Here is a 57671-nt window from a genome sequence, read left to right as displayed (position 1 = left end):
CTTAAATATATCTATTGATCCAGCAACGCTTCCGGTATGTGTTTTTATAGCTGCGGAACCTGATTTTGAAACACCGCCTTTTAAAAATATCATTGGTTTCTTTTTAACAATTTCCGGAACAACGTTTAAAAATTTGTCACCGTCTGAAACACCTTCTATATATGAGAATATTGCCCTGGTTTCAACATCGTTTGACAGGTATTCATAAACATCCGATTCAGTAATATCAGATTGATTTCCAAGGCTTACAAAGTAGCTTATGCCGGTTTTTGTCTTCTGTGCCCATTCCAGCATGTAAACACCAAGACCACCACTCTGGGCCACAAGTGCAGAATTTCCCCTTATTGTATCCTCAAATGCAAATGTTGCGTTGAAATTTGGTGTAATGAGCCCTATTGTATTTGGCCCAAGAATGCTTAAATTACCATTTCTGGCTATGTCTATTATCTGTTTTTCAAGATCGGCACCATGCTCATCAGTTTCTTTAAACCCTGATGTGATAATAATTGCAGCTCCTGCCTTGATGTCAACAGCATCCTGAATTACAGAGGGTACAGCATCTCTTGGAACGGCAACAACCACAAGATCAACATTTTCCTTAATGTCCTTTAATGATTTATATGACTGGTAATTTTCTATTACACTACCATTTGTGTTAACAGCAAAAATTTTTCCATTAAATGTGGAAATAATATTCCTAAAAATTATATTGCCAACCTTGTTTTTATCATTTGATGCCCCAACCACTGCAATGCTTTCTGGCCTGAATAATGATTCAATCATGATATAATAATATGATAAATCAATTTAAAGCTTTTTTATTATTGATAACTTTCAAGCATAAATGTTTCTATATGGAAAATGTTTACCAATAAATATTTATTTACAAAATATTTATATAATCAAAATAAATTATGATTTTATGGTTCAGGAAAAATGGGTGGCATTGTCAAATACAACAATAGGTGTTTTAATGGCCACAATTAATGCCAGCATACTTATTATAGCCCTACCACCAATTTTTAGGGGCATTGATTTAAATCCATTTCAATCAGGTGCTTTTGCCTACCTGCTCTGGATACTTATGGGATATATGATAGTAACTGCTGTTCTTCTGGTTACCATAGGCCGTCTTTCTGATATTTTTGGCCGTGTAAGATTATTTAATCTTGGTTTTGCAATATTCACACTTGGTTCAGTGCTGCTATATTTTACCCCAGGTAAGGGTGATACTGGTGCTCTTGAATTAATTATATTTAGAATAGTTCAGGCAGTTGGTGGATCATTTTTAATGGCAAACAGCTATGCAATTATCACTGATAATTTTCCCAAGGAAGAACGTGGTACTGCGCTGGGTATAAATGCCATAGCAGGAACAGCAGGAATGAGTATAGGTATAGTTGCTGGCGGTATTTTATCTGCAATTAACTGGAGATATGTATTTCTTGTTAGTGTTCCCGTTGGCCTCCTTGGCACGGTATGGTCATATCTAAAACTGAAGGAAACATCACCTAAACTTAAGCAGAAGCTTGACATTCCGGGAAATCTACTTTTTGGTGCAGGTCTTATAATACTTTTAATAGGCATTACATACGGTCTGGTTCCATATAAGAGCAGTGCAACAGGCTGGGCAGACCCATGGGTTATTACAGCCATAATTATTGGAATAATACTTTTAATAGCATTCCCGTTTGTTGAAAGAAAGGTCAAGCAGCCAATGTTCCGCCTTGAATTATTTAAAATCAGGGCATTTTCAGCAGGCAGTTTTTCAGGTATGATCTCAGGCATGGGTATGATGGGCTTAATGTTTATGATAATAATATTATTCCAGGGAATATGGCTTCCAGACCACGGTTATTCATATGCCAGTGCTCCTTTCTGGGCCGGAATATTCATGCTCCCAATGACGGTTGCCATGGGTATATTTGGACCGCTTTCAGGAAAATTATCAGACAAACACGGATCAAAGGGCATAGCAACCCTTGGTCTTTTGATATCAGCATTTGCATTAATCCTTCTTTCATTACTGCCATATAATTTCATATATATAGAAATGGGAATATTATTGTTTATATTCGGTGCAGGCATGGGCATGTTTACCGCCCCAAATACATCAGCGGTCATGTCATCAGTACCGCCTGAAAGCAGGGGTTCAGCATCTGGCATGCTCACAACATTAAGAAATGTTGGGACAACCGCCAGTATGGGCATTTTCTTTACAATATTGATTTTAAGCCTTTCATCAAAACTTCCAGGTGCATTATCTTCAGCGGTTACTAATGCTGGAGCACCACAGCTTGCCTCAGTATTTTCCAAACTGCCACCAACAGATGCAATTTTTGGTGCACTTCTTGGCATTAATCCTATAAAGGCCATATTAAGCATACTACCATCGGGTGTTAAAAATTCAATAAGTCCAACAGCATTAAGTACAATAACCCAGCGCACATGGTTCCCCACCATATTTGCCCCAACATTCATGTCCTCCTTACATGTGGTATTCTATGTTGCCTTTGCAATAACACTTGTGGGTGCACTATTATCATTTATCAGGGATCCATTAACCAAAAAGTCAGGTTCATCTAAAAGAATATCAAATGAGGAGCAGGCTGTTAAATTAAAAAGGTGAGTAAAATTGGACGATACATTAGAAATCTGGGAATATCTGGATAAAATACTTGGATGTTATATAAAGAAAATCAAATTAAGGCTGGAAAAGGATGGTTTGACCATTACAGACTACAAAATAATTTACCTTCTTACCAAGGGTCAGCAGCCAATGAAAAATATCGCGGGAGAATTATCACTGGCAAATGGCTGGGTTACAGATATAGTGGATAGACTTGAGAGAAAAAATCTGCTTTTGAGAAAACACGACATGAATGACCGCAGAATAGTCAATGTGGAATTAACAAAAGAGGGCAGAAACTATTATGAGGAACTTGGATTATTCATTAAAAATATTATATCGGAATCTCTTAAAAACCTTAATAAGGATGAAATAGAAAACTTTAAACTAATACTAAATAAAATATCTGATGCAATCGGCACAGAACTTCTAAAAAGCAATTAGGCTAACATTATATATAAATTTACCATACGTTGACATGCATCTGCTTTACAGGGAAAATCTGGCAAGGATTGCAAAGTTCCATACAAAACATGGTGATATAGAAACACCAACAGTATTACCTGTTATTAATCCAAATCTAAATTTTTTATCAGAGAGTGAGCTAAGAAGCCTGGGTGCCCAGGCCGTAATAACAAACAGCTATATAATTAGGAGAACAGATTCGCTGAGGGAAAATGCTCTTAAATATGGTGTGCATAAATTAATAGGATTTAACGGCCCCATAATGACAGATTCAGGAACATTCCAGAGTTACGTTTATGGTGATATTGAATATACAAATAAGGAAATTGTTGATTTTCAGAAAAAGATAGGAAGCGATATAATAACCATACTTGATATATTTACCCGGCCAGAGGATAAATATGAAGAATCAAAACATGCTGTGGAGGAAACATACCGTAGATTACAGGAAATAGATATAGGTGATGATATTATAGCCGGTCCAATTCAGGGTTCAGTATATCCTGATTTAAGGAGTCTTTCAGCACAGTTAATGTCAAGGGCACCCTATCTGCCAATAGGTGGTGTTGTACCACTTCTGGAATCATACAGGTATGATGATCTGGTTAAAATTATTATAAATTCAAAAATAAATGCAGATTTTTCAAGGCCGGTTCATTTATTTGGAGGTGGACATCCAATGTTTTTCGCCTTTTCAGTAATGCTTGGGGTGGATCTCTTTGATTCAGCATCCTATATAAAATATGCCAAGGATAATAGAATATTGTATCATGAGGGTACAAGATCCTTAAAGGATCTCCTCGATTTTCCTGAATGGAGCCCATTATATGGGCGGTATAAACCACAGGAATTAATTCAGGAATCAGAGGAAATTAGACTAAAGGAACTGGCAAAGCATAATCTTAAGGCAATTTTTATGGAAATTAACGAAATTAAGGAGAGGATATACGAAAATACACTTTATCAGTATGTTGAGGAAATAGCACATGCACATCCGGCCCTTTACAGAGCTTATATTAACATTTTAAGTGAAAATACTCTAACTAAATTCCAGAGTATTTCATCCAAATCACCATTCTATTATTTTGATTCCAATTCGCTTGAAAACCCGTGGGTAAAAAGATTAAAAAATTACACATACAAATACATCTCAAACGGTAAAAAAACTATTTTAATCCCAAAAAAATTATGGAAACCCGGTATGCCCACGGGTCAAAAATTAATAGATTTTTATGAGCAAAACGATTTTAATATACTTGTTCCATGGAATGGCATATATATTCCTGTTGAACTTGAAAACACATTCCCTGTTGGGCAGATGGTTTCATCAGAATTAATATTCAATGACCTGAGGGATTCTTATATAAGGTATTTAAAATCAATAAATGACGAAGTAATACCGTATACAGATTATACCATAAAAGAAAAAATTAGGGATTTTGATCTGGAAAAAATCAATACTGTTTTTGACTACCAGTTCGGTGTTAAAAACTTTTTTAATAATAATGACCAGATTATTAAATCTAAGACCACCGGTCATATTAGAAACATAATAAGGAATTCAAAACTAATTGCAACAATGAGAAACGATGGGTTTTTTACATTAACTCCAGATGGAGGTATTTTTTTATTGGCAATGCTTGATTATCCATTATCACGGGTTGTTGTTACAGAAGACAGTGCAGAGTTTAACTCAAAGGGTTATAATGTGTTCTTCAAATTCATATTAGATTTTGATCATAATATAATTGCAGGAAATGATGTGCTTGTTGTAGATTCTTCGGACAGGCTCTGTGCCGTTGGTAAGGCAACAGTTTCAGGAACTGAAATGAAATATTATAAAGATGGCATAGCTGTAAAGGTACACAGGGGCATTAAGTGATTTTTAGTCATAAATCCCATTTTTCATTTTAAAAAAAATATTTATAATGCGTTATTGTTATTTTTGATATAAAATTTTAAATTTTGGTTAGATAAGTTTATTTAAAGATTATAATAAACCTATCATGGAAGGTAAACCATGGCTGCTGGCAATGGATCTGGACGGCACTGTTTGGGATAATTTAAACATATCTGGAATTAATCCACCCTATGAAAAAATAGATTCAGAGAAAATACGTGGGGAAAATACCGTGGTAACAATTTATAAAAGTGCTGTTGAATTTATGATCTGGTGTAAAAGGCATGGCGCCATAATAACCAGCCTTAGCTGGAATAAAAAGGAACATGCCATGGAGGCCCTGGAGAAATTTGGCATAATTGATTTATTCGATTATAATGCAACTGATTATACCCCGGACAAGGATAAAAGACTGCTTGACTTAATTAATATACTAAAAGCCAAGGGAATTAATATAACTCCTGATAGAATAGTTTACATAGACGATCGTGACATACACATGGATGCCATAAAAAAAAGTGTTGGTGATATCATATTTATAAATATATGGAAAACAGCAAAGAATTATGATGAGGCAAAGGACGTTATTAAAAAGAAAATTTTAGGATACGAGACCACAGCATAATGCAGAAATTTTAAAAATCAATATGGATATAAATTAAAATAGAACTGTCAATGAATAAGGAAGCCTCATTGTTTCAGCATGAGGTAGCTCACTGTGTTTGTTCGGCAACTTAATAAAATCTGGACAGCATACATTAAAACTCATGATATTTGTCATTTTTAAAAAAAAATTTTGAGAAAGCTTTTTATAACTTTTTTAACTTTTCCATAATGGAACAGGGAGCTGATAATATTGATGGTAATTTGCCCGGTCATTTTAAGGATGGAAATAATAAAATAAGTGGTGGAAAAGGCACCCCCGCCTTGGTGCTAATAGCACTTGCAATGGGGATGCTCGTTTATGGTGTTGCCGAAAGTTATGGCCCCGTTTCTGTAATAGGAGGAATTTTACCCTCAAAGTACTTTTATATTGGATTGGGTCTGCCATATATAGCCGGGGGTGTTGGGGCACTTCTCTCAGGGCGTTTGGCAGATAAAATAGGCAGGCGCGGGTCTTTTATGATCACGTCTGCAATGATTGTTATTGGTATAGCAATATTTGTCTTTTTATCAAACCTTGTTATTGCCCTTATAATATCATTTATTCTTGTTGGAATGGCCGCCATAGGACTTGAAACACCAATTTTATCAATGATTGTTGAATCCGTTCCTGCAAATGTTAGAGGAAAATCACTGGTTATTGTTCAGAACTTTGGGAATGTTGGGGTTGCATTAACCTTTATCCCCATCTTTCTTCATCTTTCAGATTCGATAAGCAGGCTTGCAATATCCATGCTTTTTATAGCCCCACTTATCGCACTTGGGCTTTCATGGTTCTATGTTAAGGAGAGCATTCCATGGAGTGCATTAAAATCAAACAGCGATGTTGAGGACGCATGGCAGATAGATAACGATGCAGAACCTGTAAATCCACATATTGGTCTGCCATTGCGCTTTCTTATACTCATTATAATAGGCATTGCACAGGATGTTGCATTTGTTTATTTTTCATATGGCGTTGGCTACAGCTATTTCTCATTGGGACTCGCAGATGATATACCGATAATTGGCGGATTTACAATGACGATAGTGGGTATAATCACAAGCCTTATCATTGTTGAAAAAATGAACAGGAAGACATTTACAATAATGTCCTATGGCCTACTGGTAGTTTTCTGGGGGGTTCTATGGTTATTTGAGGCATTAACACACAGCACATACGGATTGGTTCTTGTCGCATTAATGGTACTTTTATTCATTCCCGGTGAGATTACCTGGGCATCACGTGGAATGCTTGAGCCTGAAATATTTCCAACATATAAAAGGGGAACCTATGTTTCACTTGTTAGATTTACCGTATGGGTTGGTACAGGCATCATTATAATACTTTTAACATACACATCACTTCCATTTATCATTCCCGCATCCGCCGTCATGTTAATATTCTTGCTATCATTAACAATGACAGTAATATGGCAGAGAAAAGGCTTTGAAACAAAGGCCAGAAGCCTTTCTGGTCTGGACAGAAAAATAATGGATAACGTTAGAAAATAATTTTACTTTTAATATTTATTTAAAAAAGTCAGTTATAAAACACCGGTTATATGTAATAATTTATATAGCCCAATGTTATATTTTTACTGTTATATGGCTTTAAATATTGTTTACAATACAATAAACGATGCGAGATATAACGTTATAAACACTCTTAGTATTACCGTTAATTCTAATATATATAATGCAATGGGTCTCGATGGTGTTTTAAGCCCAATTGAATTATCAAGGACTTTTGGTTTTAACAGGATAACAGGAATTAGGCACAGTTTTGATAATGCTTACAAAACAATAGAAGGCATTGTTAACAAAAAACTTAAAAAAAAGTATGCAGGAAAATTATCAATATCTCTTTCAGAAGACTCTAACATGACCAATGCGCTTTCATACATGAAACAAGGAAGAATTGTGGCATTATTCATGGATTATTCAACGTTCAGCGGCAATGCAGATATACCTGATGGTATATTTTATTCTTTTCCGGCAGCCTTTATATCCGGTAGATTTATTGAAATCAATCCCGATATATCCGTTAATGATAAAATATTGGATATAAATTATTACAATGATAAATTCAAGAATGTTTTTAAGGCATATTCCGAAAATGAACTTCGGGAGATATTCATAAAATCAAGGAATAAAATGGTAGTTTATGTCAATATAAATTCAGATTCAGCCAGCCAGCTTAAATTGCTTACAGAGTATCAGGGTGATGCCTTTGAATACCGCTAGGTATTATTTTACACAAAAATACCAGATGTTACAAACAACCAAAGATAATTTAATATCACTTTTTAATAAATTTCTTCATGAAAACTATGGAGATTTTTTGTTTATTGATCCAGATTCCATAGAAACCCTTGGAAAGATAAATGCCTATGCAGATTTATTCCTGCCAGAGCATGTGCTCTCCATACATTTAATAAATAAAATTGGCCATGTATTTTATCTGGAGGCTGAAAATATTTATGGATATATCACAATAAAGGGTCCGGAGTTTAATTCAGCTCTCATGCAGATAAAATCAAAAATCGCTGAACTAAATAAGAGTTATATTTTAAAAATTATATCATATGCCGGGAATTATCTTGCAAAAATACCTGAAATAAGGATGGCCTACACACCCATGATGGAGATTTTTAGATCCCTGGATAATAATGGGAATGTAATACTGGACACATCAAGGCAGGCAGATACAAAAAGAATAAAATTTTTCTCCCTTATAAAACATAGTGGTATATTAAAATATGAAGAAAGGTATGATAAAATAATAATATACAAAAATGAGGACCCCGGTTTTAAAAATGACAGGGAAATGTTTGCCATGACATTTTCAGCCATTCCTGAAATTTTTGCAGCAAATGATTCTGTTAAACCCTATGTAAGAACAGCATACTCATATTATTATTTTTCAATAATACATGGAGATATGATCCCGCTTGATGCTGAAATTTTATTAAGGAATTATAGGCATCTATTTAATAGAAATATTGATGAACTAAAATTCAGGTCTTATATAGATTCATTAATAGACTGCGGAATATTTTTTTTGGAAGATGGTAAAATTAAAGGGAATATAGAAATATATAATAAAATAAAAAATTAAAAAATTTATTGCTTTGTGGTTATATACTGTGACTCTCTGGATACCTCCTCAATGGCCCTGCCCTTTGGTTCTGGAAGGCATAATACTGTTATTATGGTTGCTGCTATGGCAAATATGGCAAGTATTGTCATTAAAAGGGATAATCCACTGGCTATTATAAAGACATCAACAAAGGTTCCTATGAATGCCCCGGTTTTACCCCCGGCAGCAGAAATGCCAGATCCAAGCCCCCTTGTTGTAACCGGAAAAACCTCTGGTGGGTAAACAAAGGTTGTAACGTTTGGACCAAACATCATAAAGAAATAACTTATACCATATATCACAAGGAATTCATCAACGTGTGATAATGTATCCAGAACAGGGAACAGTGCCAAAATTCCGTAGGTAACTGCCAGCATCACAAAACCTATCACCTGTATTGGCTTTCTTCCTATTTTATCAAGAGTAAATGTTGCAAGCCAGTAACCCGGAAGTGCCGCCACCGTGAATATCAATGCAGAATATTCTGTGCTTCTTATAAGTCCCGCAAGTCCTGTCTGTGTTATAACGAATTTAAAGATATCATTTGACATAATTGAGTTCCCATAAAATGCCCAGTCCATTAAAAACCATGCACCTGCAGTTCCTATTAATGTTATTAAAAATTTTCTATCCTTAAATAATGTGTACCATGGTGCATTGACTTTTTCATGATCACCGGATACATTCACATCAAGGCCTGTATAGTTTTTGAGATTCTCCGCCGCTTTTTTAGCATCTCCCCTTGCAACCGTGTATCTTGGTGGCTCGGGCATTTTTCTTCTGTAATATATCACAAACATTGGTGGTACTGCCCCGACTATAAGGAGGATCTTCCATGCATATGCCAGCGGTATTACAGTTGCATTTAAAAGAAATGCAAGGGCAATCAGTGAGGAAACAACAAGGCCTATACTCTGCATTGATAAAATGCTTCCGACATATTTGCCCCTTGTTTTAATGTTTGAATACTCAGCCATGATAACAGAAGAAGTTGCATAGTCCCCACCTATGCCTATACCAAGGAGAAATCTCCATCCTATTAAAACTGCTGGATTTTTAAACGATAAAAGCGCACTGCCAATTGCCCCAATAACAAGAAGCACCAGCTCCAGACCATATACTGCCTTCCTGCCCAAATAATCCAGAAGCCTTCCAAATGTAAGTGCACCAACCACAGCAGCTATTAGAGAGGTTGATCCTATTAATGCCTTGTCTGTGGTTGTTAGGCTCCACCCAACCATTGGGAGTATTGCTATAACTGTTCCTATTATGAAGAGGTCATATGCATCCGTAAAAAATCCCATACCTGCTGTTAGAAATGTCTTTAAATGGAATTTTCCCGTTGCATTATCCAGGGCTTCATTTATATTTTTTATATCATTTCCCATAAAAATTTAATAATTGATATAGATATTAATATTATTCATATATTATATATAAGAATATATATGATATATAGTTAAATTGCATAGCTGTTTTTTCCCTCATAATACTTATTAATGGTTTCTATAAACATTGATATAACTATTATTAAACCTCCAGCAATAATATAATAAGTTGGTATTTCATTTAATATAAATATTGAGGAAATTACTGCAAAAACAGGCTCACCAACATAAATAATGCCCGCGGCGGTTGGTTCCACGTATCTCAGCGCCCTTGTATTAATAATTATGGCAAAAAGGCTTGCGAACAGTGCTGTGAATACTATTGTAAAGATGACCACGGGAACCTTAAGTCCGGAATAAATTCTTATATTTAACGGCATAAAAAATAATGACAGGATGCCGACCATCAATAACTGGTAAAATGAAAACACCATTGTGTCAAGATATTTTGTGTATTTATAAACGTAAACTGTTTGAATAGCATAAAATATGGCACATAAAAACGTTAGAAAATCGCCAAATGCATATTTCCCAGAAAAATTAAATGACGACATCATTATAAGGCCAATAAGCCCCATTATTGCTGAAAGCACATCAATTTTCTTTATCCTCATTTTTAAAAACAAAAATGAAATCAGTGGCAGAAGGACAACATAGAGTCCGGTAATGAGGCCAGACTGTGAGGATGTTGTATACTTTAACCCCACTGTCTGAAAATAATATGCTATAAATAACAGAACACCGGCGGTTATACCATAAACCACATTATGCCTTTCCTTTCTATTCTTATTTTTAAATATTAAGGGTAAAACGAGAGCAGCAGATAGCAGAAATCTAAATGCAAGCAGCATTCCTGGTGTTATATAATAAAGTGAGATCTTCATTATTGGAAATGTTACACCCCAGAAAAATACAACAAGAATTAAAAGCAATAAATATACCAGTTTTGAATTCATTTTTCCAGTAATACCCACATATTTAATTAATTTAATTATTTTCTAAAAATAAGGTATTTTAACAGCTGTGGTCTTTTAAAAATAACGGAAATCACCACCCTTGAGGGATAGTCAATATCACCCAGTGAGTTAATTTTATTAATAATATTTTCATTATTTATTGCATTATATATCTTGTTTAATAATCTATCATTTATGCTTAATCTGGAATAATAATCCTGTATTCTGGCATCCATCTTAAGCTCCCTTCCAATTTCCTTTTTCCAGAGTTTTTCATATAACGATAAAGATTTTTCTGAAAAATCCTCATGCTGAAAGCTCCTGTCTATTGCCTCGGCAGCATTTTTTGCAGATACTATGCCTGTATATATACCGCCACCAGATAATGGTTTTACAATACCTGCCGCATCTCCAACAAGAACTGATCTGTTCCCGTATGTTTTTTTAAGATATCTTATTGGTATTGGTCCTGCGTTTATGCCTATTATCTTATTATCTCCATAGGTTTTGTTTATATTCTTAAAATATTTTATGGCATTAACACGGTCAACCCCAACACCTATGCGGGTAATATCACCGGATGGTACTGCCCACCCAAAAAAACCCCTGCTGTTATGTGATCCTATGTAAACATTTACATCATCCTGATCTTCAAGCCTTGCTGCAGAATCAACCTGATATGTTGATATTATTTTTTCCGGGCGCTTCCTGTAAAGTATTTTTCTTACAGTGCTGTTAGCCCCATCAGCACCTGCAACAATCTGGGCCTTTGCATACATTATCTCTCCATTTTTTTTATACTTGACCTCGGCATACTCATTATTAATACTAACGTCCATAACCCTGGAATTTATACTTACATCTGCACCTGCAGATATGGCCATTGCGGACGCATCCTTGTCAAAATCATCCCTGTACATTACTATTGTTTCCTCAGTTTTCCTTACATGTATGTACTTTCCATTTGGAAAATATATATTTGCACCATGCACTGAATTAATCCTGGAATTCGATTTAATGTAATCAAAAACCCTTTTGGATACAAGGCCTGTGCATTCAACAGGTTTCCCTATCTCTTTATGTTCCTCAAGATTTAGAACATTATAGCCTTTTTTTGACAGACTGTATGATAAATAGGAACCCGCTGGACCCGAACCAACCACAATTACATCATGCACACCTGATTATAATTAATAATTATATATATTTAATTTAAAAAAGTAAAAATTTACGATTCAACCTCGTCTGTTACATCCATTGATAAATTCCTCGTCTCACCTGTTTTAATGACTGTACCAAGGGCTATTAGTATAAAAATTACGGTAAAAACAGGATATAGTACATAAGAAATGCCACCGAGATAATCAGAAACATAGGGTGCCGGACCTCCTATAAATGAATTTCCATACTGGTATGCTGCAGAATTACCAGAATACCTGACATCAGCAGGGAATATTTCTGATATCATTGCCCCCAAAGGTGAATAGCTTAGACCATGGGCCACCCCGAAGAGTGTTATAAAAATTATAAAATAATAATCTGATACAAGATATACTGATGGATATATTATTACCAGTGCAAGGATATTCGCAAATGCTATTATTATTTTTCTTCCCTTGGCATCTGAAATCATCCCGCCCATGAATACAAATATTATATCCGCAATGCCGAAAATAGCAGTACCTATTAATCCAAAGTATACCGGCATCTTATAAATTTCCTCCATAAGCACCGGCAGCAGTGCAATAGCAAAATAGAAGAAATTTCCGGAGGAACCTGCAAGAATTGTTCCTGTTAGAACACCCTTCCAGTGCCTTTTCATTAACACCTTAAACGGCGATTTTTGGATTTTTTTGGATTTTATTTCATTCTCAAAAACAGGTGTTTCTGATACCTTAAGCCTTATAAAAGCACCAATAATTAATATTACAAAACTAAATAAAAATGGAATCCTCCAGCCATAGGCTATCATTGCACTTGCCGGTAGATAATATGCCAGTGGAAAAAAAATAAAAACACCAATTAGCAGGCCAAGTCCAACAGTTGACTGCACAAAGGATGAATAGAATCCCCTCCTGGACTGGAAATTTTCCAGTGTTAAAAGCATGGCACCACCCCATTCACCACCAAGGCCAAATCCAAGTACCAGCCTTAGAATAACCAGGATAATTATGGCAGCCACTCCAATGCTGGCATAACCTGGTATTAAACCGGTAAGTCCTGTGGATATGCCAGATATCATCAATGTCAGTAAAAGCATTTTTTTTCTGCCTATTCTATCACCATAATGCCCAAATATATAGGCACCAACGGGCCTTGTTACGAATCCAAGCGCGAATGTTAAAAGTGTTAAAAGTATGGCCACCGATGATGTTACAAACGGATAAAAAACCTTGGATATATAATCCGCCCCTGAGGAAAAAATAAATATGCCATACCACTCTATTATCGTTCCAACCATTGATGCCAGAATTATATCCCTTGACCTTGACATAATTTATGAAAAATATCATATATTTAAATATTTATTTTATATTTCCGGATAAATGAATTAGTTTTTATAGGAAACTTAATAATAGTATGGTAATTTACAGTTTATGGTACTAGTTTCTGTGGACATAGGTGGAACCTTTACTGACATAGTTGTTATAGAAAATAAAAACGTTAGTTATTATAAGGTGCCAACAACACCAAAAAATCCAGAAATAGGAGTGTTAAACGGCCTTAAAAAATATTTAAATGGTAAAAAAATTGACGAGTTTCTTCATGCAACAACAATCGCAACAAACTCATTGCTTGGCCAGTATGGGCTTGAGCTTCCCAGGGTTGCCATTCTAACAACATATGGATTTAAGGATATAATAGAGATAGGAAGGCAGAACAGGCCTGAGTTATATAATTTAAACTTTCACAGACCAAGGATCCTTGTTCCAGAGAATTTACGATATGAGGTCCATGAGAGAACAGACGTAAATGGTCATATAATTGAATCTATAAATAATGATGAAATAGAAAATATAGAGAAAAAAATGCTGGAAAAGGGTGTAAAATCAGTTGCTGTTTGTTATTTACACTCGTACAAAAATGCAGATAATGAAATAAGAACCAAAAAAATTCTGGAAAACAAATTTAAAAACATATCAATTTCATACGATGTATCACCCGAACCGCGTGAATTTGAAAGGATGTCAACAACTGTTGTTAATGCCGCACTTTCACCTGTAACCTCGCAATATATAAAAAATCTGGAAAACTCCATTAGAGATTTTGGAAATTTTGATATTAAAATCATGTCAAATGCTGGTGGCCTTATTTTTAGCGACGAGGCATCTGAAAAGCCCGTAAATATAATTGAATCAGGTCCGGCCGCAGGTGTTATAGCCGCAGCAGAATTTGCCAAGATAATGGATATAAAAAATGTAATTGCATTTGATATGGGCGGTACAACGGCAAAGGCCGGCACGGTACTTAACGGGAATTTTGAGATTACATCTGAATATGAGGTTGGCGGTTCATCTCACCATGGAAGGATAATAAAGGGTTCAGGGTATCCTGTGAGGTTTCCATTCATTGACCTGTCAGAGGTTTCTGCCGGCGGTGGAACAATAATATGGAAGGATAGTGCAGGCGGTCTAAATATTGGTCCTAAAAGTGCAGGTTCTGACCCCGGTCCGGTATGTTATAACAGGGGTGGTAAATATCCAACCCTTACAGATTCAAATCTGGTTCTTGGCATTATCAGCGATACCATGTCCGGTTCTGATTTTAAGCTAAGAAAGGACCTCTCATTAAAGGCACTGTCAACTCTTGGAGACCCCTATGAAATTTCCGAAAATGCTGTTAAGCTTGCAATTCTTGAGATGGCCAGGGGCATCCGCCTTGTTACCGTTGAAAGGGGTCTTGACCCCTCAGCCTTCACCCTCTTTGGTTTCGGTGGTGCAGGCCCACAGTTTGCGGTTAAAATTGCTGAGGAAATTGGAATAAAAACAGTGGTCATACCCCCTGGCCCTGGTGTTTTCAGTGCCCTGGGATTAACATACTCAGATATGCGTTATGAGGCGCGTAAATCATATCCAGAAAATCTCGAATCAGATTTTAATGAGCTGAAAAATAAACTCCTCGGAAAACTTAAAAATCCTGAATTTCTAATGTATGCCGATTGCAGGTATTATGGTCAGGGTTCAGAATTAACTGTGCCGGTTAAAGAAATAAGTCGTGATAGGATCTTTGAGGATTTTGAAAATATACATTATAATACATTTGGATTCAGGCTTAATAAGCCTATTGAAATATTTACAATACGTGTTTTTGGCATTGAAAGGAGGGAAAAACCAGAAATAAAAATCGAAAAGAGCAATAAAAAAATATTTGTTAAAAGAAAGGCATATATAAATGGGGAATGGACAGAAATCAATGTGTATTCAAGAAGCAGCCTTATTGCCGGTGAAAATATTGCCGGACCCTGTGTTATAGAGGAGGATGGCAGCAGCACATTTATACCTGAAAATTGGAATGCCCATCTGGGTAAAAATAATGAAATAGTGGTGGTAAGATGAACTGGGAAATAATAGGTAAGGCAACGCAGTTTATTGCGGAGGAAATGGGGGTATCACTGAAAAGATCTGCACTATCGCCAAATATAAGGGAAAGAATGGATCATAGCTGTGCAGTTCTGGATAAAAATGGCAGAATTGTGGCGCAGGCAGAACACATACCGGTGCATCTTGGTTCGTTTAAGGTAGGCGCAAAAAATATAATAGATTATATGAATCAAAACGGTATAATTCTGGGAGAAAATGAAATGCTTGTAACCAACGATCCATATATTTCAGGGACACATCTAAATGATGTTACATTTATTGCACCTGTATATTACCGGAACGAACTTTTTTGTTATGTTATAAACAAGGCACATAACGTTGATGTTGGCGGCCCTGTATTTGGCAGTTTGAACCCGGAGGCAATAAATTTGTATCAGGAGGGCACCATAATACCACCTGTAAAGGCTTCCAGTGATGTCATAAAATTTATACTATCAAATTTCAAGGACCCTGATACTGCAGCAGGGGACCTTAATGCACAGATGGCCGCAAACAGAATGGGAATAAAAAGGATTAAGGAACTTCTGGATAGATATTCAGGAGATGATATAAATGCCTCATGGAACACATTAATAGATCATTCAAGAGAATTATCACTGCATGCAATGGCTGAATGGCCCCAGGGCACATATGAATCAGAGGATTTCCTTGAGAAAAATGATGGTTTAATAAAATTAAAACTAAAGCTTTCAGTAACAAAAAACGGCATTATAGCTGATTTTTCCGGCACGGATAATCAGATAAATTATCCCTTAAATGCTGTCCTTGGGGTAACATTTTCATCCGCTTCATTTTCAATCAGAAGTGCAATTAATCAGGACATTCCCACGAATGATGGTTTTTATTCAATAATAGACCTTAAGGTTCCAGAAAAATCCCTGTTAAACCCAGAAAAACCGCATCCAGTTTCTGGTGGCAATGTGGAGACAACACAGCGTGTGGCAGATACAGTTTTACTTGCTTTATCTAAATTTTTAAAGGAAATACCTGCAGCATCATCAGGCACAATGATGAATATCATGCTTGGGGGTGAGAATAATGGCAAATACTGGTCATATTATGAAACAATTGGTGGGGGTAATGGTGGCAGGTATAATTCCAATGGTGAGTCCGGGGTGCATTCAAATATGACAAATACCCTTAACACGCCGATTGAAATAGCAGAAAAGGAATATCCAATGTTCTTCACAGCATATAAATTAAGAAGGGGCAGCGGTGGAAATGGTTTGCATAAAGGTGGTGAGGGTATAATAAGATCATTTTATGTTACAAATCAAACGTATATGTCTGTAATAGCTGATAGATTTATGGTTAAACCATGGGGTATACACGGTGGTTCCCCGGGCAAGACCGGATCACTTTATATAATATCATCAGGGAGAAAAAAAAGGATGCCGGCAAAATTCTCATCCAAATTAAATAAAAACGATGAGGTCATTATAGAGACCCCCGGGGGAGGCGGCTACGGTAAAATTTAAAAAAATATTGAAATATAATTTATTTAGTCATAAAATGTTCAAACATAAATTTTTATTTATTATATTTTAATTCATTGTTATAAATTATAATAAAATTTAATAATTATTAAGTATTTGTTAATAGAGAGCAATGGACGTCACATATATTTTTAAATATGACAGATGCTTTGCATCAAATTTAATACAGAACTATCATATTAAAATGAGGTTAATTAGCAGGAGCTGGGACACTGATCAGCTCATGGAAACGGTATCAATATATTCAGAATCACCGGAAATAATAAATAAAACAGCAGATTTTTTAAAAAATTACAATGATTTTGAGCACATAGATATACTGGACAGGACAAAAAATACTGTAACATTCAGGGTAACTGTAACCGCCTCATGCCCCATTATTGATGTCCTAAAATCATCGCTTGTAAAAAATAAGAAAAATCCGCTTATAGAAAGAATAGACTATAAGGGCAACACTCACTGGAAGGTTGAGGTGGATAACTGTGCCAAGGTTGACAAAATTGCGGAAATACTAAGGGAGAAATATAAAATAGAGGACGTTGATGTAAAAATACACAGGGGTAGAAAATCAGATACAAAAAGCCTCTATGTACTAAAGCAGGCATATGAAATGGGATACTTCGATGTTCCCAAAAGAATCGGCCTTGATAAGCTTTCAGAGGAACTCCACATACCACAGACAACACTTAATTTGATGCTAAGAAGGTCTTTAAGGCAGTTAATAAATGAAAATTTAAAATAATTTTTTTAAAATAGTGTTAGCTGAAATATTATTGACATTAGAATAAATATTGTAAATAGCTGATGAATGGGTACAATTGCTCCGGGTCTTGATGCTGATTTGTTCACAGAGACAAATACAATAATTCCCACTATAATCTGTACTGCTATTATAATTAACGCGATGCTGTACCTGTAATAAAAGAATGAAAGCGAAAACAGGAAAAGTAACACGGCAATACCATGAATGCTCCATATCCACTGTGATTTGGTTTTTGGAAATCTGAAATAGCCTATGGGTCTCTGATATCCACGCTGGCCGGTTGTCATCCCGCCCATGAATATAACAAAGAAGAAGAAGTATAAGGGTATGTTATGCTCAATTAACTGAAGTTCATTGCCATAAAGGCCTGTAACTATTAATAGGTATGTAATTCCAGTGGAATATGCAAGTATGTCATGAAGGCCCTGAACCAATGCCGGTGCCTTACCTGCAAGGGTGTAAAGTGTTGCCATACCAAGCAGTGCTGTTATAATTACCAGTATTAATCCTGTTATTTCCAGTGCCCTTGGAACAAGTATAACCATAATAACCGCATTTATTCCGAGCAGTGTGGCCAGTATCCTGTGCCACACCTCAGGATCACCGGCCTTGGCCTTAACCGGCATATCCCTTGTATATGGCCAGTTGGTTCCAAGTGATAAACCATAACCATAGCCCTCCACAGTACCTCCAACAATTACTATTCCAAAGGCAAGTATTACCTGAAATATAAAATAATAATATAATATTTCATTCATTTTAACACCCTAATTTATTTTTTTGTTATAATGTTTTGCTGTTTCATCTCACTCATGGCACCTGAGCTGCTTTCATGTTTATTTGCAATTTTCAGTTTTTCCCTTACAAAATTCCTGACATCATAAAAATATATGTTATTGTATGGGCATGCCCTGATGCAGTCACCTGCACCAACACATTTTACACTTTTAAAATATCCCTTTTCAATAAAATCATCTGGCATTGTTGACAGGCCCACCTCGCATGAGCTTGCACAGTCCCTTGTTGTGCAGTTCTTGCAAATATTTTTATCTTTTACCTTAAGCTTAAAAAATCCAAGAACGCTAAATACACCCGCAAGTGTTCCTGTGGAGCACCAGCCATATTTTCTGCACGGACTCATGCCGGTGAATGGTATGGATATAAAGAATATGTACCATAGTATATCCCACATAAAATAGGAATAAAATACTGAGGGGTCTATTCCATAAATGCTAAAAAACAATCTTCCAGTACTTGTGTAATAGTATGAAAACAATGACGCAAGTATTGCCAGAATCCATGACATGGAGGCTATTGATAGAACAGTATTGCTGAAGTATTTACCAGACTCCTTTTTACTTAATTTTGATTCATAATTATACTTAACCATGGCCTGTCCAAGTGAACCACCATACATTACTGCTGCAGGGCATAGTGTCGAACAGTATGATCTTCTCCCAAAGAGAAGTGCCAGAAAGGCATAAAGCACATATGATCCAATTAATGGTAAAACAAGATAGGGATATAGTGCAGCCTCGTAACCTGTGCTTAACCATAATGGTAATTTATTGTACCATATCGGATTTAAAAAGTTTGGCCCGGCAACTGTGTATATTGCAAACGCAGTAAGGGCAAATGCAAGGTTGATCTTTTTTCCCCGGTCTGCAAGTTTCCTAATTCTGGATATAACAAGTGCCCCCATTTCAAGACCCATAATTATTAAAAATGGTGGAGATTCAGTTATATAACCAATAATATAAAAAATTTCAATAAATATTGATACTGGTGTGAATTTATAAACGCCTCCCGCCATATCATATAATACAAGAAAGTTGGAAACGCCAGTTGTGGCAGGCACAAACGGTGATATAAATTCCCTTAATACTATGTGTACATAAACGCTGGTAACAGAAACACCACTATATACCGGCACGGTATCTATGAATCTGTAAAATGGAACATAATCATATGTGGCAAAATCCATTGATGCGGCCATCAAAAATTCTATTATAAATGATGAAAGAAGCACAAAGAATATTAAATTTCTGGGTTTGGCAGCCCTAACCTTTCTTGGAATTTTTTCCTTATTTTCAGGCAGTGCCTTATTAATATTTTCAAGGAACATGCTGTGATAATAATACCACATTCCAAATATTATACCCATGGCATAAAATATCCATACCAGCCCAAAGGGTTTTAACATTATTGTTCCCAAAAATGTTCCTATGCCCATAAAAAGGTAATCAATAAAAATCATTTTTATATGGTATGCATCTTTTTTTGGCATTAGAAGCCTGTGCGATGCAATATACTCAAGAAAAATTACCATAAATATTATCATTATGGCCATTTCCAGAACACCGCCAATAAAAACAAAATCGTTATTACCAAGTATGGTGGGGGAAACTAAATCCATGGTGAATATTGATATTGCCGCATATTTGTGCATACCCTTGGGCTTGTAAACAAAATAAAGCACTGCCATTTCAACAGTCATTGGGACCAGAAAATATATTGTGTTAATTCCATAGCTTAACGCATAAACAAATGAAAGAGAATAAAATATATGGTAATAATCAAAATGTATTATTATTGGATTAAACAGGTAATACAGAAAAATACCCATAGAAACCTCATTCCATATAATTAGACCTGTAAAGGAAACGCCAATGGCCCTTGTAAGCCCCTTTCTGGATAATCCCCCATGGATAACACCTATAAATGTGGCAACAAGCGGCTGGGTCATTAATGCCATGCCTATAACGAAGGCGGTGGCAGTGTTCAATAAGCTTCTTGTGGTTGTTATATAAAAGGTTAATGCGTTGAGCATGCTGGCCATCATTGCGGTAAATATGCCTATTGAGGCCAGTTTTAAAAATGATATTGTAAATTTATTTTTTAATACATACGCAAATACAGCTGACACATAGGCAACCATAACCACAATGGTTATGATTCCCAATGTAAATGTCAGGGAATTCATATATCAAAGATTTAAAGATGATATTATTAATTATTTATAGAATAGTTTCTATAAATAAGTTTATTGAAAATTATACATATGTGATTTTATGAAGAGGGAGGTAGTCGAGAGTCTATTGATTTCAATTTTTACAGCTTATCTTTTCTTTTATTCATTTTATACCAATGTTTTTGTAATTTTCAGTAATATATATTACCCATCAATCTATCAGTTTTTATTTTTTATAATTCCTTACGTGGCCCTGCCATTACTGGTATTTTTTAGAAAGAATTCTATTATTGATAGAATTTATTTATATTTTTTATTTATTGGCCTTGTAACATTCATTGTGCTACTGGCGACTTATATTGTATATATAATGTATGAAATAATAATATTCCTTATAATAGCATTTTACGCTGATATTATTGAAGAATTATATTTTAATAAAAAAAGAAGTTTATTTTACCGTGGTGCCGGATTTATATCCATTTTAATCGCAATGCTATTCATATCAAAGTTTCTTGTTATATCAACACCAGTGGAACCAACAAAAATAGTTGTTGATTCAATATATGCAGATTTTCCAATTGAAAAAGTACCATACTTCTTTTATTATGGAATTATAATGAGAATAAATTATCTTTATTTCACCACTTCAATTCAATCAATAGTTCTTTATATTATACTTGCCGCGCTGCTTACTGAAAATTATTACATGATATTTAAAATAGTTAGAAACAACTCCGTTGCAAAAAACATGATAAGCCCAACATTAACCGGCGGTATATCTGCATTAAGCTGCCAGTGTGAGGGGTTAACAGCAACCTTACCAACAATAGCGGCTGCACTAGCCACAGCAGTTAGCACCACACTACTAAGTGAAAGCATTGTCCTGCTTTTATTGAGTAATTTTATGCTTACAGTATTTCTAAACAGGAAAACTCAGATAAAAATTGTATCACAGATAAAAAATATCAGGAATAGCAATATATTTCCAGTTATGGCAATATTTTTTATATTAATTACTCCAATTGCTGAAATTTTTGGAATTTATTTTAAACTGGAATTATTATCATTAATATTCTTCTTCGGAATAAACATACTTATGTTTGTTGCCGGTATATTTTTTATGTATGTCCTAACAAAAATAGGTGTCCAGCCCAGAATACAAAGTAAATATCTAATAATTTCACTAATAATTTTTTCAAGCATAATTATGTTTATCTGGTTTATACCGTATTTTACAGCCCTGGCATATACATATTATAATATATTCCTCTTAATGAACCTTATGGCATTTGTCTCAGGTTTCATAGTTTACCTTATCTATTCAAATATTGATACATTAAAGCGTGCATATGTTGAATACAATGCAATGATGTTCAGCATGACTGCCCTAATAATTTTTTACATTGCATTAATAGAAAATACCACTTTATACCCATTATATGGAATAGAGCAACAAATTATATTTTCAGCAATTTTATGGGCAACGGCATTGCCTTTTATGTGGTTAAGCACAATAGATACACTTTACCAGTATTCTGTACCAAAAAACTATTACCTAAAAAATTCCAAGAAAAAATCAAAAAACTTTTCAGAAGATTAAAAAATCATTTAAATTTTATCCTGTCATTTAGTCCATACTCAGAAAATCCTATGGCTGTAAATGCAAGGCCTATAATGAACAGTCCGGCACCCACTATTTCCACATATAATGGATATGGTACAGTATTCAGATAACCCTGGATGAAGGTACCAAAGCCGGCTATTATTAGCAATATTCCGGTCATCAACAATGTTATTGTTCTTACCATTTTTATCCCCAATACTAAAATTTTTTTTGCTATATAAATTTAATCCAGATTATAAATTAAAGATGATACATTTGTGATAAATATATTTGATTAACGCAAATATATTTATGAATTAGAATAAATAAAGTCCAAATAATTTATTTTATTACATATTACTTACTTTTTATATGAAAAAAATATTTAAAATTATATAAATACAACTGGTAATAATTTATTTCGATTTATAGAATATATTCTTTAATAACATATTTATTCAAAAAAATCATAATTGAATCATGATATCAGGCTTAATACTAAAAAATTTAACAATGCTTGTGAGTGGTTTACAGCCAGCTGCCTATAATCCTAACGGTCCGTTATTTATACCAATAATTATGGGTACAGTAACATTGGTCGCAATAGGGGCAACAATATTCGTAAAATATTTTGTGTTAAGGCGTTAACTTATTTTTTTATTTAACATTAACGTAATCATTTTGTCAAATTCACCTTATAATTTTATATTTTATCTCAAATTTTGGTTATTTAACAATAAATAATCATAAAATTTATATATAATTTAAAAATATTGTTAATTATGGTAGGATTAAAAATATTTAAAAAAAGTTCACAAAATGGTGTAAATGCCGGGAAAAATCTTAAAACTGTTCTTGGTGCATCATCTGTTATAGGAGGATTTTATGCATTAAGCTATGATGTGGATTACTTTCTACTGGCAGTTGGTATTGCATTTGTTGTTGCCCTTCTGGTACTGAAATTTAAAAATAAAAATAATGCATAAGTTTATTCTACCTTTTCAATATAATTTTTTAAACCAGCAACTGCCTGTGTTATTGTTGGGTCTTTAATATTCTGCATTACCTTTTCTGGAGTTTCATTACTAAGTGCACTTGGTGATATTAGTGCACCATTGAATATATATGCTCCTCCAGGTCCAGTTATAATGCTAACAGTGTTTATATGTGCTGGTATGCCATTACCTGCACTTAAATTGGCGCTTGTAGAATCTGTTCCAGATATGAGGACCTCAGTTGTGTATATTTTTATATCATTATATACATTTGATGGGACTTTTGCTTTAATTTCATTAAGTCCCTCATTTATTAGGTTTTGCCCTGTTAAATTTTCTTTATACAAATAAATTGGTATGAAGTGAATCATTCTTCCATTTAATGTGAAATTATATTCTGAGTTTGTAAATATTACACCTGGTGTATTATTATAAATATATGATGATGATGAGTTAACATATGTGTAATTCTTAGTACTACCAATAAGACTGTAATATGCCCATGAACTTGATGCTCCATTTGGGCTTCCGTTCCACGTGATAAAATAAACGTTTATTGAACCCCCGCCAACCAGATTTTTTGTGGAAATCTGGCAGTAATTGTCTATTTTAATATTTTCCTCTGTTGGATTGTAATGGAGATCAAAATCTATGGATAATGCTACAATGACTATTAAAAAAACAATGAAGAAAACAAGCATTTTTCTATTTATTTTAGGTTTATCGCCATCTGGTTCCATTGAAATTTAATTTAAAGATGTTATTTATACTTTGCTGAATATTGAGACTAAATATAACTATTAGAATATGTTTTTGAATATAATATTACGAAAAGAATTATTAAATTTAAAAAATCATATTATTTTGATATTTTCACATAGCATTTCATATTTTTTATTTGAATTATAAAAGAATATCTAATTACGTGAATATATTCTATAATTAATTTTATAATTAGATAAAAAATATACAACACATGGATAGCGCAAGCGAAGCAGAATATGAATATAACAACAAGATTTATAATTCTGTGAAAGGCTGGATTTTTACAACTAACCATAAACAGATTGGAATTTTATACATACTGACATCACTGGTTTTCTTTATTGGTGGCGGTGTGTTGGCCTTACTTATGAGACTTCAGCTGGCAATACCAAGATATGATCTTGTCAAGTACAGTCTCTTCTCAGGCCGTTTTCTTGATGCATTACAGTACAACCAGCTTGTCACAATACACGGATTAACAATGCTTGTATGGTTCCTTGGGCCACTTGGGACTGGTTTTGGTATTTATTTAATACCGCTGGCAATAGGTTCCAGGGATATGATATACCCCAGAATAAACGCACTTGGGTACTGGCTTTACCTTTTCAGCGGCATACTTCTATGGATCGGCTTTTTTATGCCAGGCGGTAACCTTGATACGGGATGGACAGTTTATCAGCCCTTATCATCATTTAAATTCACCCCTTATCTGGGAGCTGATACTGCCGCAGCTGCAGTGGTGGTAAGAGGTCTTGGTACCATAATAGCATCAACAGAAATTATTGCAACTGTATTTAAGGCAAGGGCCAGAGGATTAAGAATGATGAATATGCCGCTATTTGTCTGGGCAGTATTCTGGGTGGCGGCCATATCCTGGTTTATATTCCCTGAAATAACAGCCCTGTTCTTTATACTTGTAGTTTCCAACGTTTTAGGTTTATCCGGATTTATATCCACCTATGGAGGAGCATTAATGTGGGAGAACCTGTTCTGGTACTTTGGGCACCCTGAGGTATATTTATTACTCTTACCCGGAACAGGGGCCATGTTTGATTATTTATCAAATCTTGGCCATAAAGCACCATATCTTAAAAAATGGATGATAGCAGCAATGGGAGCAATATCAGTTGATGGTGTAATGGTTTTCCTGCATCACACATTCATGACAGGTATAGTATTTGCATGGCTAATGGCCACAAGTATATTCACTGAATCAATATCCATACCAACAGGAATGATGATAGTTGGAATTATAGCAACATTACTGGGTGCAAAACACAAGTTCCAGACTCCTGTATTATTTGCCCTTGCCGCATCAACATCATTTATGATTGGTGGGGTTACAGGGGTTACCCAATCATCATTAGCCATTGATACAATAGTCCATGGTGATTATTATGTGGTGGCCCATTTCCACTATTTCATGGTTGGTGTTGCTGTTATGGCCCTTATGGGCAATCTTTACTATTACTTCCCAAAATTCACAGGAAGAATGTACAGCGAAAAGCTGGGCAGGCTTCATTGGGCGTTTGCATATCCCGGTGTCAATATCCTCTACTTCCCAATGTTCTTCCTTTATGATCTGCCAAGAAGGGTATATACATATCAGTCTGGGTTTGGATATACCATATTTAATGAGATATCAACAATAGGGGCATTCATATTTGGGCTATCATTCCTTATAATGTTTGCCAACTTTGCATGGTCACTTAAATATGGAAAAAGGGTTACAGAAAATAACCCATATAAGGCCACGGCTGGATTCGTCTGGTTTACCACAACACCTCCAAAATATTATAACTTTGATTATGAGCCATATGTTGGTGGCGCAGATAACAGGGATCTTTTATTGGATGAAACAAAACCAATAAAACCAAGTAAGGTTGAGTTATCCTCAAGACCCATGCTTATTGCAGGTGGTGTGGCACTTGCCTTCTTTGGAACAGTTGTTGCATTAATGGGCTATAAGCCATACGCATTTGGATCCTATTTCGCATACATAGGCTTTGCAATAGTGGCAGTTGCTTTAGGCTTATTTGCATGGGGAGGTATTGGCTGGATGTACGATGACTACAAACTAAGGTCTCCAAATGTACCGCCTATGTATAAGAAAGACCCTGTTACAAAGGGATTCAACAACATGAGGCTTGGAATGCTTATATTCCTTGCAGGAGATATGATATGGATGGCAACATTCTATGGAACCGTGGAATGGTTAAAACTGCAGACCATCTCACCATATGTTGAGGGAAACGATCCCACAACCTTCTTCTTCCCTGCCATGGCAACAGTATATAATGTAATATCAATAATAACAATAGGCATAGCAGCTTTATTCGCATACTTCGCACTCCGTGGTGCAATAAATAAAAAGGCATCAGCATCATCAACTTATATGACAATTGGGGTAATATTTGCAATAATATACCTTATCACAGCAATAATTTCACTTGAAACAATGAATGCAAACAGCGTGCTGGCACTTGCAGCCACCGGAACAAATCCGGTTACATCAATGTTCTGGTTAATATCATTAATGGACGTAACATTCTCATTAGGTGTTATAGCCGTTATGATAAAGTATATCATAAGTGTCAGCAAGAGTAAAAAATTCCTTTGGGGAAGGGTGGCTACAAGCGCAGATATACTAATGTGGTTTGTGGCATTTGTATTCCTTACAAGTGTATTCACAACCATAGCGTTTATAGCATGAGGTGATATAAAATGACTGAAAATATAAAAAATGATAATATATTAGGGCAAAAGGCTGAAAATGTTACTGCTGAAAAACATACATATTCAAATGAAATCTCGGATGAGGAACTGCATCTGTCCGATGATGACTTTGATTGGAAGGAGTACAGCATATGGAAGAATCCATATGCCTTGGTTGTTATAATAATAGCCATATGGTTTTCACTATGGCTATTTATTAATGTGTTCATGGGCAGGTGGTTTTCATGAAGCCAATACAAAAGGCAGCTGTAGCCGCACTTATTGTGGCCATTATATTAATTGCTGCTATGGGTATAACCGCATTTGCATACCACCCAATGAATACAGTGATGTCAGATCAGGGCCCTGTAAACCATAAAGATTTACCATACTATAATACAACGGTAAATGGTAAAAAAGTTGAGGTGGTCAATCTCTCACTGGCTGCATGGGGGCAGGGTAATGGTTATCCTGATGCATATCCATACAACTTTAACGGTACATCCTATGGTGCAATGACCATATACTTACCAGCAAATGCTGATATACATGCTAAAATGACCAATTATGAGGTTAAACCGCATACATTAAAGATTGAACTTCCGTATCCGTCACAGTGGAAGAGAGGACCTATATGGGCCCATACATCCGCCCATGTGAAGAAGGTCATTAACAGTACTGGTTCAATACTCCCAATTTGGTATGGAAATGTTGCACATTCCAAATCAATATGGTGGAATGATACACAGGCCGGTAATTACTGGATAGTGTGTGGATTAACCACCCATGCAGAGGCAGGAATGTATGTATATGTGATAGTTAGTTCAAATGTTACTGTACCATACTATACAATAAAATGAGGTGTGAAAAATGTTTAATATACTAAATATATTGCCAAACGCATACCAGCTCATTCCCAAAGGATCAATTACCGGGGCAGAAATAACATCAATATATCTTGCTTATATAATCCCCGGCATAGTTATAGGTGCAGGATTCGCCTTCTGGTATATCTATGTGTTCCTTAAGAGCTGGAAAAGGCATGAGGAATTTGACGAAAATGCCCCTTATAACCCTGATGAGGATATGAGACCTGGAAGAATAGAAAACATAGAACGTGGGAATAAAACAATATTTAAGGTCTTCGTTCTCTTTGTGGTGATTGTTTTAATATCACTGCTGGTATATGACTTACCACCTGCATACGGTATAAGGGTTGCCGGGGCTGCACCAAGTGCTCCAACCGATAATCATCATTACCTTGATATAGACGTTGTGGGTTATCAGTGGCAGTGGATATTCATATATCCAAATGGTTCATCCACAAGGCACTTTGCTGTACTGCCTGCTAACACACCAATTCAATTTAATGTGACCAGCGTTGATGTCATGCACTCGTTCTATCTAATAAATGTAACAAAGGTTGATGCCTTCCCTGGGCATTATAACTACATATGGACAAATATTACAACACCAGGCCTTTATCATTTCGAGTGCGTTGAGTTATGTGGTCTTGGGCATGCTCATATGAGGGGACCTGCATTTGTATTACCATACAGCCAGTGGAAAACGTGGGAGAGCCAGCAGAAACCTGGTGAAATGAATGAAACATTTGTATACAATGGCGTAACATACTCATACGGGCCAACACTATATGGTGCAACTCCAACACCACCATCTGCTGGAGATTAAATTATTTTTTTATTTTATTTTTAACGGTTATGTGTATCAGGTGATTAAAAATGTCTAAACTGAAAAACTTTATGAAAATTACCAAGCTTGAAATTACGATGCTTATAGACATGGTTGCAATAGCAGCATTTCTGGCAGTACCTGGTGGTAATAAATATCCATTTCTATTATTAATACTGGTAATAAGTGGGACACTTGCCTCTATGTCTGCAAGTTTGTTCAATAATATTTATGATATAGATATAGATATAAAAATGAAAAGAACGAGATCGCGCTCAAAGATAGTAAATGAAAATACACGCAATAGAATGATATTCTTTGCATCCATTATGATTGTTATATCCCTGGTGCTTTCATATTTTCTTCTTAATTTCCTAACAATGATCTTTATATTTGGTGGTTTTCTTAGCTATGTCGTGCTTTACACCATAGTCCTAAAAAGACGCACCTCATGGAATATAGTAATTGGTGGTATAGCAGGAAGCTTTCCAGCACTTGCCGGCTGGGCATCCTTAACAGACTCTGTATCAATAACATCCCTATTCATAGCGTTTCTCGTATTTATGTGGACTCCCACACACTTCTGGAATCTATCTGTAAATAACATAGATGATTATAAAGAAAACAACATACCAATGTTGCCCGCCAGAGTAGGAATTAAAAAAACCGCATTTTGGATAATGATTAATACCATTATTCTGATCACCTATTCTCTTATACCCTTCTTTATCAGTTACATACATGTTGGTTATCTGTACTTCCCCATGGCAGTAATAATGGATGTTATACTCCTTGCCTATGTAATCAGGCCCTTCATGAGAAATTATGACAGAAAATACTTTAGAAGCGCCTTTGGTTTTTCCAATATGTATATGCTAATATTATTGATAGTTATAATGATTCCATTCATATAAAAATAAATATTTATTTTTTTAATCTTATAACATGTTTAATTTATGATATAATAAATTTTTTAAATCATATATCTGTATTGTTTATTGAGGTATAACATCTTAACTGTGGTCTTGATTCATTTAAATAAGCTACATCTTTTATGGGTTATGAAATATTTTAAATGTTAATTTTTCATTGAATATTTGTCAATTTTGTAATTTCAGAAATTCATCAACATTGTAGAATTCCCAATCTTATTTCTGGTATATTAATTTGTAGAATTATATCTTATCTGACTGAAATTAACTCTATGTAAATACCCTCTAACTTCATGAATAATGGAATAAACTACAATCAATATATGCTGGGAAGATGTTAATAGGTTACATTGTAATTTATATATTATAATATTTGATAGCTGGAAATCAAATGATAAAAGCAAAAATATACGAAAACAGACATTATATTCAATTAAAGTTAAAAAACTTGTGTATGCTTCATCCAGAGCCTTGGCTTAATATCAAAATGCATTATTTTTTAACACAGATTTGGCGACATCCTCACAAAGTTAAAGTATATGGATTCCCGATACCATTGAAAAGCTTGCCCCATCATGTATGAAACATCGCTACACTGGCATAAATTCGGTACAGTCCGTGCCTACCTTTTTTATGTAATTTAATATACCATAAAACTTTACGCCTTCATCTACTCCATCAGGAAAGGAGACTTCACGCTTTAAAGTTAAATTTAAAAAAATTAATTAATATGTCTTCTGGTCCATAAAGGAGAATCTATCAGGGCCCCAGCAGCAATTGTTAAAACACCTATAATAATGCCAACTGTACTGGCATATCCCAAATATGCAATATCTATTAAATAGGAATATGAACCAAATGTGTATGTTGTAAAAACTTTTCCACCTGTAATTTCTATAAATATGTAATTGCCTGAAGGTATTTTAGAATATTCTTTTATTATTCCAAAACTGGTGGTGCTTCCAATTTTAAATTCATTCAGTGTTGTTATATTTGTTACCTTGCCAGCATCAGATGCAGGTATAAGCCCCGAGTTTGACGTTGGATTTTTTACTGTGAGAATATCAGAAGATTTAAAGCTTATCTCCTTAGATTCATAAATTCCATTTCCCAATGATTTCAGGGTATATGTTGTGTTATTTTTATCATGAATATCCACGCCATACATGGCGAGACTAATGATCAGTATAATAAGGCCTATTATTAATATGCTTTTTTTCATTATAAGTTTATATCTAATATTTATTAAGGTATTATCATAGATTATTTTCTATATATTACTCTAAAAAATAAACTTTTATATGTATATTGCTTAAACTATCATGAAAATTTTATCATGGAATGTGAATGGCCTAAGGGCTGCTGTGAAAAATGGTATAATAGATTTTTTAAAAAAGGAAAATCCCGATATAATACTTTTTCAGGAAACAAAGGTGGATAATATGTCTGTTCCTGAGGAGATATATCATCTTGATTATAAGGTATATATTAACCCTGCACAGAAAAAGGGATACAGCGGTACCATGGCTTTGACCAAAACTGAACCATTAGACTATGTGGCAGGAATCGGAAATAAGGATTTTGACTCAGAGGGTCGGGTTCAAACATTTAATTTCGATGATTATTATCTAATAAATTCATACTTTCCAAACTCCCAGCACGGTCTTACCAGACTTGATTATAAGATTGAATTCGATCATGAAATTCTAAAATACTGTGATGATTTAAAATCAAAAAAGGGGGTTATAATCACTGGTGATTTTAATGTAGCGCATGAGGAGATAGATATAGCCCGACCTAAAGACAACCAAAATAATGCTGGATTTACGCAGCAGGAAAGGGATTTTATGACGGAATTTCTTAATCATGGATATATAGATACATACAGATATTTTCATAAGGAGCCAAATCATTACTCATGGTGGTCGTATAGATTTAATGCAAGAGAAAAAAATATAGGATGGAGAATAGACTATTTTGTTGTCTCAAAAGATTTTATAAAAAATGTTAATGACTCACTAATACTGGAAAATGTTATGGGGTCAGACCATGCACCAATAGAGTTAATTTTAAAGTAATAATCTGCAATTGCACCGTAAAATTAACCTAAAATTAATAAAATTTTTATCTGTCTATCTTTGATTTCCTTTTTATTTTTCTCCACGCAAATCCCTTAAATCTCTCCTCATCTTCTATTTTACCACGTTCATGATAACCATATGACTCCCAGTATCCATCCTCATAATCCCTCATTATTTTTATCTCTGTAAGCCATTTGGCACTCTTCCATCCATATAATGAGGGTATAAACGGTCTTGCTGGAAATCCATGCTCGATGGCCAGAGGCTTATCATTCATTTTTAAAGCTATTATGCTTTTTTCATCTATTGCATCGTCATAAGGCACAGGGGTATCATAGCCATCGGCACATATAAACATGACCCATTCAGCATCCTCCTCAGGTTCTGATTTTAATATAAGGTCTCTTAGGGACGGTCCTGTCCATTTAACATCTTTTACAGACCATTTTGTAACACAATTAAAATCAGATATGTATTCTATGTTTGTCATGGAATTAAGTTCATTATATGTATATTCCATGGGTTTTTTAACAATACCATCTATCCTGAGCTTCCATAAATTTTCATTTATAACTGGCCCTCCAAGCGCGTCATATAGTATGAAATTATTTACATAATGCTGGCCGGGATTTTTTATCTCAATTTTCTCCATGATATACCTATTTATTATGGATATAAAAGTGTTTATTAAAAGTATTTTTATAATACATGTATAAATAGAACCTTTATAATTTAATTTACTCTATCATTATTTCGCCAAAAATTTTAAATTAAAAACGGATACCGGTTAAAATGGATGAAATAGACAAAAGGATACTGACAAGCCTTCTGGGAGATGGCAGATCTACATTGAGGCAAATTTCAAAAAATCTCGGAATTTCCCCGCAATCCTTACAGTACAGGTTAAATAAGTTTCAGGCCAATAACATTATAAAAAAATTTGCCCTTTATGTTGATAAGAGGATATATAATATAAAAAGTGGATTTGCGGCATTCTCTGGTTTAAATACAATAGAAACAGGCATATTTGCCAAAATACTGTGTCTGGAAGAAATATCACTTTACGGCTTTCAGGGAAAAACACTGGATGAATTAAGAGCCAGTATAGATGCTGCATCAGAAAAAATTGGCCCTAAGGCAATGGAATACATTCCAGAGCAGAACATAAACATCACAGTTTCAGGCAATGAACTGGCAATTATAGAATCTCTCAAAAGCAATCCAAGGATTCTCATATAACGATCTTGCCTCACAGCTCTGCCTGCCAAAAGGATTAAAAAGTATATTGAAAATTTAATTAAGAAATCAATAATTTCTGTTATACCTGTTATTGACATCTCTAAAACTGATATAACTGTTTTCGCAATTTTTTCAGAAAATTTTGATCTTATTGAACCTTTATTAAAAAATAATATCTTCTTTACATTTAAGGGCAGATCAGCAGGTCTTGCCATATGTTTTGCCGATAACCTTTTGTATGCAAAGAAAATAATAAATATGGCAAGATCTCATGAAAAAAATGCCTCTGTGATGGTAATATATGATTATGACTTTTTTTAATTAAAATGGAACAATCTATAATTATTTATTTATAGATATAATTAAGTTTTATGGTCAGTATAGATGATGCAGTTATAGCAAGATTTGAATCTCACGGTTATAAATTTGAAATTCTTGTCGATCCAGATGCTGCTGGAAAAATTAGGTCAGGGAAAATAGACATAGAAAATGACCTTGCAATACCAGAGGTTTTTAAGGATGCAAAAAAGGGTGATAGGTCAAATGAAGAAATTTTAAAGGAAGTTTTTAAGACCACAGATATAGGTCAGATAGCAATAGAAATAGTAAGGCGAGGCCAGATACAGCTTACAACAGAGCAGAGAAAGGAAATGCTTGAAAGGAAGAAAAAACAGGTTATCAATGAAATTGTTCGTGAGGCCATAAATCCACAAACAAATACACCAATACCTGCAATAAGAATTGAGGAGGCAATGGAAGAGGCAAAGGTTAGAATAGATCCATTTAAAAGCGTCGAGGAGCAGGTCCAGACAGTTTTAAAGGCCATAAGGGTTTTAATACCAATAAGAATAGAAAAGGTTAGACTTGGTATAAAACTGGCCGGTGATGCATATGGAAAACTCTATGGGGATATATCAAAATTTGGTAACATATTAAAGGAGGAATGGTCAAATGCCGGGGAATACATGTGCATCATTGAAATCTCAGCAGGTCTTCAGGGGGATTTAATGGATCTTATCAATAAGAAGGCACATGGTGAGGCGGAGGTAAAACTTTTAAAATGATTTATAAATTTATTGGAAATAAAAAATGTTTTATATAGCAATTTATAATTTAATATAAAAATAAATATTGAGCTGAATGTAAGGGTGAAATGTTTGGAAACTAAAGAAATCGTATATCCTGGTGATAAAATTGAGCTAAATGATTTAAAGCCCAGAAATGGACTTTATGAATCTAATTCTGAATATTTTTCAGAATATTTTGGAGTGATACAGCGCGGGGATAAATTTGTCGACATAGCACCATTTAATAGCCCGTATCTTCCAAGGGTTAATGATAAGATAATAGGTAAAATAATGGATATTGGGCCAACCATGTGGACTGTTGATATAAATTCTCCGTATTATTCGCTACTGCATATAAACGATACCCCATGGCACGTAAATGCCGGAGACCTTGAAAGATACCTGAATGTTGGTGATTTTATTTATGCCAAGATATCGCAGTCAAATGAAATCAGGGAAAGCTGGGTAAGCATGAAGGAACCTGGCATGAAAAAACTTGAAACGGGCCAGATTATTGCGGTTAAACCCCCAAAGGTACCGCGTGTAATTGGTAAGGGAGGAAACATGATCAATCTTATAAAAAATGAAACAAACACAAAAATAATAGTTGGCCAGAATGGTTTTATATGGATAGATGGAGATATAGAAAACGTTAATATGGCAATAAATGCCATAAAAATAGTTGAAAAGGAAGCACATACAATTGGCTTAACAGACAGAATGGCAGAATATTTTAAAAAGTTAAAGGGTGAAAATTAAAATGGAAGGCAATATTAAGCTTATTAACGATGATGGTCTGAGACTTGATGGTAGGGCTTTTAATGAAATGCGCCCGATTAAAATTCAAACCGGTGTTATAGAAAAGGCTGATGGGTCAGCATTTATTGAGTGGGGTGCAAATAAGATTATAGTGGCAGTATATGTTAGGGAGGCCTATCCAAAGCATACCCAGAATATGGACAGGGCAATAGTCAAGGCACGGTACAATATGGCCGGATTTAGTGTTGAGGAGAGAAAAAGGCCTGGCCCGGATAGAAGAACAATGGAAATATCCAAGGTTGTTTCAGAGGCACTTTCATCAGCAATAATACTTGAAAAACTCCCAAGAGTTGAAATTGATGTTTTTATCGAGGTTCTTGAGGCTGATGCAGGCACAAGAATAGCAAGTTTGACAGCATCATCTGTTGCTGTTGCCGATGCTGGAGTTCCAATGAGGGATCTCGTTGTTGGCTGCACTGCCGGGAAGGCTGATGGCAGGGTTGTTCTTGACCTTTCAAAGGACGAGGATAACTACGGTCAGGCTGATATACCAATGGCAATTCTCCCAAGAACAGGCAAGGTTGTTTTACTTCAGATAGACGGTGATGTGTCTGAGGAGGAATTTGATCAGGCGACATCAATGATGATGAATGCCATGAAGGATATATCAAAGATTCAGCGTGATGCCCTGATGAGCAAGTATTCAATAGAGGATGGTGAGTAAAAATGCCCATGGATTCAAATGCGGTAATTTCTGAAATTAAAAAAGGTTTCATACTGGATAGCATAAAAAAGGGTAAAAGAATAGATGGCAGATCCTTAACAGACTTTAGGGAAATAAAAATTACAGAGAATTTTATTCCAAAGGCCTGTGGTTCAGCCATGGTGGAACTTGGTAAAACAAAGGTTGTTGCGGGAATAAAAATAGAGGAAGGCACCCCATTTCCGGACTCTCCTGAAAGTGGTGTAATGGCCCTCAACATAGAGCTACTCCCAATGGCATTTCCAACATTTGAGTCTGGCCCTCCAAGTGAGCAGGCAATAGAATATTCAAGGGTTGTTGATCGTGGTATAAGGGAGAGCAACGTTATTGACACATCCAAGCTCGTAATAGAACCCGGTGAAAAGGTATGGATGGTATATATTGATATAGATGTTCTCAATTACGATGGAAATATTATTGATGCATGCACGCTTGCTGCGGTATCCGCTTTAAAAAACGCCATTGTGCCAGCATCAAAATATGGCGGTGAGGACTTTAAACTTCCTGTAAATGCACTGCCCGTATCTGTAACCATGGCAAAAATTGGAGATGAACTTGTATGCGACCCAGATCTTGAGGAGGAACAGGTTTCTAATGGCAGAATAACTGTAACAATGGCAGAGGACAATCATATACACGCCATGCAAAAGGGTGATGTTGGAGAATTCTCACTTGATGAAATTAGGAAAGCTATAAAAACATCAAGTGATATAGGTAGTAAGATTAGGGAGAAATATTTAAGGTGATTATAAATGACAAAACACACAGTAAAGGTTGGGGCCTCAGGCAGATTTGGGCCAAGGTACGGTGTTACAATAAGAAAGGAATGGAATAAGGTTTATAAACAAAAAACAAGCTATTACACATGCCCATCCTGCAAGCAAAACAAGGTTAAGAGGGTTGCAAATGGTATATGGGAATGCAGGCACTGTGGTTATAAATTTGCTGGTGGGTCATACACACCAGAATACAGCAGTGAAGTAATAAAGGAGATAAATAGCCATGTATAAATGTGTTAGATGCGGAAGACCGCTTGAAAAATCTTTCGGGACCGCCGATATAGAATGTGAATGCGGTTCAAGGGTGTTTATAAAGGATAGGCCAAACACTGAAAAGATTGTTAAGGCCAGATAAATTTTTAATATATTTTTTTAAGTATTTTTATGAATCTTGAAGAATTATTTAGTTTTAATCTTTGCACAAGATGCACTGGCAGGATATTCGCAGGCATTGGAACAGGGTTAACCAATAAAGAGAGGGGCGAAAGTCTTTTATTTGCCTATAATGCACTTATCGGAAGCATGCAGGAAAAAACATCCTGCTACATATGCAATGGCATATTTGATCAGTTTGATAAATATCTAAAAATAGTTTTGGATAGGCTTTCTGGATATGAATACAATTCTTTTTTAGTGGGGTCAAAATTTGATCCGGAAATTTTGGAAAGAGAAAATCAAATTCAAGAAAAATTTGGTAAAAAGGGCGAAAGTATTAAGAAGGAATTTAACAGGGAATTCGGTAAATATATGGAAAATATTACAGGAAAAACCTATTCAAAGGACCCGGATATCATAATAAACATTAACACCATTTATGATTATGTGGAAATAAATGTTAAATCATTGTATATTTATGGTGTTTATACAAAGATGAGACGCGATCTTCCACAGACCAGATGGATTCATGGTTCCGGTGATTCTATAGAATCTATAATAGGCGAGGAGTTAAAGAAAATAACAGAATCAGAAAACTATTATCTTCATGGTTCCGGACGTGAGGATGTTGATGTTATGATGCTTGGTAATGGCCGTGAATTTGTAATAGAGGCATCAAATCCCAAAAAAAGGTCGGTTAATCTTGAGGAATTTAAATTTGCGGTTAATTCAAAAAATGCCGGCATCAAAATAGATAAATTATCCTTTTGTGATAAAAAGAGGGTAAAAGAAATCAAGGAAGCCAAACATGATAAGGTTTACAGGGCAGTAATAGAATCAGATGGCATAATGGACAGGGAAAAATTAATAAGGGCATGTGAACTGCTCACAGGAAATAAAATAGAACAGCAAACACCAAGAAGGGTGCTTGGTAACAGATCCGATATTATTAGGAAAAAAGAAATAAAATATATAAAGATAGAAGATATAATGGATAAAACTGCCACCATCCAAATATGTGCTGAGGCTGGCACATATATAAAAGAACTGGTAAATGGAGATTGTGGCAGGACAAATCCAAGCCTGACCTCACTTTACGGTGAAAAACTCAGGGTTAAGAGCCTGGATGTCATATATATAAATAGGGGTGATTAAAACGACAAGAATGTCAAGGGGATCCAGATCAGGATCAAGGAATATACTCACAAAAAGAATAAAGGAAAGGGGCATGCCCAAGGTTAATGACCTGCTCAAAACATTCGATGTTGGGGACAGGGTTGCAATAGTTATAAATCCGGCAGTTCATAATGGAATGCCTCACCATACATTTGAGGGCAGAACAGGAATAGTTTCAGGTATGCAGGGATCATGCTATGTTGTGTCTCTTAATATAGGCAATACCACAAGGAAAATTATATCTGCTCCAGTGCACCTCAAGAGGCTGTATCAATGAAAATAAAATATATAACAAACATTGATGTATACAACAAATTATCCGCAAAGGAAGAAAAGACTGAGGATGAGGCAGATACATTATCATATGTTGAAAAGTTTCTTAAATATAAAAAAAACGTTGACATAGAAAAGCTAAAAGAATCATTAATGTCAACATTCAAGCTTTCAGAAGAGGTTGCTGTAAAGCTGATTGATCTTAAACCAAATAACAAGGACGAATTAATAGCAGTATTAAATTCATATAATATAAAAGTGGATGATGCGCAGCTTGATGCAATTCTTGATACATTGCAGGTCTTATAAATGGAAGAATATGCTTATGTTCTGGATTATTTACCACAGGGACGCCCTGAAGATAAGAGTTTTAGAAAGACACCATTAATAATAGCCATTGGTGAGAGCGAATTCAAGCTTCTGGAGATAATACCAAAACCTGATGCAGTCATATCTGTTGGTGATCGAATATATATAGGGAAATCTGCTGAGAAGCGTGATAAAATTATATCAATAAAAAGGAGGATAACATACAAGGAATTAACAAGCGCCGCTGTATCCGAACTCCCATATACTATAGAAACAATAATAGATTCAAATCCAGAGAAATTCATAAACTTTTTTAATAATTCGGAGGCTGTAAATGCCAGAATGCATACACTTGAGCTTCTTCCAGGTCTAGGCAATAAAAGCATGTGGGCAATCCTTGAGGAAAGAAAAAAAGCACCGTTTAAATCATTTGATGATATATCAGAAAGGGTTAAAAGCGTCCACAATCCAAAAAAAATGATAGTTAACAGAATAATAGAGGAACTCCAGAACAGATATGAAAAATATAAATTATTTGTTGCAAAATGAATGATAATTTTAGTAAAAAATATGGCCAGGTATTTTTAAAAGACCATAACATTGCATTAAAGGAGGTATCATTTTTATCTCCAGAGGATAATGAATGCATACTTGAGATAGGCCCTGGCCATGGAATCCTAACAGAACAATTATTAAAATATAATATAAATTTGACCGTGGTTGAACCAGATCATAGATTTGTGGATCAGTTAAATCAAAGTTATAGCAATTTTATTAAAAGTGGTAAATTAAAGATAATAAAGGCAGACTTTCTAAAACTGGCTCCAGGGAAATATGATAAAATTATAGGAAACATACCCTATCAAATCTCATCCAAAATAGTTTTTAAAATACTGGACTATGATTTTAAAATGGCAATATTAATGGTTCAAAAAGAATTCGCACAAAGGCTTGTTGCCAGTCCTGGAACTCCAGATTATTCGAGGCTTACAGTAAATTCAGGTATAAGGTCACAAATTAAAATACTTTACAATGTAAGCCGCAACTCATTTTATCCTGTACCAAAAGTTGATTCATCAATAATATTAATAGAAAAAAGGGAGTATAATATAGATATTAAAAAATTTGATCTTTTTTTAATAAAACTATTTTCCATGAGAAGAAAAAAAATTTCATCCATAATAGATTATCATGGAATATATTCTGATAAAAGGCCATATGAGCTGACCATTGATCAGCTCATTGAGGTTTATTCCCAGAGTTAGTGGTGTTTCCCGTGTTTTTGCTTAAAATACTTTCAAGGGCTGTTGCAGTGAAAAACTGTGATGTATCACCTGCTGTTGGCACGTTCTGAGGTATCATGATCAGGGATCCCTTACCCTCAAGACCAATCTGGTAAACTATATCCATCCATCTTAACTGGAATGCAGTGGGATTGTTTTCATACTGTTTTGCAGCATCCACCATTTTTCCGGCAGCCTCCACCTCTGCCAGTGCCAGTGTAACCCTGGACCTTCTCTCCCTTTCTGCCGCAGCCTGTCTTGACATGGCATCCTGCAGGGCCTGTGGAACCAGAACATCCCTTATCTCCACGGATGATACCTTAACCCCCCAGTGCTCTGTTTTTTCATCTATAATCTGCCTTGCAGCCTCACCAACCTTTTCCCTTTCAGATAATATCTCATCAAATGAGGATTTTCCAAGAACCTCCCTAAGTGTGGTCTGGGCTGCCAGCTGGGTTGCTGTGGCATAATTTTCAACATTAAGCACAGCCTTATCTGCATCTATAACCTGAAAATACATTACCGCATCAACGTTAACCGGAACATTATCCTGTGTGTATGTTGACTCTGTTTTAAATGCAACCGCCTGTATCCTTGTTGATACGACAACTGTAATCTTGCTTATTATTGGTGTAACATAAATAAGTCCGGGTCCCTTCAGTCCTGTGTATCTTCCAAGGGTCAACACAGGGGCCCTCTGCCATTCCTTTAATATATGAATACCGGATAATAGTATGCCAAGAATTATCAAAACTATTATTATTAATGCTATTTCCCCTATACTTACCATAATTAAATAACGAAAAGTCCTATTTAAATTTTTTTTAAATATTTTTATTAAAATATCAAATAATAAATACGTCAATTAGAGAAATTATAAACGTGAATTTTTATATATAAAATAAGTCTTATCCATCTATGTCAGGTATAGTTAGTTATGGTTCATATATACCCCAGTACAGGATAAAACCTGAGGAGATAGCCAGAATATGGGGTGATGAACCAGATAAAATGAAAAATAACCTTTTTATTTTAAGCAAGTCGGTTCCAGCACCAGATGAGGATGTTGCAACAATATCAGTTGAGGCTGCAAGAAATGCCCTTAAAAGATCAGATATTGACCCGGCCGATATAGGTGCTATATATGTTGGATCTGAATCACATCCTTATGCCGTAAAACCAACAGCCACAATTGTGGCAGCCGCAATAGGAATGCCATTGCAGTATTTCGCAGCTGATTATGAATTTGCATGCAAGGCCGGTACTGCGGGAATGCAAAATATTAAGGCAATGGTTGATTCTGGATATATTAAGTATGGAATGGCAATAGGTTCAGATACCTCACAGGGTGCGCCAGGTGATGCACTTGAATATACGGCATCTGCCGGCGGAACAGCCATGATAATTGGAAAGGAAAACGTAATAGCAGAAATTAACAGCACTCTTTCAGTATCCACAGATACCCCTGATTTCTGGAGGCGTGAGGGCGAGCCATATCCAAAGCACGGTGAGCGGTTTACCGGAGAGCCAGGATATTTTAAGCATGTAATAGCTGCGGCCCGGGCTATGATGGAAAGAATGGAAACAAAACCTGAGGATTATGACTATGCCGTATTCCACCAGCCCAACGGTAAGTTTCCCACCAGGGCGGCCAAAATTTTGGGCTTTACAGAGGAACAGTACAAAACTGGGCTTTTAACACCATATATAGGCAATACATACTCTGGTTCAACAATGAATGGCCTATCAGCCATACTGGATGAGGCGCAGCCCGGGGACAGGATCCTTGCCGTTTCATTTGGGTCAGGTGCCGGATCAGACGCATTTGATATAACAGTAACAGATAATATTAAGGATTATAAAAAATACAATGCGCCAACAATAAAAAAATTGATTGAAAAGGTGAAGTTTATAGATTATGGAACATACACAAAATTCAGGAAGATTATTGTAACAGGTGATAGTGTTGAGTGATGTTTATATTATTGGGGCAGGAGAAACAAAGTATGGAGAACTATGGAATAAATCACTAAGAAATCTTGCCGTTGAGGCCGGTTTAAAGGCTATAGAGGATGCAGGCATATATTCAAAGGATATCGATGCAATTTATGGTGCAAATGGACTTGCCGGAACAATAAATGAGCAGGAGAATATCGGTGCATTGATTGCAGATTTTTCTGGTCTGTCAAACGAGGGAATACCTGCAATAAGAATAGAGGCATCAACAGCATCAGGCGCTGCTGCGCTCAGGGAGGCATATTTATCTATAAAATCCGGGGAATATAATGTCGTTGTTGTTGGTGGTGTTGAAAAAATGACAGATCTCCATGGCAGTGACATTGTAAATAAAATGTCATCAATACTTGATCGTGAATGGGAGGCATTCTATGGCGCAACCCCCGCATCAATGGCTGCTATAATAGCAAGAAAATACATGCACGATTTCAATGTTGAGAAGGAGGCTCTTGCCATGATACCTGTCAATGATCATAATAACGCATCAAAAAATCCTGATGCACAGTACAGAAATAAAATTACTGTTGAACAGGCCTTAAATTCAACGCCGGTTGCAGATCCACTGAACCTTATGGATTGCTCACCAGTAAGTGACGGTGCTGCAGCTGTGGTTCTTGCCTCTGAGGATTATGTTAAGAAAAATGGAAAGGATGGAATTAGAATATTAAGCTCGGCAATAGCAGAGGATTATTTATCTGTTGGCTCCAGGGAATCAATATACACATTTAATTCAGCCCGGCTTGCAGCTGAAAAGGCATTTATGAGATCAGGATTAAAACGTGATGATATATCATTTATTGAACTGCATGACTCATTCTCTATTTATGCGCTTATTGAGCTTGAGGATCTTGGATTCGTGGAAAAGGGTCATGCCAAGGACATTGTTTACAATGATATCAAGCTTGATGGCTCACTGCCTGTAAATCCATCTGGTGGTTTAAAGGCCAAGGGCGATCCATACGGTGCAGTTGGTATAGGCCAGGCCGTGGAGGCTTATATACAGTTAAAAGAAAAGGCTGGAGAAAGACAGGTAAAGGGTGCAAAATACGCGCTTCTGCACAACATGGCGGGCACAGGAGCCTCCAGCGTTGTGCATATACTTGGTATATAGGTGGTAAATAATGACTGAACTATCAAGAATATGGAGGGAAACAGAATACAGGTATAACCTAATTGGGTTTAGATGCAAAAACTGTGGTAGAACATATTTCCCGCCAAGGGATATATGTCCTTACTGCCACAGGGAATCAATTGGAAAAATGGAAAAGGTAAAATTGAGCGGTAACGGTGAAATATTATCATATTCCATTGTTCATGATTCATCCCCCGCATTTAAAAGGGAAATACCATATGTGATGGCATTAATAAAACTTGATGAGGGGCCATCAATAACAGCACAGGTTGTTGACTGTAATCCTGATGAGGTGGATATAGGCAGGAGGGTTCATATGGTATTCAGAAAGATAAGGGAGGATGGTAAAAATGGAATAATAGAATATGGATACAAATTTAGGCTCGATTAATTAACCAATTTTTTAGATATATTTATAATTTTAAAATTTTGATATTCCCGGTATTTCAAAATTAATATTAAATATCCTAGATATTTCCCATAGTATTGCAGAATTTTCAGAAATTACCATCATGTTAAACTTTTTCATGACCTTATTTATGACGCTATGTGTTGGAAGTGCAGTGCATGATAAATAAATTGCATCTGCAGCCATCACACTGGATTTTTCATTCTCAATCATTTTAATTATTTCATCATCACCTGTATTTGAAATATCCAGGCCATAAATTTTATTTAACCCGGCAAATCCTGTTATATTAAAATTATTTGATTTAAAATAATTTGCCTCCTCGGCTGTTCTTTCCTTTATATACGGAGTTCCGAGCCAGACATTATTTATTTTTTTATATCTCAATAAATTCATTACGGAGACCTCAGGAATTATAAGGTTCTTTTTTATAACAGTTTTAATAATTTCAATATTTTTGTGGGTCCCGTATGTCCTTCCATAAACTGTAACATCGGAAATTTTTTTAATAAGGTTATATGCCTCACCGAGCTCCCTTCTAAATTTTTCAGGGTCCTGTGGTTCGCATCCTCTTGATGGCCTCATTCTTGTGGAATGGAAGCTAATTATCGAAGGGGCCATATGGTACATATCATATTCCAGTGCAACATTGTTTGCAGGTACAATCATGCCCACTCTTATCATTATTTTAATATTTATTTATACATTATAAATATTTAATAATGAAAAATCAATTAATAATAATGATTTATTATATAAGCGATGAGGATGTAAAGAAATACCTTGATATAAAAGAATGCATAAATGAATTAAGGGATGCTTTCACTTCTTACGGAAACAAAAAATCTTATGCAAACGCACGTGATAGAATCTATGGCGATAATTTTATTTTAAATACAATGCCTGCATATTATGAGAAATATAACATAGCAGGATTAAAAACATACATATCAGGTAAAAACGGTGTAAGGTTTGTTGTTATAATATTTGACGTTTCTGATCCGGAAAAATTATTTATAATCGATGCAAACACACTTGGTCAGATAAGAACAGGTGCATTAACAGCAATGGTGACATCGTTATTAATAAATAAAAAGAATATTAATTACACACTAATAGGGTCTGGATTCCAGGCCGAAACACAGTTAAAGGCAATGGCCTCGATTTATGATTTAAATAATGTCTATGTGTATTCAAAAAATTATGAACATGCATTAAATTTCTCAAAAAAATTTGATTTTAATATAAAGGCATCAAGGGATTTATCTGTATTAAAGGATTCTGATGTAATTACATCCGTAACAAATTCAAAAACACCAATCTTTGATTATTCAATGCTTCCTGAAAAATATCATATTAATCTGGTGGGATCAAATATTATTGGCAGAAGGGAGGCCAATAATGATGTTCTTGACAATTCTGATATAGTAATTTCTGAGAATCTTGATCAGTCAATGAAGGAGGCATCAGAAATAATAGACATGAAAAATAAAAATAAAATAGTTGAATTAAAGGATTTTATTATAAATGTAAATAAATATAAGGTAAATAAAAGTGTTTTTAAATCCATGGGAATAGGCCTTGAAGATATAGCAGCTGGTTATATAGTATTAAAAAATATGAAAATAATATAATTTTAAAATATTTTATTATAATAAACCATAATGATATTTTATTACTATCTGCTTGGAATAATCCTTGGATTATCTCTTGCAGGTCCACCAGGTGCTGTAAATTCAATAATAGCAAATGAATCATTAAAATCAAAGATGCATGGGACAAGTGTTGGTGCAGGTGCAATGAGTGCAGATTTTACATTCTTTTTAATTGTTTACTTCCTTCGGTCATACATAAATTTAGGTATACTAAAATTTATTTATATAATAGGTGGGTTATTCATGCTTTACCTTGGAATGGCTGTATTAAAATCTAAAATGCCGTCAAAATCAAGAAAGGGTAACTATTTTATAGGATTATCAATGGGATTGACCAATCCATTCCAGATACTGTGGTGGCTTACTGCAGGATTTTTCCTATTAAAGGAGTTAAGCATACTTTCTGTGGCTGGACTATTTTCAGGTATAATAATATGGATTTTTACATTTCCATATGCAATTAATAGATTCGGATATAAATATGAAAAATATATAAAATACATATCTGCATTTATAATATTTATATTTGCTTTTTATATATTATATAATGGAATAATATTATTAGTATGAATAACCAATTTATTAATAAAAATAAAATATTTATTAATATTACTATAGAAATATATATGGAGAATTATTAATATTGTTATGAATAGAAAACTAATAATGGGTATTATAATGGTATCAGTATTTTAATGACATCTCTTATTCTTTTATCAAATAATGTAATGAAAAACCTAGATACACATTAATATATTAGGACACATCAGATTTTTATTTTAATATATGTCAATATAATTAGGTAATAAATATGTAATTCCAATTAAATATAATGTTACAATATAAAATTCATAAAAATACAATAATTATTTTATTTAAATAATTAATAAACCCCTCATTTAATTATAAATATAAAATTATGTTAAATTATTATATATTTTTGGATAAATTATAATTTCCTTATAACCCTTTTGCCATTTATCTCATAGTTTCCACTTAATACAAGGTTTATGGAAAATACCAATGCCTTATGCTCCTGCTCATGTATTTTTTCTTCAAGTGATTCCGGTGTATCATAATCATCAACATTAACTATCCTCTGGTCTATAATTGGGCCATTATCAACATCATTTGTTGCAAAATGTATTGTGCATCCAGAAAATCTTGCACCGGATTTTAATACAGCCTCATGTACCCTCTTTCCATAATAGCCCTTGCCGCCAAATAATGGCAGTAATGACGGATGTATGTTTATTATTTTGTATAAAAATTTATTTATAATAAAATCAGGTAATATTTTCATATAACCATCCAATACTATTAAATCCGGGTTTTCTGATAATAGTATTTCTGATATTAATTTATTATAATCACCTTTTGAATCTATTAATATTGGTTCTATATTGTTTGATCTGGCAATTTCAAGTACATTTGCCCTTTTATTGTTGCATATCAATTTTGTTATTTTTGCATTATTTACCACGCCATTATTTATTGCATCTATTATTGCCTGAAAATTTGTACCATTACCAGAGGCCAAAACCAAAATTTTCTTCATATTGCATTATTGTAATGATTTTAATTAAACTTATGTTAATTATTTAACATGCAATGCTGTGGTGATTTTATTTCAGCAATTGGCGCAATAAATTAATGGTCTGACTGTTAATTATTCTGTTTATTTATATATTGTTAAAATAATAAATAAGAAAATTGAACAAAATTATTTTGATGAATATTTTAATCACCAAGATCCTTTAATTCCTTATTTGAAAACAGTATCTCCCTCAATTCCCTATCAAGCTGCGGGTCATTTCTTCTAAGGTATTCAAGTAATAATGTAAAATGCTCCTTCTCATCATCACGGTTATGCTCTATTACATCCCTAAGATTTTTATCCTTTGTTGCATATGCCCTCTCATCATAGAACATTATTGCCTGCATTTCCTCTATTAGTGACTGCCTCGCCCTTGAAAGGTCCTTTGTTCTCTCATCCAGACTGCCTTCTGATTCATAAACTGGCATGCTTATCGTATTTACAATGTAATTACATTTTTAAAGTTTTTGACAGTTTAAAAATTAATTTTAATAAGTTCCGATCATCTTTTTTATATGTTAAATATATCATAATTATGTATATTTAAAAATTTAAAATTTGTGCAGAAAAAATACACAATATAACAATATTTATATACAAAAAATGCAAAATATTTAAAAAAATTTTTATTCTAAAAAGATATAAACCTAATGAATGGATGAACTTGATATTAAAATTGTAAAGGCTATTTCAGAAAATTCGAAGCTTTCCATACGCGACCTGGCAAAGCTCTGTGGGGTTAGTCCCGGAACAATACATAACAGGCTTATGGAAATGGAGAAAAGTAAGGGAATAATATCATATACTGCCAGAATAAATTATAGAAAATTTAACATGGAGGACGCAATAATAGGCTTTGATATAACTCCAGAAACCTACATTAAAACTGTTGAGGAAATTAAAAAACTAAATTTCGTTGTTCAGCTGTACACAACAACGGGTGATCATGGTGCCATAGCGTATATAATATGTAATGAAAATGAAACATCACAGTGTGTCAGGGCTCTGGAAAAAATACAGGGCGTAAGGAATGTTTATCCATCGCTGATACAGAATATTTTAAAGTGAATATTTATATAAAGTATGTAATTATTAAACTATGCTAGATATATGGACAGAGAAATACAGGCCATCAAAATTATCCGCTGTTATTGGAGAATCAGAAAATATTAACCGATTAGAATCCTTTGTTAAAGATAAAAATATACCGCATCTAATTTTTGCAGGTCCTCCCGGAACAGGGAAGACATCAACTGCAATAGCGCTAGCCAGGGAACTTTTTGGTGACTCATGGCGCGATAATTTTTTAGAATTAAATGCATCAAATGAAAGAGGTATTGATATAATCCGTGAAAACATTAAAAATTTTGCAAAAATTAAGCCATCAAATGATCTTGGATTTAAAATCATTTTTCTTGACGAGGCCGATCATTTAACTCCAGATGCACAGGCAGCGTTGAGAAGAACCATGGAAATGTATTATAATACAACAAGATTCATATTTTCATGCAATTATTCATCAAAAATAATACCACCGATACAGTCCAGGTGCGTTGTTCTTAGATTTTCACCTATAAACAAAAATGAGATGGTATCCAGATTGAAGGCAATATCAAAAAAGGAAAATTTTGAGATAGATGATGAATCTCTTGATGCAATCTATGAAATTTCAGAGGGTGATATGAGAAAGGCAATAAACATACTCCAGGCCATAAAAACAACCGGGAAAATATCACCTGCAACAATTTATCAGATAGCAGGGGAAATAAACAAAAATGAATATAAAAAATTAATTTTAATGGCTCTTGAGGGAAATTTTGACGAGGCCAGATCCATGCTTGATAAAATGCTTGTGGATTATGGTTTATCAGGTATAGACATTATAAAGGGAATGCATTCATCAATTAGAAATGAGCAGATTGCATACAGGCAAAAACTACAGATAATTATGGCACTTGCCGAGACAGAATTTAGAATAGTTGAGGGCGGTACAGACAACATTCAAATGGATGCACTTTTGGCCAAGTTATCATATATAGGCAGTGAAATAAATTAATCTAAAAAAGCGAATTCTTATAATATTATTTTTAATTAAGAGTCAAGGGCCGGTAGATCAGCGGTAGATCGCTTGCTTCGCAAGCAAGAGGGCTCGGGTTCAAATCCCGACCGGTCCATTTAATTTATTAATAGAATACTTTTATCTAGCCAGTCTTTATGTTCTTATGACGATCCAGCAGAAGTATCAGTAACCGCTTCTTAATGAGGACCTGCGAAGATGGTTTGATAATCTTAAAGTAAAATTATTTCTCACTTTAACATTTAAATTAAGAAACCTTGGATATTATTGCGAGCTTACACATATAACTACAAAGGAAATTTTGTACAAGGCAAAGTGTAACGAGAAGGATTTTAGATATGAATTAAATTTTGTTTTTAACTTTGGATGGATTGAACTTATGTATGTGAAATAAGGTCAGATGTTATATATTCAAGGCTAAGGAAAAATGATGCACAAGATTTAAATGGCTGTTGACATTATTAAATAGAGATGAAAAACAGGCTTGCGAATGTATGAAACCTCATGGATAAAAACAATTTAAAATATTTTATTATTTCTGTAGTTGCCTCAATTCTTTTAATTGTTTCAGGAATATTTGGAGTCTTTTATTTTATTTTGTTTATTAATACTAATTCATTAGCTTACCAGATCACATCATTTGTAATGGCTGTCTCAGGTATCTATTTTTTGTATACAAATTTAAAGAGGAAAAAAAGGCAAAATTATAGTAGCTTGGGGAGTTTTAAGAGAAAGTAACTTATTATTCTAATTCCTTATATCTAACTATTTTGTTAATTAATCATTATGTGATTTATGATATTTGTGAAAAAGAAATTGTATTAACTTAAAACCTTAATCAACCTGGACTAAAATATCCTATATATCAATAAATTTTATGGCATCATTGGAATGAATTTAAACCACAATGATTTTAAGAATTATATAATTAACTGTCAAATGTTATATATAAGTAAAAAATATAGTAAAAAGGTGTAAATTAAAATGAAAATGCCAAAGCAGATTAAAACTTACTGTCCATATTGCAAAAAACATACGATTCATGATGTTGAGAGGGTAAGAAAAAGAAAGGCAAGTGAGTTAAGGGCAGGTCAGAGAAGGTTTAGAAGGGTAACATCAGGTTATGGAGGTTTCCCAAGGCCAAGGTACGAGGGCAGGGAAAAACCAACTAAAAGAATAGCATTAAGATTGAAATGCACTGTATGCAAGAAATCTATAACACCAGAAGGCCAGAGGGCAAAGAAATTTGAAATAGTGGAGGCGTGAAAATTATGGCAGACGAATTTCATAAATTAAAAAACGTTGGGAATTCATTTGTAAAAATCAAATGCAAAAACTGTGGAAACGAGCAGGTGGTTTATTCAAAAATATCCTCACAGGTTGTTTGCAACATATGCGGGTCCACTCTTGCAAAACCAACCGGTGCCACACTCTCAACATCCGGTGAGCTGGTGGAAAAAGTTAAATTATGAGGTGTTATCATGCCTAGGGATATCCCGGATACAGGCGACCTTGTGGTTGTCACTGTAAAGGAAGTTAAAAACTACGGGGCAATTGTTGATCTGGATGAATATCCCGGTGTATCAGGTTTTGTCCATATTACAGAGGTTGCCACAGGCTGGATAAAGCATATTAAGGATTATTTACGGGTTAATCAGAGGACAGTATGCAAGGTTCTAAACGTTGACCCATCAAGAAATCATGTAGATCTTTCCTTAAAGCGTGTAAACGAACATCAAAAAAGGGAAAAAATAGAGGAATGGAAAAACGAACAGAAGGCTCATAAACTTTTAGACATGCTTTTTGAGGAGGAAAATATTAATGAAAGCAAGGAAAGGGAGGATATAGAGGATTTATTATTAACAGAATATGGAACACTTTACTCTGCTTTCTTTGAGGCCGCATCAAGCAAGGATTTTTTAAAAGATAAGGATTTAAAATGGAAAGATTCTCTTATTAAAATAGCAAAGGAAAATATAGCAATACCCACGGTAAAAATTGGTGGTTATCTGGAAATGTATTCCCTGGCACCCAATGGAATTGAAACAATAAAAAATGTTTTAACCGATGACCTTATAGATGATAAGGATGTGCAGATTACATATATTGGTGCACCAAGGTATAAAATAACAGTAATAGACGAAGATTATAAGTCCGCAGAGGAAAAGTTAAAAAATGTAATTAATGTTATAGAAACCAAAAGCAAAAAAAATAACGTTTCATTTGAATTTAATAGAGAGGAATAAATTATAATGAAAACATTAATTAGGAAATGCAGGAAATGCAATATTTATACACTTGAGGAAATATGCCCTAAATGTGGTGGAAGTACCGAAATGGCAATACCCATGAAATATTCTCCTGCTGATAAATTTCAAAAGTACAGAATTAAATTGAAGGAAAGTGATGATGATGGAAAAAATAATATTTAAAAAATATGAGGAGCCAGAACTTGAAAATCCCATCCTTGTTAGCGGTTTGCCTGGTATTGGCAACGTTGGAAAGATTACTGCAGATTATTTTATAGAAAAATTAAAAATGAAGAAAATGGCGGACATATTTTCAGAATATCTGCCACCTCAGGTTTTTATTTTTGACAATAAAATACACCTTGTTAGGGACTCAATATATTATAAAAAAACCGGGAAAAAGAATGATTTAATTTTTATTGCGGGTGATTTTCAGGGAACGACACAGGAAGGCCAGTATGAACTTTCATATGAAATACTAAATTATCTTAATAAATATAATATCTCAAGGATATATACCCTTGGTGGATATAGCATAGGCAAGATAGTTGAAAAGCCAAAGGTGCTCGGGGCGGTAAGTGATAAAAAACTTGTTAAACCACTTGAAAAAGCCGGTGTATCATTTCCATCAGGTGAACCCAGTGGCGGAATAGTTGGTTCTGCAGCACTAATACTTGGCATTGGCAAGGAAATGTTTTCAATAGACGGCGCATGTCTTATGGGCGAGACCTCTGGTTATTTTGCGGATCCAAAGGGTGCAAGGGAAATTATAATGGTTTTATCGAAGATCCTGAGAAGCAAAATTGATCTTAAGGATATAGATGAAAAGGCAAGGCAGATTGAGGAAATTACAGAGAAAATGAAGGAAGAATCCAAAAATAAAAATTCACGGGAGGATCTTAACTACTTTGGATAAAAATATATATTTTATTCATACAGTAACCATTTTTTATAAAAGCAGTTTTGATTCAAATTTAAGTTTCACGGTTAAAGGTTAAATTATTAAAATAGTTTTTAATTGAGTATATATATGAAACCCGAAATTATTAAGAGGCAGGGTTTAAGGAAGGTTTGCAAGCTTGCAGAGAGATCTGAGGGTGAAAAGAAAGAAATATTCTCTGCAGCCATAAAACTTTTTAGGATGTTTGATGATATCGAGTGCATTAAAATATATAATGAGGATAATGATGTTATCTTTAAGGTAAGACTTGCAGATAACGATTACCGATATGTCAAAATAGTCTTTGTAAATAATGATAGTTTTGACTTAATTAACCTTGATTTTTCACAGAGAAGAATTGGCAGAACCAATCTTTTTAATGAGATAATAAAATCCATACAGCAGTCACAATCAATTGATAGGCAGACAAGAATAGAAATCTTAAATTATATAGATTTTAAAAGGAACAGAAAAAAACTGATATGGATGCTTGCTGATACCGCATTTGATACCTATTACATTTTAACTGAAAATATGATAAAGGATTTAATACTTGAGGATATTGAATACAACTTTATAAAAAATAACAATCAGGAAAACTATTCATGTTCCATACCAAAATTTATTATACACAAATACTGGACAAACATGCTTATAAGAAGGAGGAAATCAGATTATGAACTCTGGAAAAATATACTATGATTGATCCTGTGTGTTTACCTCAAAACCATCATCTGTTTTTTTAAGAAGGCGTGAATAAACACCCCATTCTATTAAAATTACCTCCAGATCATGTAAACCATCCGGATTATTGAATGTCTGAACACCATTATCCTTCAATTTTTCAAGTATATCGTCCAGGCTAAATGATTTTAATTCAATTGCAGTTTTGAAAGGTTCTATATCCCTTAATGAATTGTTTATTATTTTTTTCCTCTGAATCATGCCGGATTTTATGTATTCCCTACCCTTATCTGAAATATTTATATCCCCAGATTCAACGGCAACAAGCCCCAATCTTTCAGCGGTGTATACTATGGGCATTAAATCATCAATATCAACTTCCATTTCCTTCTCCAGCTTGTACAGATCAGTTTTTCCGTTAAATATATTGTTTAAAACATATAAAAGTCCAACCAGATCAGCAATTCTAGCATCAGGATCAATAACATCCATAATTACCATATAACATTTTTATTTATAATATTAATGACACAATAAAAATAAATTATAAAAATTATGCAGCATAAACACCCTCTTCTGCCACGTATTTTTTCTGTGCCAGATCCATCATTTTTCTTGTAAATACAACAGAATATATTGCCACTATTATACCGAATATAAATGAACCCCATGCCGCAAGTGCTATATTTCCTGTACCTGTTGCAACATCTATTGTTTTCATTAATCCCTCATGGACATACAGTGAATGAGTACCATATATATGGGGCCAGTATTCACCTATCATAAGACCTCCCCACGCACTGTTTATTGTGGATGAGATTCCACTTATCATGTATGGAAATGTTGACGGTATGATAACCTTCCTCATTTTTTTAAAATAGCCAAGTTTTAGGTTCCTTGTTATTTCCCAGTATTCTGCTGGCATTGCCTTTACCCCCATCCAGAATGAGTAAAATACATAATAAAACGTGCTTACAAATCCAAGGAAAAGTACATAAAGTTCATTTGCAGTACCACCAAAAACGCTGAACATAAAAGGTTCTGTTGCTATAAATATAAATGGGAAATATATTGGTGCAGGATAGGCACTTAATATCTGTATTAATGGGATTCCAACAAGCTCCGCATGCTTATTGACTGCAAGATAGTATCCTAGAAATATGGCTATAGCCATGGATACAAGCAATATTGTTAATACCCTTAAATAGTCAAATCCAAGGCCTGTGAGGAGCATCTTTGTTTTTGAGAATAAATACATCCATTCATTATATTTTACAGATATTATGGTTGAAACAGCAGCATATAATATTAATATTAAAAGAAAAATTCCTGCGGCTGCATATATATATTTTAAATATTTCTGTTTTTTGACCTTTTTCTCATATGTTTCCTCATGGCTCTCATTTTCCCTGTATTTATAATATCTGGACAGTCTGGAGAATGGGTTCTTTGATATCACTGCAAAGACCCTTGCTGTTTCCCTGAGATTAATCCTGCCACGTTTTAAAACAGGTGCATCATTATCCAGTGTGTATCTGCTAACAGCATATTTTGAGAATTCCCTGAGAATTAGAATAATGGCCACTATAATAATGCCAAGTATTAAAAGTGACATCTCTATTAAAAATGTATTGCCATCTGCAACAAATGTATCAAGCACAGACCCTATGCCGAATGTCTGGTATGTATGTATTCCAACCTCAAATACCTCACTTACTGTTATGTAAAAAAATCCATCAGAAACACTTGGAAATAAATTGGCTGCTATTCTTGGTATCGAAAATGGTATGTAAAGTGTTCTTAATTTTCCAAATAACTTATATTTAGAATTCTCAACAACCTCAACCATTTCTCGTGGAACTGTTTTAAATGCCTGGTATTCCCCCATCCATATATTCCATACAACTGCAGTGAAAACCAGAAAATCTGCAGCCATTTCAACACCAAGCGGCCCTCCAACCCGGTCTATGAATATAATAAGAACAACAGGGAAAAATGTTATTACCGGTACCGATTCAAAAATCTCTATTAAAATTATGTATGTATTCTCAAAAAACTTTGATTTTATGGATGCATAGGCCAGAAACCAGCCTGTTAATATTGATATTAATATCAGGCCTATTACCCGTCCCGCTGTGGCCATTACCGCCAGAATTATCAGCACTATCTGATTCATTATTACCCCTCATTCTCTTTTCCTCGGTGGCGTTAAATAACTGTATAGCATGTCAAGATTTGCATTAAAATCATCATTTCTAGGGTTTCTGGGTCTTGGCATATTTACATCAACCCTTCCTACCACTGTGGCAGGAATATTATTAAGTATGTATATAACATCGGCTAGCTCAAGAACCTCTGTAAGGTTGTGTGAAACCATTATAACTGATTTAAGTGGTGTTTCACCACTAAATAATATATTGTATATATCCTGGCGCAACCCCTCGGCGGTAAGCTCATCCAGATGGGCAAATGGCTCATCCATTAAAAATATGTAGGGGTCCGCGGCAAAGGCACGTGCTATTGCAACCCTCTGCCTCATACCACCGCTCATCTCCTTTGGATAAAGGTCCTCAAAACCCTCAAGGCCGACCCTGGCCAGGGCCTCCCTTGCCTTTTCCTCCATTTTTTCCCGGTCCATGTTCTTGGTCTTCATGGAAAGCATTACATTCTCCTCTGCCGTCATCCATGGAAATGTTACAATGGATTGATGTATAAGGGCAACCTCCGGGGTTGGTTCGTGCAAAACCCTGCCCATCAATCTGACCTCACCCCTATCGGGTTTTAAAAAACCGCCAAGAATCCTTAAAAGTGTTGATTTGCCAATACCTGATGGTCCAATAATGGCCACAAACTTACCACTATCCGCCTCTATGTTTATATTTTCAAATACCTTGTAGCCATTATCATATGAAAAGTCTATGTTTACCGCCTCAAGTACCACCTGGCTGACGCCCTCATTACCTGCCTGTGCCTCCATTATGAATCACCCCAGTGAAAATATCCCCGATCATAATGGCGTCGATTTTGATTTAATTATGATTTCTAATGCTATTTTTTATCACGAGGCTATCTCCCTTTCCATATTTTAATATTCTATATAATATTATCCTAGCCTTATAATAGTCTATTTATTGATTTAATTTAATATTTTTATCTTCTAATTATTAAGTAGAATTATAAACAAAAAAGTAATTAGTATGCATGCCAGGAAGAATAGAAAAGGCCATGAATTTGGCAAGTAATTTAAAGGCACTGAACGAACTTTTCTCTGCAGATAAGGTTTTTTCATATCTTGGCCTGGAAATAACCAAAGTTGAAGAGGGCCACTGTGAAATGTCCATGCCCTATTCTGAAAGGATAACCCGTGCAGGCATGGTATTAAATGGTGGGATGATGATGGCTGCAGCAGACTTTATAGGTGGGCTTACAGCAATGACGGTAAACAATGGTTCTGATCAGGTCACTCAGGAACTTAAAATCAATTTTTTAAATCCAATGCACAGGGGTCCGTTCAGGCTTGTTTCCGATGTAATTAAGGCCGGTCATAAATCTGTTGTTATTGAGATAAAACTTTACGATGCCGATGGCACAATGGGAATTATAGGGCTGGGTACATGGTACATAATTCATGATAGAATTATCAAAAAGGATTAATTTGAACATTAATAAAATAGTTATATAATAATATAATTTATTATAATGAAGGGTCTTGAAATTGCATTTCAGCTTAATAACGAAAGGGATTTTGATGTTGTTCCAGCCCTGGCCAATTTAACCGGGAATTATTTTAAAAACGAGGAAAAAATGGACATAACATGGAGAATATTTCATGTAACCCTTGGGGATCAAAAATATTTCAGGGTGCTTTACAGGGGTGATAAGATAAATGATTTTCATCCTGAAATTAAAAAGAAAATCCGCGAATATTTCGATAAACTGGCACATTTAAACTTTGAACAGCTTATGGAATTATATAATAAATCTAAGGAATCAAATGGTTTTAACATAATTAATATCAAGGAAATAACAGAGGAATATGATTTATGGCAGGACAAACTCTGGAATTATATATAATTATTTTTTTACTATAATAAGGTCCAGCCCCCTCCATTTCAATTTGTATCCAAGTGCCGGGAGGAGCCTTTCAGGTATAAGCCCCTCTGATTCTATATAATTGATGATCTTTTCTGTATCCGGATACAATTTCTCTATATTTTTTTTAATTTCATTTATTGAATACTCATCTATTTCCTTTTTAATTGAGATATTATTTGAATACTTTTCTTCAAGATACCTTTTTAATGCATTGAAATCTATATCATTGTAAAAGCAGATGCTACCGGGAATCATTTTTTCCTTATCCCTTAGAACATAGACGTTTTCCCAGTTAACATATTTTTTAACCTCATTTTCTGTCTTTGAGTCCTGCTTTAAATACCTGAGATTTGAAATATTTATATATACATCCTTTCCATCTATATTTATTATATAATCTGGAAAATATACATTATTTTTAATAATTAATGGTTCTGCCTTTTTTAAGAAACTGTATGATGGTGTATCCTCATTTATTTTCCTGTCAGGCAAATAATAAGATACATTATCGCCTATTTTAAGCTTGTACACACTCTCACTTTTGTCATATTTATCCTTTATTTTTATATCTGCATCTATTGCCCATTTATCCATTTTGTATAATTTCTCAATAAGCATGGCAAACCTTGTACCATACCTTTCTGTATTTTCGAAAATTGATACTGGTCCGGTCACCGTTATAAAATTCAGATTTTCGCCATCTGTATGTGTTTCATAAAGAAGACCCAGCAGTTTAATGGACCTTAGTGCATAATTCCAGTCTGATGCCTCTGTTATCCTTAGTTCAGTGCATTTCATCAGTATTGTCTCTATCTGTTCAAGATTATATATTCTGGCTATTTGCCAAACATCATCGGTTTTAACAGCCCTTAAAACCTGTTCATTATCACGATCTGCATAGAGTCCAGAAATTATCTCATCGTATGTTAATCCGTACTTTTCCATTACATCTTTTAAAATTTCAATCTTTTCCTCATAATCCAGGGGAGGTATCCTTGCAGCCTTAAAGACATCATACCTTAATTCGGGTGCATTTACAGAAACAGGCGGTTCAA

At 34.6% G+C, this 57671-nt stretch carries 65 protein-coding genes and 1 tRNA gene (2 of these 66 cut by a window edge); 47 read left to right on the top strand and 19 right to left on the bottom strand.

The window, feature by feature from the left end; genetic code table 11:
* Positions 1-783 carry the 5' portion of an acetate--CoA ligase family protein gene (locus TZ01_RS06325; protein ID WP_048101968.1) on the bottom strand. The gene continues 1206 nt to the left of window position 1, outside the view, so the window shows 783 of its 1989 coding nt (coding positions 1-783); its start codon is at positions 781-783; its stop codon lies beyond the left edge, outside the window.
* Between the two features lie 139 nt (positions 784-922).
* On the opposite strand from TZ01_RS06325, the gene TZ01_RS06320 reads away from it, so the two are divergent.
* The 7 genes from TZ01_RS06320 to TZ01_RS06290 all read left to right on the top strand — a co-directional run bounded on the left by TZ01_RS06320 (position 923) and on the right by TZ01_RS06290 (position 8757).
* Positions 923-2629, top strand: a complete 1707-nt coding sequence (locus TZ01_RS06320; protein ID WP_048102172.1) for an MFS transporter — start codon at positions 923-925, stop codon at positions 2627-2629.
* Positions 2630-2635: 6 nt separating this feature from the next.
* The gene (locus TZ01_RS06315; RefSeq protein WP_048101967.1) at positions 2636-3073 is read left to right on the top strand and encodes a MarR family winged helix-turn-helix transcriptional regulator; all 438 of its coding nucleotides are present in this window, start codon (positions 2636-2638) and stop codon (positions 3071-3073) included.
* Between the two features lie 34 nt (positions 3074-3107).
* Positions 3108-4976 (top strand): tRNA guanosine(15) transglycosylase TgtA, encoded by a 1869-nt coding sequence (gene tgtA / locus TZ01_RS06310; protein ID WP_048101966.1) that lies wholly within the window; start codon positions 3108-3110, stop codon positions 4974-4976.
* 124 nt (positions 4977-5100) lie between these two features.
* Complete coding sequence (locus TZ01_RS06305; RefSeq protein ID WP_048101965.1) at positions 5101-5619, top strand: magnesium-dependent phosphatase-1; 519 nt, start codon at positions 5101-5103, stop codon at positions 5617-5619.
* Between the two features lie 209 nt (positions 5620-5828).
* On the top strand, positions 5829-7151 hold the full coding sequence (locus tag TZ01_RS06300; protein WP_052656809.1) for an MFS transporter: 1323 nt from the start codon (positions 5829-5831) through the stop codon (positions 7149-7151).
* 93 nt (positions 7152-7244) lie between these two features.
* On the top strand, positions 7245-7883 hold the full coding sequence (locus TZ01_RS06295) for a hypothetical protein (protein ID WP_048101964.1): 639 nt from the start codon (positions 7245-7247) through the stop codon (positions 7881-7883).
* A complete protein-coding gene (locus tag TZ01_RS06290) occupies positions 7870-8757 on the top strand; it encodes a hypothetical protein (protein WP_156150331.1) in 888 nt (295 codons plus the stop codon). Before TZ01_RS06295 ends, TZ01_RS06290 begins: the two co-directional genes overlap by 14 nt.
* A 5-nt stretch (positions 8758-8762) precedes the next feature.
* Here the strand turns inward: TZ01_RS06290 and TZ01_RS06285 are convergent, their stop codons facing one another.
* The 4 genes from TZ01_RS06285 to TZ01_RS06270 all read right to left on the bottom strand — a co-directional run bounded on the left by TZ01_RS06285 (position 8763) and on the right by TZ01_RS06270 (position 13616).
* A complete protein-coding gene (locus tag TZ01_RS06285) occupies positions 8763-10166 on the bottom strand; it encodes an MFS transporter (RefSeq protein ID WP_048101962.1) in 1404 nt (467 codons plus the stop codon).
* Positions 10167-10237: 71 nt separating this feature from the next.
* The gene (locus tag TZ01_RS06280; protein WP_048101961.1) at positions 10238-11122 is read right to left on the bottom strand and encodes a DMT family transporter; all 885 of its coding nucleotides are present in this window, start codon (positions 11120-11122) and stop codon (positions 10238-10240) included.
* 35 nt (positions 11123-11157) lie between these two features.
* Complete coding sequence (locus tag TZ01_RS06275) at positions 11158-12300, bottom strand: NAD(P)/FAD-dependent oxidoreductase (RefSeq protein ID WP_048101960.1); 1143 nt, start codon at positions 12298-12300, stop codon at positions 11158-11160.
* Between the two features lie 50 nt (positions 12301-12350).
* Positions 12351-13616: an MFS transporter gene (locus TZ01_RS06270; RefSeq protein ID WP_048101959.1), complete on the bottom strand. Its 1266-nt coding sequence runs from the start codon at positions 13614-13616 to the stop codon at positions 12351-12353.
* Between the two features lie 103 nt (positions 13617-13719).
* On the opposite strand from TZ01_RS06270, the gene TZ01_RS06265 reads away from it, so the two are divergent.
* The 3 genes from TZ01_RS06265 to TZ01_RS06255 all read left to right on the top strand — a co-directional run bounded on the left by TZ01_RS06265 (position 13720) and on the right by TZ01_RS06255 (position 17961).
* Positions 13720-15678, top strand: coding sequence for a hydantoinase/oxoprolinase family protein (locus tag TZ01_RS06265; RefSeq protein ID WP_048101958.1), 1959 nt, complete (start codon positions 13720-13722; stop codon positions 15676-15678).
* On the top strand, positions 15675-17201 hold the full coding sequence (locus TZ01_RS06260; protein ID WP_048101957.1) for a hydantoinase B/oxoprolinase family protein: 1527 nt from the start codon (positions 15675-15677) through the stop codon (positions 17199-17201). The genes TZ01_RS06265 and TZ01_RS06260 overlap by 4 nt, the downstream gene beginning before the upstream one ends.
* 130 nt (positions 17202-17331) lie before the next feature.
* A complete protein-coding gene (locus TZ01_RS06255; RefSeq protein WP_048101956.1) occupies positions 17332-17961 on the top strand; it encodes a helix-turn-helix domain-containing protein in 630 nt (209 codons plus the stop codon).
* Between the two features lie 5 nt (positions 17962-17966).
* Here the strand turns inward: TZ01_RS06255 and TZ01_RS06250 are convergent, their stop codons facing one another.
* Both TZ01_RS06250 and TZ01_RS06245 read right to left on the bottom strand, forming a co-directional pair.
* Complete coding sequence (locus TZ01_RS06250) at positions 17967-18740, bottom strand: hypothetical protein (RefSeq protein WP_048101955.1); 774 nt, start codon at positions 18738-18740, stop codon at positions 17967-17969.
* 14 nt (positions 18741-18754) lie between these two features.
* Positions 18755-20965: a 4Fe-4S binding protein gene (locus TZ01_RS06245; RefSeq protein WP_048101954.1), complete on the bottom strand. Its 2211-nt coding sequence runs from the start codon at positions 20963-20965 to the stop codon at positions 18755-18757.
* Positions 20966-21053: 88 nt separating this feature from the next.
* Here TZ01_RS06245 and TZ01_RS06240 point away from each other — a divergent pair, with 88 nt between their 5' ends.
* Entirely contained in the window at positions 21054-22556 is a 1503-nt protein-coding gene (locus TZ01_RS06240) for a hypothetical protein (RefSeq protein ID WP_048101953.1), read from the top strand.
* A 4-nt stretch (positions 22557-22560) separates the two neighbouring features.
* Here TZ01_RS06240 and TZ01_RS06235 read toward each other — a convergent pair whose 3' ends face one another.
* Entirely contained in the window at positions 22561-22764 is a 204-nt protein-coding gene (locus TZ01_RS06235) for a hypothetical protein (protein ID WP_048101952.1), read from the bottom strand.
* Positions 22765-23039: 275 nt separating this feature from the next.
* On the opposite strand from TZ01_RS06235, the gene TZ01_RS09605 reads away from it, so the two are divergent.
* Entirely contained in the window at positions 23040-23207 is a 168-nt protein-coding gene (locus tag TZ01_RS09605; protein ID WP_156150330.1) for a hypothetical protein, read from the top strand.
* 134 nt (positions 23208-23341) lie between these two features.
* The gene (locus TZ01_RS06230; protein ID WP_048101951.1) at positions 23342-23545 is read left to right on the top strand and encodes a hypothetical protein; all 204 of its coding nucleotides are present in this window, start codon (positions 23342-23344) and stop codon (positions 23543-23545) included.
* Between the two features lie 2 nt (positions 23546-23547).
* Here TZ01_RS06230 and TZ01_RS06225 read toward each other — a convergent pair whose 3' ends face one another.
* Positions 23548-24294: a DUF929 family protein gene (locus tag TZ01_RS06225; RefSeq protein ID WP_048101950.1), complete on the bottom strand. Its 747-nt coding sequence runs from the start codon at positions 24292-24294 to the stop codon at positions 23548-23550.
* 236 nt (positions 24295-24530) lie between these two features.
* On the opposite strand from TZ01_RS06225, the gene TZ01_RS06220 reads away from it, so the two are divergent.
* From TZ01_RS06220 to cyoE, 5 genes are read left to right on the top strand one after another with little or no spacing between them, the layout of a single operon-like run.
* A complete protein-coding gene (locus TZ01_RS06220) occupies positions 24531-27032 on the top strand; it encodes a cbb3-type cytochrome c oxidase subunit I (protein ID WP_048101949.1) in 2502 nt (833 codons plus the stop codon).
* 11 nt (positions 27033-27043) lie between these two features.
* Entirely contained in the window at positions 27044-27283 is a 240-nt protein-coding gene (locus TZ01_RS06215) for a hypothetical protein (RefSeq protein WP_048101948.1), read from the top strand.
* Positions 27280-27894: a sulfocyanin gene (locus TZ01_RS06210; RefSeq protein ID WP_048101947.1), complete on the top strand. Its 615-nt coding sequence runs from the start codon at positions 27280-27282 to the stop codon at positions 27892-27894. Before TZ01_RS06215 ends, TZ01_RS06210 begins: the two co-directional genes overlap by 4 nt.
* A gap of 10 nt (positions 27895-27904) precedes the next feature.
* Entirely contained in the window at positions 27905-28726 is an 822-nt protein-coding gene (locus TZ01_RS06205) for a cytochrome-c oxidase (RefSeq protein WP_048101946.1), read from the top strand.
* Positions 28727-28776: 50 nt separating this feature from the next.
* Positions 28777-29640 carry a heme o synthase gene (gene cyoE, locus TZ01_RS06200; protein ID WP_048101945.1) on the top strand — a complete coding sequence of 288 codons (864 nt, stop codon included), beginning with the start codon at positions 28777-28779 and terminating at the stop codon, positions 29638-29640.
* Positions 29641-30379: 739 nt separating this feature from the next.
* Here cyoE and TZ01_RS06190 read toward each other — a convergent pair.
* Complete coding sequence (locus TZ01_RS06190) at positions 30380-30880, bottom strand: hypothetical protein (protein WP_048101943.1); 501 nt, start codon at positions 30878-30880, stop codon at positions 30380-30382.
* A 100-nt stretch (positions 30881-30980) separates the two neighbouring features.
* Here TZ01_RS06190 and TZ01_RS06185 point away from each other — a divergent pair, with 100 nt between their 5' ends.
* Entirely contained in the window at positions 30981-31736 is a 756-nt protein-coding gene (locus TZ01_RS06185) for an exodeoxyribonuclease III (RefSeq protein WP_048101942.1), read from the top strand.
* Between the two features lie 46 nt (positions 31737-31782).
* Here the strand turns inward: TZ01_RS06185 and TZ01_RS06180 are convergent, their stop codons facing one another.
* A complete protein-coding gene (locus TZ01_RS06180) occupies positions 31783-32391 on the bottom strand; it encodes a sulfite oxidase-like oxidoreductase (RefSeq protein ID WP_048101941.1) in 609 nt (202 codons plus the stop codon).
* A gap of 140 nt (positions 32392-32531) precedes the next feature.
* On the opposite strand from TZ01_RS06180, the gene TZ01_RS06175 reads away from it, so the two are divergent.
* The 12 genes from TZ01_RS06175 to rsmA all read left to right on the top strand — a co-directional run bounded on the left by TZ01_RS06175 (position 32532) and on the right by rsmA (position 39744).
* On the top strand, positions 32532-32978 hold the full coding sequence (locus TZ01_RS06175; protein WP_048101940.1) for an Lrp/AsnC family transcriptional regulator: 447 nt from the start codon (positions 32532-32534) through the stop codon (positions 32976-32978).
* Positions 32979-33349: 371 nt separating this feature from the next.
* Positions 33350-34042, top strand: coding sequence for a ribosome assembly factor SBDS (locus TZ01_RS06170; protein WP_048101939.1), 693 nt, complete (start codon positions 33350-33352; stop codon positions 34040-34042).
* 84 nt (positions 34043-34126) lie between these two features.
* Complete coding sequence (rrp4, locus tag TZ01_RS06165) at positions 34127-34804, top strand: exosome complex RNA-binding protein Rrp4 (RefSeq protein ID WP_231563434.1); 678 nt, start codon at positions 34127-34129, stop codon at positions 34802-34804.
* Positions 34794-35528 (top strand): exosome complex exonuclease Rrp41, encoded by a 735-nt coding sequence (rrp41, locus tag TZ01_RS06160; protein WP_048101937.1) that lies wholly within the window; start codon positions 34794-34796, stop codon positions 35526-35528. The genes rrp4 and rrp41 overlap by 11 nt, the downstream gene beginning before the upstream one ends.
* Before the next feature lie 2 nt (positions 35529-35530).
* Positions 35531-36313, top strand: a complete 783-nt coding sequence (gene rrp42 / locus TZ01_RS06155; protein ID WP_048101936.1) for an exosome complex protein Rrp42 — start codon at positions 35531-35533, stop codon at positions 36311-36313.
* Positions 36314-36319: 6 nt separating this feature from the next.
* Positions 36320-36577 carry a 50S ribosomal protein L37ae gene (locus tag TZ01_RS06150; protein ID WP_048101935.1) on the top strand — a complete coding sequence of 86 codons (258 nt, stop codon included), beginning with the start codon at positions 36320-36322 and terminating at the stop codon, positions 36575-36577.
* Positions 36570-36701, top strand: coding sequence for a DNA-directed RNA polymerase subunit P (locus TZ01_RS06145; RefSeq protein ID WP_048101934.1), 132 nt, complete (start codon positions 36570-36572; stop codon positions 36699-36701). The genes TZ01_RS06150 and TZ01_RS06145 overlap by 8 nt, the downstream gene beginning before the upstream one ends.
* Positions 36702-36730: 29 nt before the next feature.
* Entirely contained in the window at positions 36731-37876 is a 1146-nt protein-coding gene (locus tag TZ01_RS06140; protein ID WP_048101933.1) for a tRNA pseudouridine(54/55) synthase Pus10, read from the top strand.
* A gap of 10 nt (positions 37877-37886) precedes the next feature.
* Positions 37887-38174: a 50S ribosomal protein L21e gene (locus tag TZ01_RS06135; protein ID WP_048101932.1), complete on the top strand. Its 288-nt coding sequence runs from the start codon at positions 37887-37889 to the stop codon at positions 38172-38174.
* The gene (locus TZ01_RS06130; RefSeq protein WP_048101931.1) at positions 38171-38479 is read left to right on the top strand and encodes a hypothetical protein; all 309 of its coding nucleotides are present in this window, start codon (positions 38171-38173) and stop codon (positions 38477-38479) included. Before TZ01_RS06135 ends, TZ01_RS06130 begins: the two co-directional genes overlap by 4 nt.
* A complete protein-coding gene (locus TZ01_RS06125; RefSeq protein WP_048101930.1) occupies positions 38480-39028 on the top strand; it encodes a DUF655 domain-containing protein in 549 nt (182 codons plus the stop codon).
* Entirely contained in the window at positions 39025-39744 is a 720-nt protein-coding gene (rsmA, locus tag TZ01_RS06120; RefSeq protein WP_048101929.1) for a 16S rRNA (adenine(1518)-N(6)/adenine(1519)-N(6))-dimethyltransferase RsmA, read from the top strand. Before TZ01_RS06125 ends, rsmA begins: the two co-directional genes overlap by 4 nt.
* Here the strand turns inward: rsmA and TZ01_RS06115 are convergent.
* Positions 39719-40552, bottom strand: a complete 834-nt coding sequence (locus TZ01_RS06115) for an SPFH domain-containing protein (protein WP_048101928.1) — start codon at positions 40550-40552, stop codon at positions 39719-39721. The genes rsmA and TZ01_RS06115 overlap by 26 nt on opposite strands.
* Positions 40553-40680: 128 nt before the next feature.
* Between TZ01_RS06115 and TZ01_RS06110 the strand changes: the two genes are divergently transcribed.
* The 3 genes from TZ01_RS06110 to TZ01_RS06100 are packed head-to-tail and all read left to right on the top strand — an operon-like array spanning position 40681 to position 43301.
* A complete protein-coding gene (locus TZ01_RS06110) occupies positions 40681-41736 on the top strand; it encodes a hydroxymethylglutaryl-CoA synthase (protein ID WP_048101927.1) in 1056 nt (351 codons plus the stop codon).
* Positions 41726-42889: a thiolase domain-containing protein gene (locus TZ01_RS06105; protein WP_231563433.1), complete on the top strand. Its 1164-nt coding sequence runs from the start codon at positions 41726-41728 to the stop codon at positions 42887-42889. The genes TZ01_RS06110 and TZ01_RS06105 overlap by 11 nt, the downstream gene beginning before the upstream one ends.
* A 10-nt stretch (positions 42890-42899) precedes the next feature.
* Positions 42900-43301, top strand: coding sequence for a Zn-ribbon domain-containing OB-fold protein (locus tag TZ01_RS06100; protein WP_048101925.1), 402 nt, complete (start codon positions 42900-42902; stop codon positions 43299-43301).
* Between the two features lie 30 nt (positions 43302-43331).
* On the opposite strand, the gene TZ01_RS06095 is transcribed toward TZ01_RS06100, so the two are convergent.
* On the bottom strand, positions 43332-44003 hold the full coding sequence (locus TZ01_RS06095) for a hypothetical protein (RefSeq protein ID WP_048101924.1): 672 nt from the start codon (positions 44001-44003) through the stop codon (positions 43332-43334).
* Between the two features lie 38 nt (positions 44004-44041).
* Here TZ01_RS06095 and TZ01_RS06090 point away from each other — a divergent pair, with 38 nt between their 5' ends.
* Together TZ01_RS06090 and TZ01_RS06085 are read left to right on the top strand one after the other, a co-directional pair.
* Positions 44042-44953, top strand: coding sequence for an ornithine cyclodeaminase (locus TZ01_RS06090; protein WP_231563432.1), 912 nt, complete (start codon positions 44042-44044; stop codon positions 44951-44953).
* Positions 44954-44983: 30 nt separating this feature from the next.
* Entirely contained in the window at positions 44984-45544 is a 561-nt protein-coding gene (locus tag TZ01_RS06085) for a LysE family transporter (protein WP_048101923.1), read from the top strand.
* Positions 45545-45923: 379 nt separating this feature from the next.
* On the opposite strand, the gene purN is transcribed toward TZ01_RS06085, so the two are convergent.
* Positions 45924-46532: a phosphoribosylglycinamide formyltransferase gene (gene purN / locus TZ01_RS06080; RefSeq protein ID WP_048101922.1), complete on the bottom strand. Its 609-nt coding sequence runs from the start codon at positions 46530-46532 to the stop codon at positions 45924-45926.
* Between the two features lie 182 nt (positions 46533-46714).
* Positions 46715-46999 carry a ferritin gene (locus tag TZ01_RS06075; protein ID WP_048101921.1) on the bottom strand — a complete coding sequence of 95 codons (285 nt, stop codon included), beginning with the start codon at positions 46997-46999 and terminating at the stop codon, positions 46715-46717.
* A 226-nt stretch (positions 47000-47225) separates the two neighbouring features.
* Between TZ01_RS06075 and TZ01_RS06070 the strand changes: the two genes are divergently transcribed.
* The 9 genes from TZ01_RS06070 (at position 47226) to TZ01_RS06030 (ending at position 52539) form a co-directional block, all read left to right on the top strand.
* Positions 47226-47639 carry an Lrp/AsnC family transcriptional regulator gene (locus tag TZ01_RS06070; RefSeq protein ID WP_048101920.1) on the top strand — a complete coding sequence of 138 codons (414 nt, stop codon included), beginning with the start codon at positions 47226-47228 and terminating at the stop codon, positions 47637-47639.
* Between the two features lie 31 nt (positions 47640-47670).
* Positions 47671-48627: a replication factor C small subunit gene (locus tag TZ01_RS06065; protein ID WP_048101919.1), complete on the top strand. Its 957-nt coding sequence runs from the start codon at positions 47671-47673 to the stop codon at positions 48625-48627.
* A gap of 46 nt (positions 48628-48673) precedes the next feature.
* Positions 48674-48745: transfer RNA gene (locus TZ01_RS06060), tRNA-Ala, on the top strand.
* Between the two features lie 887 nt (positions 48746-49632).
* Complete coding sequence (locus TZ01_RS06055; protein ID WP_048101918.1) at positions 49633-49914, top strand: 50S ribosomal protein L44e; 282 nt, start codon at positions 49633-49635, stop codon at positions 49912-49914.
* A gap of 5 nt (positions 49915-49919) precedes the next feature.
* A complete protein-coding gene (locus TZ01_RS06050) occupies positions 49920-50120 on the top strand; it encodes a 30S ribosomal protein S27e (RefSeq protein WP_048102169.1) in 201 nt (66 codons plus the stop codon).
* A 9-nt stretch (positions 50121-50129) separates the two neighbouring features.
* Positions 50130-50894, top strand: coding sequence for a translation initiation factor IF-2 subunit alpha (locus tag TZ01_RS06045; RefSeq protein ID WP_048101917.1), 765 nt, complete (start codon positions 50130-50132; stop codon positions 50892-50894).
* A 6-nt stretch (positions 50895-50900) separates the two neighbouring features.
* A complete protein-coding gene (locus tag TZ01_RS06040; protein WP_048101916.1) occupies positions 50901-51080 on the top strand; it encodes an RNA-protein complex protein Nop10 in 180 nt (59 codons plus the stop codon).
* A complete protein-coding gene (locus TZ01_RS06035; protein WP_048102168.1) occupies positions 51061-51813 on the top strand; it encodes a proteasome assembly chaperone family protein in 753 nt (250 codons plus the stop codon). The genes TZ01_RS06040 and TZ01_RS06035 overlap by 20 nt, the downstream gene beginning before the upstream one ends.
* A 114-nt stretch (positions 51814-51927) precedes the next feature.
* Entirely contained in the window at positions 51928-52539 is a 612-nt protein-coding gene (locus tag TZ01_RS06030) for a hypothetical protein (RefSeq protein ID WP_048101915.1), read from the top strand.
* Here the strand turns inward: TZ01_RS06030 and TZ01_RS06025 are convergent.
* From TZ01_RS06025 to TZ01_RS06015, 3 genes are all read right to left on the bottom strand, one after another.
* Positions 52534-53013 (bottom strand): AAA-associated domain-containing protein, encoded by a 480-nt coding sequence (locus tag TZ01_RS06025; RefSeq protein WP_048102167.1) that lies wholly within the window; start codon positions 53011-53013, stop codon positions 52534-52536. The two genes, TZ01_RS06030 and TZ01_RS06025, sit on opposite strands and share 6 nt — an antisense overlap.
* A gap of 61 nt (positions 53014-53074) precedes the next feature.
* Positions 53075-54697, bottom strand: a complete 1623-nt coding sequence (locus TZ01_RS06020; RefSeq protein WP_048101914.1) for an ABC transporter permease subunit — start codon at positions 54695-54697, stop codon at positions 53075-53077.
* 9 nt (positions 54698-54706) lie between these two features.
* Positions 54707-55498 carry an ABC transporter ATP-binding protein gene (locus TZ01_RS06015; RefSeq protein ID WP_048101913.1) on the bottom strand — a complete coding sequence of 264 codons (792 nt, stop codon included), beginning with the start codon at positions 55496-55498 and terminating at the stop codon, positions 54707-54709.
* 224 nt (positions 55499-55722) lie between these two features.
* Between TZ01_RS06015 and TZ01_RS06010 the strand changes: the two genes are divergently transcribed.
* Both TZ01_RS06010 and TZ01_RS06005 read left to right on the top strand, forming a co-directional pair.
* A complete protein-coding gene (locus TZ01_RS06010) occupies positions 55723-56175 on the top strand; it encodes a PaaI family thioesterase (RefSeq protein ID WP_052656807.1) in 453 nt (150 codons plus the stop codon).
* Between the two features lie 45 nt (positions 56176-56220).
* On the top strand, positions 56221-56595 hold the full coding sequence (locus TZ01_RS06005; protein ID WP_048101912.1) for a DUF2004 domain-containing protein: 375 nt from the start codon (positions 56221-56223) through the stop codon (positions 56593-56595).
* On the opposite strand, the gene TZ01_RS06000 is transcribed toward TZ01_RS06005, so the two are convergent.
* Positions 56596-57671: the 3' portion of a DUF790 family protein gene (locus TZ01_RS06000; RefSeq protein ID WP_162216762.1), read on the bottom strand. 259 nt of this gene lie beyond the right edge of the window; only the last 1076 of its 1335 coding nucleotides appear in the window; its start codon lies off the right edge, out of view; it ends in the stop codon at positions 56596-56598.

Source organism: Acidiplasma sp. MBA-1, assembly GCF_000949015.1.
Lineage (GTDB): Archaea > Thermoplasmatota > Thermoplasmata > Thermoplasmatales > Thermoplasmataceae > Acidiplasma > Acidiplasma aeolicum.
Note: the sequence above shows the minus strand (reverse complement) of the source record. Positions and strands in the feature narration are given on the sequence as shown.

Coding starts and splice junctions, on each gene's coding strand:
- TZ01_RS06130 (WP_048101931.1), top strand. CDS start 38,171: ATGAAAATAAAATATATAACAAACATTGATGTATACAACAAATTATCC.
- TZ01_RS06015 (WP_048101913.1), bottom strand. CDS start 55,498: ATGGAGGCACAGGCAGGTAATGAGGGCGTCAGCCAGGTGGTACTTGAG.
- TZ01_RS06175 (WP_048101940.1), top strand. CDS start 32,532: ATGGATGAAATAGACAAAAGGATACTGACAAGCCTTCTGGGAGATGGC.
- TZ01_RS06075 (WP_048101921.1), bottom strand. CDS start 46,999: ATGCCAGTTTATGAATCAGAAGGCAGTCTGGATGAGAGAACAAAGGAC.
- TZ01_RS06085 (WP_048101923.1), top strand. CDS start 44,984: ATGATATTTTATTACTATCTGCTTGGAATAATCCTTGGATTATCTCTT.
- TZ01_RS06300 (WP_052656809.1), top strand. CDS start 5,829: ATGGAACAGGGAGCTGATAATATTGATGGTAATTTGCCCGGTCATTTT.
- TZ01_RS06180 (WP_048101941.1), bottom strand. CDS start 32,391: ATGGAGAAAATTGAGATAAAAAATCCCGGCCAGCATTATGTAAATAAT.
- TZ01_RS06205 (WP_048101946.1), top strand. CDS start 27,905: ATGTTTAATATACTAAATATATTGCCAAACGCATACCAGCTCATTCCC.
- TZ01_RS06305 (WP_048101965.1), top strand. CDS start 5,101: ATGGAAGGTAAACCATGGCTGCTGGCAATGGATCTGGACGGCACTGTT.
- cyoE (WP_048101945.1), top strand. CDS start 28,777: ATGTCTAAACTGAAAAACTTTATGAAAATTACCAAGCTTGAAATTACG.
- TZ01_RS06025 (WP_048102167.1), bottom strand. CDS start 53,013: ATGGATGTTATTGATCCTGATGCTAGAATTGCTGATCTGGTTGGACTT.
- TZ01_RS06100 (WP_048101925.1), top strand. CDS start 42,900: ATGACTGAACTATCAAGAATATGGAGGGAAACAGAATACAGGTATAAC.
- TZ01_RS06320 (WP_048102172.1), top strand. CDS start 923: ATGGTTCAGGAAAAATGGGTGGCATTGTCAAATACAACAATAGGTGTT.
- TZ01_RS06170 (WP_048101939.1), top strand. CDS start 33,350: ATGGTCAGTATAGATGATGCAGTTATAGCAAGATTTGAATCTCACGGT.
- rrp42 (WP_048101936.1), top strand. CDS start 35,531: ATGCCCATGGATTCAAATGCGGTAATTTCTGAAATTAAAAAAGGTTTC.
- TZ01_RS06035 (WP_048102168.1), top strand. CDS start 51,061: ATGGAAAAAATAATATTTAAAAAATATGAGGAGCCAGAACTTGAAAAT.
- TZ01_RS06215 (WP_048101948.1), top strand. CDS start 27,044: ATGACTGAAAATATAAAAAATGATAATATATTAGGGCAAAAGGCTGAA.
- TZ01_RS06265 (WP_048101958.1), top strand. CDS start 13,720: ATGGTACTAGTTTCTGTGGACATAGGTGGAACCTTTACTGACATAGTT.
- TZ01_RS09605 (WP_156150330.1), top strand. CDS start 23,040: ATGATATCAGGCTTAATACTAAAAAATTTAACAATGCTTGTGAGTGGT.
- TZ01_RS06185 (WP_048101942.1), top strand. CDS start 30,981: ATGAAAATTTTATCATGGAATGTGAATGGCCTAAGGGCTGCTGTGAAA.
- TZ01_RS06090 (WP_231563432.1), top strand. CDS start 44,042: ATGAAAAATCAATTAATAATAATGATTTATTATATAAGCGATGAGGAT.
- TZ01_RS06245 (WP_048101954.1), bottom strand. CDS start 20,965: ATGAATTCCCTGACATTTACATTGGGAATCATAACCATTGTGGTTATG.
- TZ01_RS06065 (WP_048101919.1), top strand. CDS start 47,671: ATGCTAGATATATGGACAGAGAAATACAGGCCATCAAAATTATCCGCT.
- rsmA (WP_048101929.1), top strand. CDS start 39,025: ATGAATGATAATTTTAGTAAAAAATATGGCCAGGTATTTTTAAAAGAC.
- TZ01_RS06050 (WP_048102169.1), top strand. CDS start 49,920: ATGGCAGACGAATTTCATAAATTAAAAAACGTTGGGAATTCATTTGTA.
- TZ01_RS06230 (WP_048101951.1), top strand. CDS start 23,342: ATGGTAGGATTAAAAATATTTAAAAAAAGTTCACAAAATGGTGTAAAT.
- TZ01_RS06220 (WP_048101949.1), top strand. CDS start 24,531: ATGGATAGCGCAAGCGAAGCAGAATATGAATATAACAACAAGATTTAT.
- TZ01_RS06055 (WP_048101918.1), top strand. CDS start 49,633: ATGAAAATGCCAAAGCAGATTAAAACTTACTGTCCATATTGCAAAAAA.
- TZ01_RS06240 (WP_048101953.1), top strand. CDS start 21,054: ATGAAGAGGGAGGTAGTCGAGAGTCTATTGATTTCAATTTTTACAGCT.
- TZ01_RS06210 (WP_048101947.1), top strand. CDS start 27,280: ATGAAGCCAATACAAAAGGCAGCTGTAGCCGCACTTATTGTGGCCATT.
- TZ01_RS06270 (WP_048101959.1), bottom strand. CDS start 13,616: ATGTCAAGGTCAAGGGATATAATTCTGGCATCAATGGTTGGAACGATA.
- TZ01_RS06190 (WP_048101943.1), bottom strand. CDS start 30,880: ATGAAAAAAAGCATATTAATAATAGGCCTTATTATACTGATCATTAGT.
- TZ01_RS06040 (WP_048101916.1), top strand. CDS start 50,901: ATGAAAACATTAATTAGGAAATGCAGGAAATGCAATATTTATACACTT.
- TZ01_RS06140 (WP_048101933.1), top strand. CDS start 36,731: ATGAATCTTGAAGAATTATTTAGTTTTAATCTTTGCACAAGATGCACT.
- TZ01_RS06235 (WP_048101952.1), bottom strand. CDS start 22,764: ATGGTAAGAACAATAACATTGTTGATGACCGGAATATTGCTAATAATA.
- TZ01_RS06110 (WP_048101927.1), top strand. CDS start 40,681: ATGTCAGGTATAGTTAGTTATGGTTCATATATACCCCAGTACAGGATA.
- TZ01_RS06255 (WP_048101956.1), top strand. CDS start 17,332: ATGGACGTCACATATATTTTTAAATATGACAGATGCTTTGCATCAAAT.
- TZ01_RS06135 (WP_048101932.1), top strand. CDS start 37,887: ATGTCAAGGGGATCCAGATCAGGATCAAGGAATATACTCACAAAAAGA.
- tgtA (WP_048101966.1), top strand. CDS start 3,108: ATGCATCTGCTTTACAGGGAAAATCTGGCAAGGATTGCAAAGTTCCAT.
- TZ01_RS06115 (WP_048101928.1), bottom strand. CDS start 40,552: ATGGTAAGTATAGGGGAAATAGCATTAATAATAATAGTTTTGATAATT.
- purN (WP_048101922.1), bottom strand. CDS start 46,532: ATGAAGAAAATTTTGGTTTTGGCCTCTGGTAATGGTACAAATTTTCAG.
- TZ01_RS06250 (WP_048101955.1), bottom strand. CDS start 18,740: ATGAATGAAATATTATATTATTATTTTATATTTCAGGTAATACTTGCC.
- TZ01_RS06225 (WP_048101950.1), bottom strand. CDS start 24,294: ATGGAACCAGATGGCGATAAACCTAAAATAAATAGAAAAATGCTTGTT.
- TZ01_RS06285 (WP_048101962.1), bottom strand. CDS start 10,166: ATGGGAAATGATATAAAAAATATAAATGAAGCCCTGGATAATGCAACG.
- TZ01_RS06095 (WP_048101924.1), bottom strand. CDS start 44,003: ATGATAAGAGTGGGCATGATTGTACCTGCAAACAATGTTGCACTGGAA.
- TZ01_RS06145 (WP_048101934.1), top strand. CDS start 36,570: ATGTATAAATGTGTTAGATGCGGAAGACCGCTTGAAAAATCTTTCGGG.
- TZ01_RS06020 (WP_048101914.1), bottom strand. CDS start 54,697: ATGAATCAGATAGTGCTGATAATTCTGGCGGTAATGGCCACAGCGGGA.
- TZ01_RS06070 (WP_048101920.1), top strand. CDS start 47,226: ATGGATGAACTTGATATTAAAATTGTAAAGGCTATTTCAGAAAATTCG.
- TZ01_RS06045 (WP_048101917.1), top strand. CDS start 50,130: ATGCCTAGGGATATCCCGGATACAGGCGACCTTGTGGTTGTCACTGTA.
- TZ01_RS06260 (WP_048101957.1), top strand. CDS start 15,675: ATGAACTGGGAAATAATAGGTAAGGCAACGCAGTTTATTGCGGAGGAA.
- TZ01_RS06010 (WP_052656807.1), top strand. CDS start 55,723: ATGCCAGGAAGAATAGAAAAGGCCATGAATTTGGCAAGTAATTTAAAG.
- TZ01_RS06030 (WP_048101915.1), top strand. CDS start 51,928: ATGAAACCCGAAATTATTAAGAGGCAGGGTTTAAGGAAGGTTTGCAAG.
- TZ01_RS06280 (WP_048101961.1), bottom strand. CDS start 11,122: ATGAATTCAAAACTGGTATATTTATTGCTTTTAATTCTTGTTGTATTT.
- TZ01_RS06125 (WP_048101930.1), top strand. CDS start 38,480: ATGGAAGAATATGCTTATGTTCTGGATTATTTACCACAGGGACGCCCT.
- TZ01_RS06295 (WP_048101964.1), top strand. CDS start 7,245: ATGGCTTTAAATATTGTTTACAATACAATAAACGATGCGAGATATAAC.
- TZ01_RS06150 (WP_048101935.1), top strand. CDS start 36,320: ATGACAAAACACACAGTAAAGGTTGGGGCCTCAGGCAGATTTGGGCCA.
- TZ01_RS06005 (WP_048101912.1), top strand. CDS start 56,221: ATGAAGGGTCTTGAAATTGCATTTCAGCTTAATAACGAAAGGGATTTT.